Source organism: Silvimonas amylolytica (assembly GCF_014645555.1).
GTDB classification, from domain to species: Bacteria; Pseudomonadota; Gammaproteobacteria; order Burkholderiales; family Chitinibacteraceae; genus Silvimonas; species Silvimonas amylolytica.
In genome coordinates this window covers 229,178-285,127 of the sequence record NZ_BMLY01000005.1, presented here as the reverse complement: position 1 = coordinate 285,127, position 55,950 = coordinate 229,178, and the positions used below count along the sequence as shown (strand labels likewise).

Below are 55,950 nucleotides of genomic sequence, written 5' to 3'. Positions count from 1 at the left end.
CCGGTAGCGCCATACAGGCACGTGTTACCCACGATCACGGCTTCATCGGCGCGGAATTCGCTGTCTTTGGGCGGGTAGATCACCACACGGCCACCGGCCATGCCCTTGCCGACGTAATCGTTGGCATCACCTTCCAGTTCCAGCGTCAGGCCCGGTGCGTTCCACACCCCAAAAGACTGGCCGGCCGAACCGGTCAGTTTCACGTGCAGGCAATCTTTCGGCAGACCTTGCGCACCATGCGCCATGGCGATTTCGCCAGACAAACGCGCACCGATGGAACGGTTCACGTTGCGTACCTTGTATTCATGGCGCTGAGGCGTTTTGGCCTTGATGCCGGCCAGCGCGTCTTTCACCATCTGTTCAGCCAGTTCACCCTTGTCAAAAGACGGGTTGCTGTCTTCAACGCAGAAACGCGGCTCGCTATCCGGAATCTGGCCCTGGCTCAGCAGCACATCCAGGCGCAACTGCTTCTGGCGCGCCGTCGCACCTTCAGATAGCCCAAGCAGTTCAGTCTGGCCAATCAGTTCAGCCATGCTGCGCACGCCCAGCTTCGCCATCCATTCACGCGTTTCTTTGGCGATGAAGGTGAAGTAATTGACCACCATCTCTGGCAGGCCGGTGAAGTACTTGCTGCGCAGTTTGATCTCTTGCGTCGCCACGCCGGTCGCGCAGTTGTTCAGATGGCAAATCCGCAGGTATTTGCAACCCAGTGCCACCATCGGGCCGGTGCCAAAACCGAAGCTTTCAGCGCCCATGATGGCTGCTTTGACCACATCCAGACCGGTCTTGAGGCCACCATCAGTCTGCACGCGTACGCGACCGCGCAGGCCGTTGGCGCGCAGCACTTGTTGCGCCTCGGTCAGGCCCAGTTCAAACGGCGTGCCGGCGTATTTCACGCTGGTCAGCGGCGATGCACCGGTGCCGCCGTCGTAACCAGAGATCGTGATCAGATCGGCATAGGCCTTGGCCACACCGGCGGCAATCGTGCCCACGCCAGGTTCAGCCACCAGTTTCACCGACACCAGCGCCTTGGGGTTGACCTGCTTCAAGTCGAAAATCAGCTGCGCCAGATCTTCAATCGAGTAAATATCATGGTGCGGCGGCGGGCTGATCAGGCTGATGCCCGGTTTGGAACAACGCAACCGCGCGATCAGCGGGCTGACTTTGTCGCCCGGCAACTGGCCGCCTTCACCTGGCTTGGCGCCTTGGGCCACCTTGATCTGCAGCACTTCGGCGTTCACCAGGTAATGCGGCGTCACGCCAAAGCGGCCAGAGGCCACCTGCTTGATCTTGGACATCTTCATGGTGCCGTAGCGCGCCGGGTCTTCGCCGCCTTCGCCGGAGTTAGACCGCCCACCGAGGCGGTTCATGCCCTCGGCCAGCGCTTCATGCGCTTCCGGGCTCAGCGCACCGAGTGACATCCCGGCCGAGTCAAAGCGCGCCAGAATGGCTTCCACCGATTCCACTTCATCCAGCGGCACCGGTGTGCGCCCTTCCAGTTGCAGCGTCATCAGGTCGCGCAGCATGGCCACCGGGCGGGTATTCACCAGCTCGGCGTACTTGAGGTACTCCTTGTACTCGCCACCCTGCACTGCCTTTTGCAGTTGCATGACCACGTCCGGGTTGTAGGCGTGGTATTCCTCGCCAAACACGTACTTCAACAGGCCGCCTTGCTGGATGGGGCGCATGCTGTTGAAGGCCAGTTTGTTCAGGCGTTGCATGTCGGCATCAAAGTCAGCAAAGCTGGCACCGCCAATGCGCGATACCGTGCCTTCCATGGCCAGTTGGATCACTTCCTCGCCCACGCCCACGGCTTCAAACAATTGCGAGCCACGGTAAGACGCCACCGTCGAGATACCCATCTTGGACATGATCTTCAGCAAGCCCTTGTTGATGGCCTTGCGGAAGTTATTGGCGGCTTTTTCCAGCGGCAGGCTGATCTGGCCGTTGTCGACCAACTCCTTGATGGTCTGGTAGGCCAGATACGGGAACACCGCCGTCGCGCCATAACCAATCAGGCAGGCAAAGTGATGCGGGTCGCGCGCGGTGGCAGTTTCGACCACCAGGTTGATACGACAACGCAGCCCGGCATCAACCAGTGCATGGTGCACCGCGCCGGTAGCAAACAAGGCGTGAATCGGCAGACGACCCTGAGCGATTTTTTTGTCCGACAGCACAATGATCACGGACTTGTCATTGCGCACACTGGTCAGCACTGACTGTTGCAGTTGTTCCAGTGCTTGTTTGAGCGTGGCTTTGGCCGGCTCGTAGGTGATGTCAAAAGTGGCCGATTTGTAATCCGCACCCGGCAACGAGATCAGCGCGTCAAACTTGTCGCTGGACAGCACTGGCGAGCGCACTTCCAGGCGGCGGGCGTTGTCTTCAGTCACCGAGAACACATTGCGTTCCGGCCCAAAACACGTGTTCAGCGACATCACGATCGCTTCACGGATCGGGTCGATCGGCGGGTTGGTCACCTGGGCAAATTGCTGGCGCAGGTAATCAAACGGCGAGCGTACCTTCTCAGACAACACCGCCATCGGCGTGTCATCCCCCATCGAGCCCACAGCTTCCTGACCATCGCTGGCCAGCACGCGCAGGATCTGGTCGCGCTCTTCAAAGGTCAGCTGGAACTGTTTCTGGAAGATCAGCAGCTCGGTGCGGGACATTTCCGGCAGCGGGCTGTTGTCTTCTGAGATTTCCATCTGGATCGCGTTGCTCTTGATCCACTTGCGGTACGGATGCGTGGATTTGAGGCGGTTGTCGATGGTTTCGGTATCCAGAAACTCACCGGTCTCCAGGTCGACGGCCACAATCTGGCCCGGTTTGACGCGGCCTTTCTTCACCACGTCTTCGGGCTTGTAGTTCCACACGCCGATTTCGGATGCAATGGTCAGATGGCGGTCTTTGGTCACCACATAACGCGCGGGGCGCAGGCCATTGCGGTCCAGTGCGCAACCGGCGTAGCGACCATCAGTCCAGACAATCCCGGCCGGGCCATCCCACGCTTCCATATGCATGGAGTTGTATTCATAGAACGCACGCAGATCGCGGTCGTTGTTGTCCACGTTTTGCCAGGCCGGCGGCACCAGCATGCGAAAAGCACGGAACACGTCCATGCCGCCCAGCATCAGGCCTTCGAGCATGTTATCCAGGCTCATCGAATCCGAACCATCGGTCTGTACGATGGGGCGAACCGCGTCCATGTCCAGGAATTCGGAATCCATGATCGCTTCGCGCGCCTTGGCCCACAAACGGTTGCCGGACAGCGTGTTGATTTCGCCGTTATGCGCCAGATAACGGAACGGTTGCGCCAGCTTCCATTGCGGCCAGGTATTGGTGCTGAAACGCTGGTGATACACCGCCAGGGACGATGCAAAACGCTCGTCTTTCAAGTCAAGGTAGAACACCGGCAAGTTAGCCGGCGTCACGAGGCCTTTGTAGGCCAGCGTCTGGGAATTGAGCGTGGGGATATAGAACGAGGCATCCGTTGCCTTGTTGGCTTTTTCAGCCTGGCGACGTGCCTGATAGAGCTTGCGCTCGAACACGAGGCGTTCCATGCCAGCCGGGGCATTCACGAACACCTGCTTGATGACCGGCAGCGTGCGCATGGCGTATTCGCCGCAGGCATCCGTGTTCACCGGCACGGTGCGGAAACCGGCCAGGGTCAGGCCTTCAGCCTCAACCGCCTGTTGCAGGTTGTCGCGCGAGGTTTTGCCATGGCCATCATCGGTCGAATGAAACACCAGACCGGCAGCGTACAACTCGGCTAGCGTAAAGCCTTCTTCAGCAGCCACCGCGCGCAAGAATGCATCCGGTTTGCGGAACAACAGGCCACAGCCATCTCCCGATTTGCCATCGGCGGCCACCGCGCCACGGTGGGTCAGACAGGCCAGCGACGAAATCGCCGTGCTCACCAGCCAGTGACTGGGTTTGTCGTCCATCTGGGCGATCAGACCAAAACCACAACTGTCCTGCTCAAACTGAGGATGGTAGAGGGTGTTCCCCAACCAGCTTTGTCTATCCATGGCACGTCCCTTGAAAGGCAACCGGCACAGCCCTGCCGGCCGCGTGGTGCTCACTCGTCCCAAGCCTTGTGGGCCGGGTTTCGTCAGCAGCGCAAATACGTTGGCAATCGAAAGCGAAAAGGCGTTAATTTTACCAATGCATCAGGGTTTTCCACAATGCTGTTCCCCCTCAGTGTAGGCAATGCATCTGCTGCGTTGCCATGCCAGCTTTACAAGGTCTTCATTACCTGCAAAAAAGCCGGCCAAAACACGCTACAACCAGTTCAGATTTGCCCGCCACCCGGCTAGAATTGCGGCTTTTGGGGAGCCGCCATGTCACAACCGCAAGCATCCTGCCCGATCGGGGTTTTTGACTCCGGCGTGGGCGGTCTGACCGTCGTACGCGCGCTGATGGACCGGCTGCCGTTTGAGAACATTGTTTACTTTGGTGATACCGCCCGCGTGCCCTACGGCGTGAAGTCAGTGTCCACCATCGAACACTTCACCCTTCAGATTGTGGATTTCCTGCAAAAGCAGCAGGTGAAGATGTTGATCATTGCCTGCAATACCATGGCGGCAGTAGCGGCAGAAAAGGTGCGGGAAATCTCGCCGTTGCCCGTTCTGGATGTCATCGAAGCCGGCGCTCGCTGCGCCGTGCAAACCACCCAGAGCGGCGGCATTGGTGTGATCGGCACGCCGACCACGATCAACTCCAACGCTTACGCTCGCGCCATTCACACGATTGGCCAGCAATACCGCGTTTACTCACAAGCCTGCCCGTTGTTTGTGCCGCTGGTCGAAGAAGGCTGGCTGGAACATCCGGTCACCCGCATGACCGCAGAGGAATACCTCAAGCCCGTGTTTGTGGAACAGATCGACACGCTGGTGCTGGGCTGTACACACTATCCGTTGCTGAAACCACTTTTGTCCGATGTGGCCGGTCCGCGCCTGAAACTGGTCGATTCAGCCATCGCCATTGCTGATGAAACCGCCGAACTGTTGCAGCAACAAGGCCTTGCCAACACCCAGCGCACCATGCCGGACTACCGTTATTTCGTCACCGACGTGCCGCTGAAGTTCCGCAGCGTGGGTGAGCGCTTCCTGGGCCGCAATCTGGGGGCGATTGAACAAGTGAGTATTGACCGGTTGTAATGCGTACATGAAACCGTGGGGAGGGTTCGCGCAGCAATCCACCTTCGCCATGATGGATTGTCACTGTGTTCCAAATCCACCCTACTCTCTCGGCTATCACCACCCATGAACAAAGAAAAACGCCACCAGTTCTACCAGCGCCTGCAAGAACTCGATCCGCATCCCACCACCGAACTGGAATACACCACGCCGTTTGAGTTGCTCACGGCGGTGCTGTTATCGGCGCAGGCGACAGACGTGGGCGTGAACAAGGCCACGCGCAAACTTTTCCCCGTTGCCAATACCCCGGCGACGATTCTGGCGCTGGGACAGGACACGCTGGAAAGCTACATTGCCACCATCGGCTTGTATCGCAGCAAGGCCAAACACCTGCTGGAAACCTGTCGTATCTTGCTCGAGCAACACAATGGTGAAGTCCCGCAAGACAGAGAAGCGCTGGAAGCTCTGCCAGGTGTGGGCCGCAAGACCGCCAACGTGGTCATGAACACCGCATTTGGTCACGCCACCATCGCGGTAGATACACATATCTTTCGCGTCGCCAACCGCACCGGCCTGGCACCGGGTAAAGATGTGCGCGTGGTCGAAGACAAACTGATGAAGGTGACACCGCTGGCGTTCCAGCAAGATGCGCATCACTGGCTGATCCTGCATGGCCGATATGTCTGCAAGGCGCGCCGGCCGGAATGCTGGCGGTGCGTCGTCAACGATCTGTGTGACTTCAAACCCAAAGAACTGACGCCACCCAAAGGCCGTTAAATCACGTCCCACACTGAAAAAAGCCGCGAATCATCGCGGCTTTTTTTGTTGCTGCCAATCAAGCCTTATGACTTGAAACTACCATCATTGAATGACTGGCTACCGGAGGTGCATGTGGTCACTTCACGGTTGCCACTGCTGGTGGATTGATTGCTTTCCCATGCCGCCGTGGCGCCATTCCATTTCACATACTTGTACTGGATCGCCGTACCTGCTGGCAGCGATACGGTGCCGGTCCAAGGCACATTGGCACCACTGCCCTGGATGGTCAGCGCAAAGCCGCTGGCCGGAGTCCAGTTACCCAACGCTGTCTGGTTACCAACGACGTACAGATTCTGGCCAAAGACCGTGTTGGCATTGGCAATGGTGAACGTCACCGCGCAAGTACCCGAACCCGAACCACCGCCAGACGAACCGCCGCTGCCCGATTTCTGGCCGGTGTAGATCGCTACCGCAGGCACGGTGGAACCGCCGTTTGCTGGCAGAGTGATCGTGGCATAGCCGTTGCCATCAACAGTCACACTATCGCTGGCGCAACCGGTACTGGTGGCCAGACCGTGCACGACGTTGCAGTAAGTCCCCGCTGGCAAGCCTGTCTGGAAACTCTGCGTCCAGGCGTTGGTGTCGTTGTTCAGTGCGACGAAACCCACAGCACCGCGGCTGAAGGCAATCTGGTTGCCGTTACCGGTCGTCCAGTTGCTGACGCCCTGACCATTGGTCGCCGTACGAAACTTCACCATGTTGGCAATATCGCCCCAACGGTGGACGAAGTCCCAGTTCACATTGATCTGGGCGTTGCCGCTGCTGTCATACGGGCTAGCGGTCGGCGCATCCTGGTCGGTGGTGGTGAAGCGATAGCCCGACATCACCTGCACCTGGCTGGCGTACGGCCAGGCCAGCATAAAGATATTGGCCAGATCAAAGCGCTTGGTGCCAGAGGCATCGTTGGTGGCGCCGGTGTAATTGCTCGCGTTGAGCGAATCCGTACCGCTGCGTTCGGTATCCCAGTTATCCACAAACACCACGGCATTGGCCGGCTGTACAAAGCCCCACGTACCGCCCCAGTTGCCCGGCGAGCCCATGACGGTCGGGAGCGAAGCCAGGTTCAGGCCATTGTTGTTGCGGAATGTGTCGCGAATGGCATAGGTGAACTGGAATTCGTTGAGCGTGCCGTTCTGGAAGTAATCCGATCGCACCACATTGCCATCCGGAATCACCTCTTGCGTCACCCAGAGGCTTTCGCCGGCCAGCGTGGTTGGATAACTGGATTTCACAGTGTTCAGGATGGTGTTGAGTGCATCCGGTTGCTGGTGCTTGGCGGCATCGATGCGAAACCCATCCACACCCAGCGACAGCAGTTTTTTCATGTACGTGGCAATCACGCCTTGCACATAGGTGCTTTCGGTCGCCAGGTCTGGCAGGTTATTCAGGCGACAGAACATCACGTTGTTGCGATTGCCAGGCGTGCCGTAATCGCTGGACTGGATCTGGCACAGGCTGTGGAAATCATTGGTGGAGAACTGCGGATAAGTCAGCGTACTGGCATTCCAGCTTGAACCATCCGTCGCGCTGTAGGCGCTGCTGGAGTCTTGCGAGAGCTGGTTAACCACGATGTCCGCATACACGCGCACGCCAGCGGCGTGGCAGGTACTGACCATCGTTTGCAGATCGCTCTCGTTACCCATGCGGCTGGTCAGCGAACCGTAGTTCACCGGCTGGAACATGTCCCACCATGCACCGGCAATCTTGGATGCCTGCGGCGGTGAAATCTGCACCGCGCCATAGCCGTTGGGGCCCAGGAAGTCCGTACATTCCTTGGCGATGTCAGTCCATTTCCAGTGGAACATCTGCACCGACGTATACGCCGGATTGAAACTGCTTGATGTCGTGGTGGTCGTGGCTGCAACGGCGTCGTTACTGCCGCCGCATGCGGCCAGAACCGCGCACAACAGACTGCTTGTGACTGTGAATGCAACTTTCATTTTTGCTCGGCCTTTTTAGTGTGTATGACCTCGACGTTGTGGCAAACGCTCCTCCATCTGCCGCCTGAAACCCGACCAATCAAACCGGTTTGGATTTCGCAAATCAGCCTAAACAGCCCATTTTCTGTACTCAACTACCAATCTTTTATGAAACCCGCTACAAGCTGATCGCCTACGAAAGGGTCGACCGAGCATCTATGCCGTCTGCATGACGAATGTATCAGTCAAAAGGCATTTTTTCCGCACTGCATCAATACCTTACCCTTCCGACAAGCGGTGTCTAAATGGGTGCGAAGTGCTGCCATTCACACGTTAAAACCGGTGTGAATCAGCGAAAAAAGACATGTAAACACGCCCTGTGTTGTCAGAGTGTGACTACATCTCGCCGGGATGCCTGCCTCATGACAAACATCTCAATGGCTGACGGACAGGGCTGGTCATTACGCGCATACTCAGCCCATCAGTGCCCTTCGGGCTTGAGCCAGCACGCCCATACAACCGCAGATCATGATGTGCCCGGTTTGCACCCTCACGGGAGAACTCCATGGAAAATCTGGTCATCAAGGCTGCACTGGTCCTGTTGCTGGCAACGGCCATCTTGCGTGTGCATTTGCGTGGCAGGGTGCGACACTCATTGCGCCATCAGGTGTTTGATCACTCCTCGGTCGCGGCACCGCTTAATGTGCTGATGTATGCGTTCTCCAGCGTGCCGGAGACCCCGTTTCTGCCGGTCAGCGCCTTCCCTGACCTCAAATATTTGCAAAGTCACTGGCAGGAAATCCGCGACGAAGGCGCTCGCTTGCTGCAAGCACAGGAAATCCGCGCCGCGCAACATAACGACGACGCGGGGTTCAACTCGTTTTTCAAGTACGGCTGGAAACGGTTTTATCTGAAGTGGTACGGCGAAAGTCACCCGTCTGCCGAAACCCTCTGCCCGCGCACCACCGCGCTGTTGCGCAACCTGCCAAGCGTCAAGGCCGCCATGTTTGCCTGGCTGCCCGATGGCGGCAAACTCAACCCGCACCGCGATCCCTATGCCGGTTCCCTGCGTTATCACCTTGGATTGATTACGCCCAACGATGACCGCTGCTATATCGAGGTCGATGGTGTGCGTTACAGCTGGCGTGACGGTGAAGGCGTGGTCTTTGATGAGACTTATATTCACCGCGCGGAAAACCACAGCGGCAAAGGCCGGTTGATCCTGTTCTGCGATATTGAGCGCCCCATGCGTTACCGCTGGGCCAGTGCGGTGAATCGGTGGGTTGGGCTACATATCGTGGCCGCCGCGTCGTCACCCAATCACGATGGTGACCATCTAGGCCTGATCAGCCGGTTGTTCCGTTATGCGGACTGGGTGGGAGAACAACGCAAGCGCTTCAAACGCTGGAACCCGCGCATCTACCGCGCTACCCGCGTGGCGCTGATTCTGACGGTGGCAGGTTTGTTCTTTCTGATCTGATCTGATCTGATCCGGGCCGGAACACCTTTGCCACAGTCAAACCGGCTGTGAGGCGTACCACCTGGCCGTGTAGCAATGGCAAGGGGTGCTCGACAGCGAGCGGTACTGTTTGTAGTCTGGCGTCCGTTTGCCCGTCCAGATAAAAACACCCATGCTTCGTTCGACTATCGCGGCCGTCTTGCTGGCCGCAACCACACTGGCCCATGCTGCTGCCAGCCAGTGCCCTGCCCGTTTTTTCAATGGCGATGCGCCCGACCTTTACAACGCGCGGCTGGAACACAACACCAAAGCCCTCTGTTTTGATGCTTTTGCCGTGTTGTATTCGGGCGTCTCGCTCACGCCGTTGTGGTCCGCAGAACACATCACCCGTCAAAGCGTGCAATCGGCGCGTGAACTGGTGCGTACCGATACCTTCCATGAAGAACCCGCACTCGCCAGGATGCCACACCCCACGCTGGAAGATTACGTCCACAGCGGTTTTGATCGTGGCCATATGAGCCCCAACGGGGACATGCCGGACAAAACGGCGCAAGGGCAAAGCTTCAGTCTGGCCAACATGATTCCCCAATCGCCCGAAAACAACCGGGGTTTGTGGGCAGGGATTGAATCATCGGTGCGAGACATGGCGGTGCGCGACGGCGAGGTCTACGTGGTCACCGGCCCGATGTTTGAAGGCAGCAGCATCAAGCGCCTGAACGGCCGGGTACTGGTGCCCACGCATCTGTACAAAGCGGTATACAACCCCCGCAAGCAGCAAGCCGCTGCCTATATCACCCCGAATGGGCCGGGTGAGGACTATGAAGTCGTCTCCATTGCCCAGTTACAACAACGCACCGGCATCAACCCGTTTCCGGCACTGCCGGAAGCAGCACGTAACCGGGCAATGGTGCTGCCACCGCCACAATCGGCCAGCAGCAACAGCCATGGCACACCCCGTGGCAATCGTGGCAGCGGGCTGGAAAACGAACTGATACGCTGGATGGAACGTGAACTGATGCATTTGCTGCATCAACTCATCCGCGCCCTTTAACCCGTACACGCTCCGTAGAGGTTTGCATGGCCACGTTTACCCCATACGCCAATGAAGCTGACGTACTGGAAGTTGCCGGTCTGACGCTGGAAAACAGGCTCGATCGCGTCAGCGTCTACGGCAATCTGGACTTGACCCGGGATGAGCACGGTCTGGCCGCAGCACTGGCCCTGCGAGAAGCGCTCAACGAGATCGTGACCGCCTTGCAGGCACAAACGCTGCCAGCACACATCACGGCCGCCAGAATCAGCGAAACGGACAACCCGTTTTAGCGCGCCTCTGACAGCATGGTCTGACAGCGGGACCTAGCATGAAACATTGCAACCACCCGCCATCACACCATGAAGAAACTCCCCAGACCCGACGAACGCCGCCCGGTTTTGCTGGCCCGGCGCAACCTGAAAATGGCACGTTCGCCGCATGCCTACGTGCGTGGCAATACCGTTCAGTTTTACGAGTGGCTGCACAGCCAGCGCGGCCACGCCTTGCCTCACGGCCCCGCAGTGTGGATTTGTGGTGACTGCCACGTAGGCAATCTGGGGCCGCTGGCATACGCCGACGGCGATGTTGAAATCCAGATTCGCGATCTGGACCAGACCGTCATTGGCAACCCGGCTCATGATCTGGTGCGGCTGGGTTTATCGTTGGCCACTGCAGGCCGGGGTAGCCGGCTGCCTGGCATGGTCATTGCCCGCATGCTTGAAGAAATGGTGCGCGGCTACGAGCAATCGTTCAGCGGCAAACTACATCACCCAAAGCACAAACCTGAAGCAGTCAAACTGGTGATGCGTGAAGCCACCACCCGAACCTGGAAGCAACTGGCCAAAGAGCGCATCAACGACACCGACCCCGTGATCCCGCGAAGCGGGCATTTCTGGCCCCTCTCGCGCGAAGAACGTGCGGCCCTGCGCACGTTGTTTGCCCAGCCAGAACTCAAACAATTGGCCACAAAGCTGAAATCTCGCGAGGACGACGCCCCGGTCACACTCCTGGATGCCGCTTATTGGGTGAAAGGGTGCAGTTCACTTGGCCTCTTGCGCTATGCCGTCTTGCTGGGTGTGGGCAACGGCAAAGACCGGGATTATTGCCTGATGGATATCAAACAAGCCGTGCAGGCCGCCGCCCCGCGCCATGCCCACGCGCACATGCCACGAGACAACAGCCAGCGCGTACAGCAAGGGGCACAGCATTTATCGCCCGCACTGGGTGACCGGTTGGTGGCGGCACGTTTTATGGACCAGGGCGTGTTCATCCGCGAACTACTACCCCAGGATCTGAAACTGGATATCGATATCATGGAAACCGGCGAAGCCATGCGCGTAGCGCATTATCTGGCCCGTATCGTCGGCAATGCGCATGCCCGGCAAATGGATGAAGACGACCGCAAAGCCTGGCTGGGCGAACTGCGTCAGCGGCGTGGCAAGAATCTGGAAGCCCCCTCCTGGCTGTGGCAAAGCGTGGTGGAACTGGTAGGCAGCCATGAACAAGGATATCTGGAACATTGCCGCCGTTATGCGCTGTCGACGCATCCAGTCGGGCATTCTGGATAATCACTGATTGGTGAAACGGCAGACCAATTGGCCATAAGCTTGCAATCAACGCTTCAAAGCCCCACCCAATAAAAAGACCGCCAATCATGGCGGTCTTTTTGTTTTATTCCGGTCAATGCCCCAAACCAGCAATCAAGATGCCGCGGTCAATTCAAATCCCGGGTTATCCGTATCGTTGGTTTTTACAACCAGGACTTTCACTGCATTGGGTGTCACTGCGGCAATACCCTGTTGCGGCACCACGGTGATTAACCAATCGGCATTGTCATCCAGTGAAGTCTGGGTTGAGGTAAAGATCGGGGTCTTGGAACCCGTGTTGGTCACCACCACCGTCACGGCGCCGCCGTCCAGATCGATCGAATCATTACCCGAGGCCGGATAAGCAGTCTTGAAGCCAACATTGCCCGCCACAGGCGTGGCCGAAGCCAGAGAGTCTGTCGATTTGAGGATATAAACATCCACCGCACCCGCATTAAAGGCGGCATTCAATACGCGGACGCGCGCCTGATTGGACAACAGTCCTTTTTCATACGGATCATCAATCAGCACAGAATCATTGGCCGCGCTGGTGCCCGCTACAAAGGCGAACGTGTATTTGTGGCCGGTGGCGGCATTGAAGGTCGCGCTTGAGACTGGTGTGGTCGTTCCCGCCAGCATGGCCGTTAATGTCGTAGAGGTGTCATCCACATCGTAGTAAGCCTTCACGCCCAGATAGGCGAGGCCAGAAGCGGAATTGGTACCGTTGGTTGCAACATCGATCGTCGGGCCATCGGGGAAGGCGTTGATGAGACGCACGGCCGGTTTGCTCAAACCCAGTCGGTCATCCGGGCCATCATCGCCGCCGCAAGCGGTCAACAGCAAGAGTGAGCCCAGGCCGGCAATCAGTGCAACGGCCTTGAACCAGCCGGACAACGTACGCTTTTTGTAACTCTCATTGGCACCCGACATGTTGTTTCTCCTTCGATCAATTGGACTGATCTGCAATTGCAAATCAAGCGGTTGTGATGCGAAAGATAAGTCGCCAATTCAAACCGTCATACCGGCATGTATCCTTGTTTAAACCAGGAATAAACTGACAAGTTCTGACAAATTGTGTTTTAAACGCAATGAACCGGATACTGGATATGTGAGATAACGCTGACCCGGTTATTTTCGTCGAGCCCTGTTAAATCAACGATGCCGGCCTTGATATGGGCGGCATCAGGCAATCATCGCTGTCGGCCCCAACCGGACAACATCTGTCGCCCTGATACCAAAATGCGGCTGGACATGGATGTCAGACTGTCGGTGGCCGCCTCGTTGCTGCGGCGCGGTATAATCACGTCCTTCGTGCTGTGACCCGAACGTGCCGCCAGGCCGCGCCCGCTGTGCTTCATGCCAATCTGAAATATTCATAGGTTTACAAAGATTTTGCAGACATAAGCCGACGCATTAACATGGCGGCCAGGCTCAACACGCCCGATAATTTCCATAATTTCCGTAACCCACAAGGTTGCTACGTGATTGAATTCATTGATGTCCACAAATCATTTGATGTGGATGGCCGGGCCGTTCCGGCGCTCAACGGCATTGATCTGAAGATTGAAGCCGGTGAAATTTTTGGCATCATCGGCCACTCCGGCGCGGGTAAGTCCACGCTGGTACGACTGATCAACTTGCTGGAAAAACCCACTTCGGGCCGCGTGCTGGTCGATGGCCAGGAAATCAGTGCCAGTAACACCGATCAACTGCGTGAACAGCGCCGCGGTATCGGCATGATTTTCCAGCACTTCAATTTGCTTTCCAGCAAAACCGTCGCCGACAACGTGGCGTTTCCACTGCGTCTGGCCGGTACGTATTCCGCCACGCAAATCAAAGAACGCGTGGCGCAATTGCTGGCGCGCGTGGGTTTATCTGATCATGCCGGCAAATACCCGGCGCAGTTGTCGGGCGGCCAGAAGCAACGCGTGGGCATTGCCCGCGCGCTGGCGACCAACCCCAAGGTGCTGCTGTGTGATGAAGCCACCAGCGCGCTGGACCCGCAAACCACCCAGTCGGTGCTGCAACTGCTGGCCGAGATCAACCGCGAGTTCAATCTGACCATTGTGGTGATCACGCACGAGATGGATGTGATCCGTCGTATTGGTGATCGGGTCGCGGTGCTGGATGCCGGCAAGGTTGTAGAAGTCGGCAATGTGGCGGATGTCTTCCTGCATCCGCAGCACATCACCACCCAGCGGTTTGTGCAAGAAGCCGAAAACGTCGATGAAGCGGAAGAACACGATGCTTTTGCGCACGTGCCCGGCCGCATCGTGCGCCTGACGTTCCAGGGCGAGCAGACTTATGAACCGGTCCTGGGCCGCGTCGCGCGCGAAAGTGGCATCGACTTCTCTATCTTGTCTGGCCGCATTGACCGCATCAAAGACACACCCTACGGCCAGTTGATCCTCTCGATTACCGGCGGCAATCCGGATACCGCCCTGCAATCCTTTGCCGATGCCGGCCTGACCGTGGAGGTACTGCGCGGATGAACGAACTCTTTACCAATGTGGACTGGTCAGACATCTGGCAGGCCACGCAAGACACGCTGCTGATGCTGGGCGGCTCGCTCTTTTTTACGCTGGTGCTGGGCTTGCCGCTGGGCGTGTTGCTGTTCCTGACCGGCCGCAAACAACTGCTGGACCAACCGGCGGTCTACGGCATTCTGTCTTTTGTAGTGAACGTGCTGCGATCCGTGCCATTTGTGATTCTGCTGATCGTCATGATCCCGTTCACCGTCTTCTTGACCGGTACCTCGCTGGGCGTGGCAGGTGCGATCCCACCGCTGGTGATCGGTGCAACGCCCTTCTTTGCCCGGCTGGTAGAGACCGCCCTGCGCGAGGTTGATCGCGGCATCATCGAAGCCACGCAGGCCATGGGCGCGACGACACGCCAGATCATTACCGGTGCACTGCTGCCTGAAGCCCGCCCGGGCATTCTGGCTGGCGCCACTGTCACTGCCATTACGTTGGTGAGCTATACCGCGATGGCCGGCGTGGTCGGCGGTGGCGGTCTGGGTGATCTGGCTATCCGCTATGGCTATCAGCGCTTTCAGACGGACGTGATGGTGGTCACCGTGATCATCCTCATCGTGCTGGTGCAGATTCTGCAAATGATCGGCGACAAACTGGTCGTGCATTTCTCCCGCAAATAAACAGGGCACCGTCATGCTCTTGCTTTACGGCTGTTGACCCAGTCCTGCCCAAAACTCTGAAAAACCCGACCGCTGCCTGTTACAGGGCGGCGGGACAACACTGCGAAAGGAAACCGCAATAATGAAAAAACTGCTGACTCTGCTGGCCGCTGCGCTGGCTTTCAATGCACACGCAGCCGAAAAGCTGACTGTCGCTGCCACGGCCGTGCCACATGCTGAAATCCTGGAATTCGTGAAGCCGATCCTGGCCAAAGAAGGCGTGGATCTGGATGTCAAAGTCTTTACCGACTACGTTCAACCGAACATCCAGGTTTCCGAGAAGCGTCTGGACGCCAACTTCTTCCAGCACAAGCCGTACCTGACCGAGTTCAACAAAGGCAAAGGTACCAATCTGGTCACTGTGGTTGGCGTGCATGTTGAGCCCTTTGGCGCGTATTCCAGCAAGGTGAAGAAGCTGGGTGATCTGGCTGACGGCGCAACCGTCGCCATCCCGAACGATGCGACCAACGGCGGCCGTGCCCTGCTGCTGCTGGACAAGGAAGGCGTGATCAAACTGAAGGACAGCAACAACATTCTGTCCACCACCAAAGACGTCGCCCAGAACCCCAAGCATCTGAAGTTCCGTGAACTGGAAGCCGCCACCCTGCCGCGCGTGCTCAACCAGGTTGATCTGGCACTGATCAACACCAATTACGCCCTGCAAGCCAAGCTGAACCCGACTCGCGACGCATTGGCGATCGAAGGTGCCCAGTCGCCGTACGTGAACTATCTGGTTGCCCGTCCGGACAACAAAGATAGCGATGCGATGAAGAAACTGGCCGCGGCCCTGACCAGCCCGGAAACGAAGAAGTTCATCCTGGACAAGTACAAAGGCGCGGTCGTTCCTGCATTCTGATCAGCAGCCTGCAAAGTGCTGGTAGCTAAAAAACCCGGCTTTACGCTGGGTTTTTCCATATCTGGTCCGGCCTTTGTGTGAGCAGGTTCACTCATCGGCCACCGCCTGGCTATTCTACCTTGCACGCTCTTGCTGCATCGCAAAAAGAAAGCTATACAAGTAATCAGCGAAAGCCATTAGCGTTTAAAACAAAATATAAAGTCAGTCACGAGAAAGTTATTTAAGTGCCGTAGCGGGGGTATTTCCGACCACTTCAGGAGAAGAGCATGAAAATGCGAACCTGGTGCGGCGGGCTACTCGCCTTGCTGCTTAGTACCATGGCCCACGCCACGCTGTTTGACGTGAGCTATTCAGCAACCCGGGGTGATCAGACCCTGCTGACGTTCTCTGGTTATCTGACCGGCGAACTCACCGGCAATCTGGTGACCAATATCAGCGACGTTCACCTGACCAGTTCAATCTGGCCAGAACTGGACACTTTCAGTGCCTTTGGTTGCTGCTCTCTCAAAAAACCAGCGGTGTTTTCGCTGGATGGCAGCCAGAACAGTTTTGTACTGGAGAGCACCTCCGGACATTCCGATCTTGTCTGGTGGCCGCAAACTTTGCTGTCAGGCCAATCTGCAGCCCTGGTATTCGGCTTCAACATGCTGACTAACCGGGTTGTCAGCGGCGGTTTCTTTCCGTCTGGCAATAGCAACATCAATACGGTCTGGAGCATGGCGGCGGTTTCTGCTGTGCCCGAACCGGAAAGCTGGCTGTTGCTGGCGGGCGGTCTGGGCGTCATCGCCCTGGTGGCCAGAAGACGGACACGCTCAAACCCGATCGAGCTCGTCTCAGCCTGACCAGATCATTCAACGAGGTAACGCAAAAAGGAGCAGATTCAAACCTGCTCCTTTTTATTTGGCTGCCGTCTGGCAGCCCATTAACCCGCGACTGATCGATGGCAGGTTTTTGCATTGCAGCAAGCACCGCGCGTGGCTATAGACACCGTTGACAAGACCATTCCATACCCGCTCACAACCCGTTGGCGCTAATCGCCCTACAGGCGGCGCCGCCAACACTCTGTGTGGAGAGCGAGATGAGAATGAACCTTTGGACGTTGGGACTGGCCGCATTACTGGCTGCCGGGACCAGTGCGGCCCAGCAATTTGACTTCAGCTTTGAGATCAATCAGACCGGCTTGCCCAATGATGGCGTGCTGTTTCAGGGCCACGCCGACGGCGATCTGTCCGGCAATCTGATTAGCAATCTATCCAATATCTGGATCACAGTGACGGGCGAGCTCAATGGCTCGCCGCTCACCAATGCACCGGGCAGTGATTTCGCCGATTACACCTGTTGTGATGCCACGCAAGCGGGGGCTGGCCTTGGCACGCTTTCGGTAGATGGCTCACAAAACAACTTCCTGTTTGTCAGCAACTGGATGGGGCAGCCCTTATCCATCCTTTGGGATCCACAATCAAGCAGCGATCCGCAGTACGCCAGTTTCACCGCATACGTCTCTGGTTATTACGGCACGCCTTCCAACGCAACCCAATGGATGGGCGGTTTGTTCCCGGGCTGGAACAAATTTGACTACAGCGCCTGGACCCTGACCGCCGTACCCAGCGTACCGGAACCGGAAACCTGGTCCCTGCTGTTCGCCGGGCTGATTCTTCCTGCTGCAGCGCGCTGGCGCAAACGGCAACGCGCTTTGCCGGCCTAGTCCGGGGTCGAAAACAAAAAGGGCAGGATCAACCTGCCCTTTTGTCACCTGATGCCTGCGTTTATTGCGTCGGCATCTCACCAAAGCGGTAGATATCCATGCCCAGCGCACCTTCGGTAATGGCGGTGTATTCTCGTACCGCGACTTCTTCATGCGCCGCGCCCATGGCCACAAACAACGGCAAGATATGGTCCTGCGAGGGGTGGGCCCGCACCCCGCCAGGCGCCTGGGTCCGGTAGTTCAACAACCCTTCCACATCACGCGCGGTGACGTGTTCGTGCATCCAGTCCATGAACTGCGGCACGTAAGCCGGCACCTCCGGGCCACTGGATACGCCAGGCACGATATCGCGCAGGTTATGGGTGATGCTGCCCGAGCCGATGATCAAGACACCTTCATCACGCAACTTGTTCAGTGCGCGACCTACGGCGTAATGCCAGTCCGTATCCCGACGTAGATCCAGTGCGAGCTGGATCACCGGGACATCACCCTCCGGGTACATCGATTTGAGCGGTACCCATGCACCGTGGTCCAGCCCCCGTTCAGGGTCCATGATCACGGTCAGGCCGAGTTCACCAAACTCATCGGCGATTTCCCGCGCCAGTGCCGGATCACCCTCCGCCGGGTAGCTCTGTTCATACAGTGGCGCAGGAAAACCATAAAAGTCGTGGATGGTGTCCAGATCATCGCCCGCGGTTACACCACTGTTTTCGTGATGCCAGTGGGCGGACACCATGAGTACCGCACGCGGCCGCGGCAAGCTGGCGGCCACGCGTGCCCACGCCTCACCCGTCGCGCCAGCACCCAGCGCAAGCATGGGTGAGCCATGAGACACAAACAGCGTCGGTAAGCGGGACATGATGGTTTTCCTTCGGTATGCATTGGATTGACGTGAGTTTGCACCCGCCATCGCAATGCATAAACATGGGCAGACTCAATGATTTATTGCAAATAGTGGGACAATGCCGGTTCGTCCTGCGTTTTCTGTGGTCTCAAATATCCCCACGCTAGTCTGCTACTTAACGGATTGGGCCAATTTCTTGTAATGTGTGCAGAAATTGATACTGCAAGCGATACCCATGCCGGACCAATCTGTACCCAGCCCCAATTTTTTCAGTGCTGGTTTCGGGGATATCCCCGTTCAGGACATGCGCAAGGAAAGCCGTTATCTGGTGAACTGGCGCGTGGCTATTGTTTATTCCGAGACCGAAGAGCGGCTGTCTTTCCGCGGCCGCGCGTTTGATATTTCCGCCAGCGGGCTGAGCCTGCACTCGGACTTCAGTCTGCCGGTGTCTGACCGCGTCACGGTACTGATCAGCATTCCGCCCTCCTCCGCGGGCCAGCGCCCCAAAATCCTGGAAGTCAAAAGCAGAGTGGTCTACACCGTGCTTTCCAGCGAGTTCAACACCTTTCGCACCGGCATCCAGTTTGTCGACTTCAAGAACGAAGGCAAGACTCAGCTCAAGCAGATTCTCGCGGGTCGCGTACCTGCACCTGTCGCCGTGAAGCCGGAGTAAGCCGCGCAGCAATGAAAGCTCGGGGGGCCAAGCGTTGTGCCGGAGGCGCTCACCCTGCGGATAGACTCCCGCCTCACAGGCTTGCAGGCCGCCCCACCAGCCAGTGTTCTGTGCGACAATCAACTGCATATTTTCCGGCACATTCCACCATGCATAACCAGCTTGTCCCCCGTGGCCGCTTCATCTCAGTCGAAGGTGTCGATGGCGCGGGCAAAAGCACTCAGCTTTCCTGGATTGACCGCTGGCTGACCAGCGAAAAAATCGCCCACATTGTGACCCGTGAACCCGGTGGCACGCCGCTGGGCGAGAAACTGCGTGCACTGCTGCTCAATGAACCGATGCATCTGGAAACCGAGGCGCTTTTGATGTTTGCCTCACGCCGCGAACACCTTGCAGGGATCATTGAGCCAGCGCTGGCGCGTGGCGAGTGGGTGCTGTGCGATCGTTTCAGTGACGCAACCTACGCCTATCAAGGCGGTGGCCGTGGGCTGCCCAAGGAAAAGTTCGAGGCCCTGGAACGCTGGGTTCAGGATCGCGGTGGTGAAATGATCCAGCCAGATCTCACTTTGTTATTTGATGTCCCGCCCGAAGTCAGCCAGGCCCGCATTGCCAAAAGCCGCGAGCTAGACCGCTTCGAGCGCGAAGCAGCCAGCTTTCATGAGCGCGTCCGCAACGCCTACCTTGAACGGGCTCGTGCGGCGCCACACCGCTTTCGCATCGTTAACGCGGCCCGCCCGATTGAGGTCATCCAGCAAGAATTGCACGTACTGCTCAGCGGCTGGGCGCACGAGACGCTGGCATGACGCAGTACACGCTCTACCCCTGGCAAGAGGCTGAATGGCGTCAGCTCATGCATGACCCCGCGCGGCTACCGCATGCACTTCTGCTGACAGGTGAACCAGGCATTGGCAAACGTCGTTTTGCCGAGCGTCTGGCCGCCTGGTATCTGTGCGAGCATCCAGACAAATCCATCGCGCCTTGTGGCGAATGCGAAGGTTGTCGCTGGCAGGCTGCGGGCAATCATCCCGATTTTCGTATTCTGGCGCCGAGCGATCCGGTAGAAGAAGACGCCGAAGAGACCAAAACCAAACGCAAACAGCCGATCATTGGCGTGGAAGATATCCGTGATCTGACGGATTTCGTGAACCTGTCCGCCCACCGCCAGGGGGCCCGGGTCACGCTGGTCTATCCCGCTGAAGCGATGAACACGGCCGCGGCCAACGCTTTTCTGAAAACACTTGAAGAGCCTCCAACCGGCGCGCAGTTCATTCTGGTAACCCACCAGGCACGCCGCTTGTTGCCCACCATCCGTAGTCGCTGCCGCGTACTGGCCTTATCCACGCCAGACACCGCCAGTGCCACCACCTGGCTGGAGCAACAAGGCGTGAACGATGCCGCGTTGCACCTGGCGCATGCCGGGGGATCGCCGCTGGCGGCACAGGAAGACGCCGAAGCGGAATGGTTGCCGTTACGCAACAGCGTGCTCGATCAAATTGGCGCGCCGCAAACCCTCAATGTATTGAGCCTTGCGGCCGAAATAGAAAAAGCGAAGGTCGACCCGGCCAAAGTGATCGAATGGCTGCAAAAATGGACCCATGATCTGATTACTTTGGGCATGTCCGGGCGGATTCGCTATTATCCAGATCGGACGACCGCGCTGAATAAACTTGCGCCAAGAGCAAGCCGGATGCTGACTTATGTCGATCGCTTGCAGCAGGCACAACGCCTTGCGCACCATCCGCTCAATGCGCGGCTGGTTTTTGAATCGTTGCTGTTCGACTACCTGGCCGCACTGCGCGGCAAGCTGACAGGATAAAACACATGAACGAACCCGTACGCACCGGGACTACCCGCCCTGGCGTGCTATCGCTGAACATCAAGGAAAAAGCGGCGCTGTATGCGTCGTATATGCCTTTTGTGAAAGGCGGCGGTATTTTCATCCCGACCAACAAGCCCTACCGGCTGGGTGACGAGGTGTTCATGCTGCTGTCTTTGCTGGACGATCCGGCCAAGATTGCGGTGTCAGGTCATGTGATCTGGCTGACGCCGCAAGGCGCGCACAACAATCACCAGCAAGGTATTGGTGTGCGGTTTTCCGGTAACGAAGCCGGCGCACAAGCGCGCAAGAAAATTGAGGCATTGCTGGGCGGCTACCTGCAATCTGCGCGGACTACGCACACCATGTAGGACGCCTACCCGTTCCAGGGTAGCAACTCATTGATTTACAATAAACAGGCCGCAACTTTTGCGGCCTGTTTGCTTCTGACTGCCAATCGCCTCGCACGTACTGGACTCCCATGTTTGTCGACTCACACTGCCATCTGAACTTCCCTGACCTCGTCACCCATCTGGATGACCATCTGGCCGCCATGGTCGACAACAAGGTCAGCCATGCCCTGGTGGTCGCGGTGAATCTGCCTGATTTGCCGGGCGTATTGGCGTTGGCCCAGTCTCAGCCCAACCTGTTTGCGTCAGTCGGCGTGCACCCGGATTACGAAGACACCGAAGAGCCGACTGTTGAAGGTTTGCTGGCACTGGCAAAACAGCCGAAGGTAATCGCCATTGGTGAAACCGGTCTGGACTATTACCGGCTGGAGGGAGACCTGGAATGGCAGCGTGAGCGTTTCCGCACCCACATCCGTGCAGCGAAAAAAGCGGGGCTGCCCTTGATCATCCACACCCGTTCGGCGTCTGCAGACACGATCCGCATCATGAAAGAAGAAGGTGCGGACGAGTTTGGCGGCGTAATGCATTGTTTCACCGAAAGCTGGGAAGTCGCCCAGGCGGCCATTGATCTCAATTTCTATATCTCTTTTTCTGGCATCGTTACCTTCAAGAAGGCCGAAGAGCTCAAAGAGGTGGCCAAGCGTGTGCCGCTGGAACGTATGCTGATTGAAACCGATTCGCCCTATCTGGCGCCGGTACCCTTTCGCGGCAAGATGAACCAGCCAGCGTGGGTGCGTCATGTGGCCGAGCATATTGCGGAACTACGCGGGGAACCGTTGAACCGTATTGCTGAAGTCACCACAGAAAACTTTTTCCGGTTGTTTGCCAAAGCACGGAGCATGCAATGAGTGCGCCTGCGCAAGTGACCTTGCTGGGCGTGGGTTCTTCGGGGGGATCGCCCGCACTGGGCTGCAAATGCGCTACCTGCACGTCCACAGACCCGAAAAACCGCCGCACCCGTGCCAGCGCCGTCATCAAGGCCAATGGTCTGACGTTGTTGATCGATACCGGCCCGGATCTTCGCCAGCAAGTACTGCGTGAAGGGCTGCTGCATATCGATGCTGTGCTGTACACCCATCCCCACGCCGACCATCTGCACGGCATTGATGATCTGCGCGCTTTTTGCTGGCTTAATCGCGCGGCCATTCCTGTGTTTGGCAATACCTTGATGGCCGAGCACATCAAAAGCCGCTTTAGCTACACACTGCTGGCCCCCGGCGAGTACTGGGACAAGCCGGTGCTCACGCTTCATGAAATCGACGACAAAGCATTTGATTTCAAGGGCACAACCATCACGCCGATTCCGCTTATGCACGGCAAATGGCCCATTCTGGGTTATCGGGTTGGCAATGTGGCCTATCTGACTGATGTCTCACACATCCCCGAAGAGAGCTTTGCGCTGCTGGAAAATCTGGACGTGTTGTTTCTCGATTGCCTGCGTCCGATTCCGCATCCCACGCATTTTGGGGTCGACCAGGCACTGGAAGCGGCGCAGCGGATCAAGGCACGTCGGACCGTGCTGATCCACATGACGCATGAACTGGAATTCCACGCCCTGTCGGCCCGACTGCCTGATGGCATTGAGGTGGGCTACGATGGGCTGCAAGTCACCGCGGAGCGCTAAACCATGGCCCAGACCCCGGATCTGAACGTACTTGGTATGCCACTGGTGGCATGCAGCATGGACCCGCTGACCGGGTTCATGCGTGATGGCTGTTGTCGTGATCACCCACTCGACCACGGCAAACACACGGTCTGTGTCGAGGTCACGGCGGAGTTCCTGGCGTACTCCAGATCACGCGGTAATGATCTTTCTACGCCCCGTCCGGAATGGGGCTTTGATGGCCTCAAACCGGGTGACCGCTGGTGCCTGTGTGCCTCACGCTGGATTGAAGCGTTAACGGCTGGCACTGCCCCCAAGGTGGTCATGGCGGCAACGCATGAATCCATTCTGGAACATGTATCACTAGAAACCCTGGTGAGTTTCTCGCTCGACTACTCCAAACACTGATCCGCGGTCAGCGGCCCCTCACGCAAGACAACGCCAGCCAATCTGCCCTGCTCACGTGCGCCATGCTGCCCGCATAATAGAACGCACATATCCATAAACAGACAGGGGATGTTCATGCTTCACGGCAATATCCTGACCCTGGCAGGTTGGCGTCACGGCACCCTCCATGCCCGTGGCGGCCGCGTTAGCCAGATCGATGCCCGACCAGCCTCACCCGACGATAACGACGACCTCTACATCTTGCCCGGCTTTGTTGATCTGCATGTGCATGGTGGTGACGGCGCCAATATCATGAACGGGGCCAGCGATGCGGTCACCATCTCACGCATGCACGCGCGCTACGGGACAACCTCACTGCTGGCAACCACCGTTAACGCCCCGCATGAACGCCTGTATGCCCTGTTGCAAGAACTGGCCGAACCCATCGCCCACCGCCCGCAGCACGGCACGCGCTTTCTGGGCGTGCATCTGGAAGGCCCGTATGTGAATCCCGGCCGCCTGGGCGGTTTACCCAATCATGCGCGGCCTGCTGTGATTGCCGAACTGGAACAATATATGGCGACGGTGCCGGTGCGCATTGTCACGCTGTCGCCAGAAATCGCCGGGCACCATGACATCATCGAATGGCTGGCTGCACGCGGCGTGCGTGCACAAATCGGGCATTCTCTGGGGACATACGAAGAAGGCGTCGCTGCCCTGGCGCGCGGTGCGGCTGGCTTTACTCACTTGTACAACGCCATGTCACCGCTGGGCCATCGCGCGCCTGGCATGGTCGGGGCCGCGCTGGCGCATGCCGAATACAGCGAGTTGATTCCTGATTTGATCCACGTCCACCCTGGCGCCATGAAGGTGGCTTTGCGGGCGATTCCCAAGCTCTATTGCGTGACGGACGCCTCACTTGCCACCGGCTTGCCTGATGGTGAATACGACAAGGATGAAGGTCGTGTTATCACCAAATGCATGGGTGGCGTGCGGCTGCCAGATGGAACACTGGCCGGTAGCGCGCTGACCATGGATCAGGCCCTGCGTAACCTTGTGAGTATCGGCCTGACGCTGGAAGACGCTTCACATCGCCTGTCGCGCAACCCGGCAGACTATCTGGGCGTCGCAGATCGCGGCCGGATTGGCACTGGCGCGTGGGCGGACTGGGTGGTGCTGGATCGGCAGCTTAATGTGCAACAGGTGTTTGTAGAGGGTGAACAGGTTTACGCTGCGTGACCTGTGCACGTTCCAGTCGAAAAGAAAAAAGCCCGCACATTGCGGGCTTTTTTCATCCACCACAGGCGGCTTAGTTGAAGTGGTAACCGTAACGAACCAGCAAGAAATCCACGCCGGGGTTTGGTCTGTCCAGGCCGGCGTTAGAGAAGTGGTGGAAGTTAATGCCCAGCTCCTGCTTGCCTGCATCAAAGCCACAACCCGCGCCGATGCGGTCGCTGAATTGCGGATGAGACGTCAGATCGTGATCATCCGCAATCTTGTGCTCGGTCAGATAGGCGACGCCCACACCCGCCTCAACAAACGGGGTACACCAGCCGCTACTCTTGAACTGGTAACGGAACATCGGAACGATATCCACATCGTAAGCGGTCGTGTCCTGAACACGCCACGCACCACCGGCAAATTCCCAGTAGCCGGTCAGATAACCTACGCTGGTTTCCCACCAGCGCACGCCCCAATCCCAGCCCACAGAAAGGCGCAAGGTGTTCGGCGTGTTCTCGCCATGTGGGCGGGTGGTTTCGCCAATGGCGGCGTTAAAGGTATCAAAAGGTGCGGCATTAGCCAGCGTGGCGGCGGTCAGCAGCAGGGTAAACAGTGTCTTTTTCATGGCGCAGGTATATTACTCGTTAATGGAATTGTTCAAGCGCAAAAACAGCATTCGGCAAGCTGGACAATAAAACCGGGCCACATTAGCACCAGGCCAGCCTGACCGCCTTCAGGTCAACTACTGATATGACAATTGCAGGTGCATCTTGTGGCAATTCTGCACTTTTAAAGATGCATCGTCATGATGAGATCATGACCCGCCATTTGCCTTACAATTGCACAGAGTCGGCCACGCGCCGACGCCAACTCGTCGCGCCCGCAGCGCGGCCCCTTTGGAGCGTGTATGCAGTCCAGTGATTTGGTGCAGTGGTTTCGTCAGGCCGCCCCGTATATCCACGCCTTTCGCGGGCGTACTTTTGTGATTGCGCTAGGTGGTGAAGTAGTCCGTGACGGCCGCTTTTTTACGCTTACCCATGACATCAATCTGCTGACGAGCCTGGGCGTGCGTCTGGTGGTGGTCCATGGTGCGCGTCCCCAGATCGAAACCCGCATGGCTGAGCGCGGGCTGGATATGCATTACCACAAAGGTGTCCGGGTGACGGATGCAGAGACCCTGGAATGCGTGATTCAGGCCGTCGGCCAGGTTCGCGTGGATATCGAGTCCCTGTTGTCGATGGGTCTGGCCAACTCGCCCATGGCCAATGCGCACATCCGCGTCTCTGCCGGCAACTTCGTCACCGCGCAACCCATGGGCGTACGTGACGGACTGGATCTGATGTACACCGGTGAAGTACGCAAGGTAGATACAACGGCCGTGAATTACCGGCTGGAAGATGGCGAGATCGTGCTCTTGTCGACGCTGGGTTACTCACCCACGGGTGAAGTGTTCAACCTGACACTGGAAGACGTTGCCACCAGCGCCGCGATTGCCCTGCGTGCACACAAACTGCTGTTCCTGTTTGGTCATGAAGGCGTTGTGGATGCCACTGGCGAGTTGCAGACCGAGATGACTGCGCTGGAAGCCGAGCAATTTCTGGCGGCCAACCCCAACGTTAACGAAGACGTACGCCTGTACCTGCCTTGCGCCATCAAAGCCGTGCGGCGTGGCGTGGCGCGGGCCCACCTTGTCAGCCACAACGAAGATGGTGCCATGTTGATGGAGCTCTTCAGCCACGAAGGCGTGGGCACCATGATCTCTCGCGAGACACTGGAAACCCTGCGCCAGGCCGTGATTGATGACGTTGGTGGCATGTTGCAGTTGATTGAACCGCTGGAAGAACAAGGCGTTCTGGTCAAGCGTGGCCGTGAGTTGCTGGAGCGTGAAATCAACCGCTATTCCGTGCTGGAGCACGACGGCAAGATCATCGGTTGTGTGGCGGTTCACCCGTTCCCGGATAGCCAGATGGCTGAGATGGCCTGCCTGGTCGTCCACCCGGATTATCGCGACGAAGATCGTGGCGCTGTGCTATTGCGCCACGTCGAACAACAAGCGCGCAGCCAGGGTTTGCGCTCGTTGTTTGCACTGACCACGCGAACCTCGCACTGGTTTGTCGAGCGCGGTTTTACCCACGGCACCGTTGACGAATTGCCGATGGAAAAAAAGAGCCTCTACAACTATCAGCGCCGCTCCAAGGTCTTTATCAAGTCGCTGCTCTGAGCCTTGCTCACCGGGCTGTACTGGTCGCGCGCGGCCGGCGTTGTATCTCGTCGGTAGAGGCATGACGGCGGTATAGTCGGACGGTCGTCTTTGCCGTACTCCAAGGAAATACCATGCGTTTCGATCTCTGGCTGGCGTTTGTGCTGACCACCTTGCTGATCTCTGCCACGCCGGGCCCCAACATGTTGCTGATGCTCTCCCACGGGACGCGCTATGGCTGGAAAGCCACAACAGCAACCATGGCAGGTGCGTGTACCGGTCTGGCCCTGTTGTTCACTGCATCGGCATTTGGTCTGGCTGCCATTCTGGCCGCCTCGGCCACTTTGTTTCTGTTGCTCAAGCTGGTTGGTGCAGCCTACCTGGTGTATCTGGGTATTCAATGCTGGCGAGCCGGGGAAACACTGGCGCTACCAAAAGCCAACAGCAATAGCACGGCCAGCCGCTTCAGGCTGGGCCTGACGGTGGCGTTGTCTAACCCCAAAGCCATTCTGTTTGCGGGTGCGTTCCTGCCGCAATTCATTGATCCGCATCTGCCCCAGCAGCAGCAATGGTGCGTCCTGCTGGTCTCCTTTTTCATCATTGAGTCGAGTTGGCAGATTGCCTACGCCGCAGGCGGCGCGCGTCTGGCCGCGTGGTTGCAGCAACCCAAGCGGGTACGCTGGTTCAACCGCGGTTGCGGTGGTGCATTTTTCGCCGTGGGCGGTTTGCTGGCGCTGGCACGCAAGTAAGTTCGCAGACACGCCCAAACAAAAACCCCGCGATGCGGGGTTTCTGTTTGCCTTAAACCGGGCCCGTTACAGGTCGATTTCCAGATTATCGATCAACCGTGTCTTGCCCAGACGGGCCGCAATCAGCCATACGATGTGGTGGTCGGTATGCGTGGCCGGCTTGAGCGTATGTGCGTTGCGGGCTTCTACGTAGTCAATCTGGGCCCACCCGCGAGCGGTCAGATCGGCCATGGTTTCGTTGGCGAGTTTCTCGTAATCACGCTCACCGCCCAGGATGGCATCCCGCATGCGGGTCAAATGGAAATAGATCCGTGCGGCTTCGGTGCGCTCTTCCGGGCTCAGGTACCCATTGCGGGACGACAGTGCCAAACCCGTTTCGGCACGGCCGGTATCCACCGGGATGATCTGCAGCGGCATGTTCAGTTCTTCCACCATGCTCTGGATCACGAAGAGTTGCTGGTAGTCCTTTTTGCCAAAACAAGCCACGGTCGGCTGAACAATGTTGAAGAGCTTGGTCACTACCGTGGCCACACCCTGGAAATGCCCCGGGCGGAACGCGCCACAGAGTTCGTCCTGAATGGCCGGCGGGTCTACCTTGTAGTGCTGCACGACATGCGGGTACAGCTCTTTTTCGTCCGGTGCAAACACCACCGCATGGGGTGCGACTTCTTCAATCAGCGCAGCATCTGACGCGAGCGTGCGCGGATAACGGTCAAAGTCTTCGCCCTGACCAAACTGCAAACGGTTCACAAAGATGCTGACGACGACATGGTCGGTCTCTTCAAGCGCGGCACGGATCAACGCCATATGACCCTGATGCAGATTACCCATGGTAGGCACAAAGGCCACTTTGCCCACGGTGGCGCGCCAGGCGCGCAGTTCAGCGATGGTATGGATGATTTTCATGGCAAACCTGAAACGATCTGGAACTGTAAATAAGGTTAACGGGCGCGATCTCAGTCGGCACTGGCCGGGCCAAGATCGCCACGCGCTACCGCGTCTTGCAGTTGCTGTTCAATCAGCGGCCACAAGGTCGGGAACATGCCCGATATTTTGGGGTGGTTCATCCGCGTGACCTGGTCGATACGAATACCGTTCTCGCGCCAGCTTTGACCTGCACTGTTGAGGTTCTGCAGCACTGGCATCATGCGGTCGATCGCGCGGGCGTAGCGGGCCTCGGCACAGGTACCTGTGGTGAACTCACGCCACAGGGCATACATCTGGGCGCCGGTCTCTGCGGGCAAGAGGCCGAATATCCGCGCGGCACCCGCGTCTTCCTTTGCTTCTGCGGCAGCGCGCCCGGCAGCGTCATAGACATTCACGTCGCCGGCATCAATCTCGGGGATGTCGTGCACCAGCAAAAGCTGGATAACGCGCCCCATATCAACGGGCTCTGCGGCATGCGGCAAGACGGACATGGCCAGCAGACAAATCTGCCAGCTATGTTCAGCCGTATTCTCAAAGCGGGTCTGACCCAAAGGCCGGTTCTTGCGCAACACGCCCTTGAGCTTTTCCAGTTCGAGCACAAAAGACGTGATTGCGGCGAAATCCGCGGCGGCATTCATCAGAACGAGTGCTCTTCAGCCGGGAAGGTGCTGCCCTTGACGGCTTTGACATAGCTCTCGACCGCACCCTGAATGCTGCTGGCACCGGTCATGAAATTCTTCACGAAGCGGGCTTTCTTGCCCGGATAAATGCCCAGCATGTCGTGCAACACCAGAACCTGGCCGTCACAGTCCACCCCCGCGCCAATGCCGATGGTTGGAATCGTCAGCAATCGGGTGACCTCTGTGGCGACGGCGGCCGGCACCATCTCCATCAGCACGAGGCTCGCTCCCGCAGCTTGCAGCGCCAGCGCGTCACGCTTGAGGGTTTCGGCTTCGGTTTCGGTCTTGCCTTGTACCTTGTAACCGCCGTAGATATTGACGGATTGCGGCTGCAGGCCAATGTGCATACAGACGGGAATGCCGCGATTCACAAGGAAATCCACCGTCTCTACCATGACCATGCCGCCTTCCAGCTTCACCATTTCGGCACCGGCCTGCATCAGCCGCACTGCGCTATCAAACGCTTGCTGCGGGCTGGCTTGATACGCACCAAACGGCAGATCAGCCAGTACCATGGCATCTTTGGTGCCTTTAGCCACACATGCCGTGTGGTAAATCATATGGTCCAGTGTCACCGGAAGCGTCGAAGTCTGACCCTGAACCGTGTTGCCAAGCGAATCCCCAATCAGCAGGACATCAACACCAGCTTCATCAAGGAGCGTGGCAAAGCTGGCTTCGTAGCAGGTCAGCATGGCGATCTTCTGGCCATCCTGCTTCATTTTGTTCAGGGTATTGACGGTGACTTTCATGATGTTTACTTCCTGTCGAAAACGGCTGTAGCGGGTTGCAACCGGTGCAGAAAACGGCTGCGCTGCGCCGGATTGGTGCAGCGCGCAAATCGCAGTTTAGCCCAATGGATGCAGGGACTGGCTCGCGACTTTCCCCAGGAAGGTCGTTGCAGGTCCTAAACCCGGGATCACAACATCTGGCGCGATTTCGGCAAGCGGCACCAACACAAAGGCGCGCTCGTGCATGCGGGGGTGTGGAATGATCAGATGCGCGTCATGCCGGGTGATGCTGTCATACAACAGTACATCCAGATCCAGCGTGCGCGGGGCGTTGCGGAAGGTGCGCTCGCGGCCTTGTGCGGACTCGATCTGCAGCAAGCCCTGCAACAGTTCGTCTGGCGTCAGCGCGGTGCTGATTTCTGCCACGGCGTTCACAAAATCCGGTTGGTCCGCGTATCCAACTGGCGCAGAAGCGTAAAAGCGCGAACACTTCACCAACGTGGTGGCCGGTAGCTGACCCAAAGCCGCCACGGCGGCAGACAGTTGTGCTGCCGGGTCATCCAGATTGGCGCCCAATGCGACAAAGGCACGGTGAAGCGTATTCATCACGTCTTACTCGTTGCCACCACTGCTCTCGGCGCCACCCTTGGCGGCCCCACCGGCCTTACCCGTCGGACGACGGCGGCGACGTTTGCGATCCGGGCCTTTTTGCGGGCCGGTCACGCGGGCAATCATGGCTGAGCGGGTATCGTCATCGCAGTACTGGAACTGCGTCCACCATTCAACCAGTTCTTTATCAACAAGGCCGCACTCGCCACGCAGCGCAAGGAAGTCATAGGCCGCGCGGAAACGCTGCTGTTCAAACAAGCGGAAAGGCCGACTGCCGACGCGTTGTTCAAAACGCGGTTGCAGCAACCAGATTTCCTTCATGGCAGCCCCATAACGATTGGGGATCGCCAGACGTTTTTCGACAGTGGTTTCCACTTCGTTCATGGCGGCCATCAACGCTGGCACCGGGTACTCACCCGCGGCCTGTTTCTTTTGCCAGGCAGCCTCAACTTCATGCCAGAGCAAGGCTGCGAACAGAAAACCGGCCGAAACAGGCTTGTCTTCCGCCAGGCGTTTGTCGGTATTGGCCAGCGCCTTTTGCAAGAAAGCCGTGGTCTGCGGGGACTTGAGCAACTGATCCAGCACCGGGAACAAATACTTGTGCAGGCCATCGGCCTTGAGCGCCATCAAACAGTCCCACGCCCGGCCAGACAGCAACAGCTTCATCATCTCGTCAAACAGGCGTGCAGACGGGATATTCTGCAGCAGACCGGCGCACTCGCTGATCGGTTTGCGCGTCGGTGGGGCAATGTCCAGCCCCAGCTTGGCGGAGAGGCGAATGGCGCGCAGCATGCGCACCGGATCTTCACGGTAACGGATGCCCGGATCACCAATCATCACCAGACGGCGCGCTTCCAGATCATCCACCCCGTGATGGAAATCCAGGATTTCTTCGCGTGAGGGGTCGTAATACAGCGCGTTGACCGTGAAGTCGCGGCGCAGCGCATCGTCTTCCAGCGAGCCATAGACATTGTCACGCAGGATTCGGCCCGACTCATCAGTCGGCGCTTCGCCGGCGCCACGGAACGTCGTGACTTCGATGATTTCTTCACCGCCACGATCGTAAAACGGCACGTGCACAATGCGAAACCGCCGGCCAATAATGCGCGAGCGGTTAAACACGTGCCGAACCTGTTCGGGCGTGGCGCTGGTGGCAACGTCAAAGTCTTTGGGAGACTTGCCCAACATCAGGTCGCGCACTGCGCCCCCGACGACATAGGCCTCATAACCTGCTTCTTGCAGGCGATCACACACTTTGAGCGCGCCGGAGTGAATATCCTCGCGGCGTACACCGTAGTGTTTAGCATGCAAAACCCGTTTGCCCGGGCGGCGCAACACCTTGCCGATCAATTTGCGAATCATCGTTTGACCAAAGAAAACCGGCAGACAGGGGTCAGTTCTTGGCTAACGCCAGTCTTGCCGCAAGCGGCCCGTTTCGGGCCAGTCAAGCCGCTAACCAAACCACCCGGGCGAACACGGCACGCTCACGTGGCCAGGGCAGTTTCGTTAGCGGCCCTGAAAACAAAGGCGCTTATTATACAGTCAGCATGGTGCAACTGCGGCAATCGTCATGCACAAAAAAGCATGGCGCATAGAAGCGGTCAATTCAACTGTCATCCAGCGAAGATTGCCACACTGCCGCTGCCGGAATGTACAACCAGCAGGGCATAGTAAAGCCAGTTCCATCCAATACGGAGATTTCGCATGGCCAGCTACCATTACCGCATCGTCAACGTCTTTGCCGAAACCGCCTGGGCGGGCAACCCGCTCGCCGTGTTTGAAGATGCGCGCGGGCTGGATGACACCGCCATGCAAACGCTGGCACAGCAACTCAATCTCTCTGAAACCACGTTTGTGTTCCCGTCAGACAAAGCCGATGCGCAAGTTCGTATCTTTACGCCGACCTATGAGTTGCCCTTTGCGGGTCATCCGACGCTGGGTACAGCCTGGGTGTTGGCACAGACGCTGGGCAAGCAGCAGCTGGCGCTGGCGTTCAAAGCGGGCGTAATCCCGGTGGAAGCCCATGAGCACAATCGCATGATGTTAAGCGCCAATGCGCCCACCTACCGTTTTGCACCGGCAGCAGACATCATGGCGCAAGCATTGGGCATTGCACCGGATCAGGTCGCAGGGACACCGCGTTTTGTAAACACGGGCACCGAACAATTGATTGTGCCGCTAGCCAGCGTGGCTGCTGTTCAGGCCTGCGCGCCGGATCTGGCGTTGATGAACCAGCATGCGAAGAACGAGCGCGGCATCACCCAGACATTGGTTTGGGCCTGGGGCGATGATGAAATCGTGGCGCGCTTTTTCTGGGTACAGAACGGACAACTGGCCGAGGATCATGGTACCGGTTCGGCTTGCGCCAATCTGGGCGGCTGGTTACTGGCTGAACAGACCACTACCCTGCCGCTCAAGGCCAGCATGGTGCAGGGGCACGGCGTCAACCGGCTGGCGCATCTGACGTTGCAGATCGATGCCGACAAACAAATTCGCGTCGGCGGCCGCGTGACTGAAGTGGGGCGGGGTGAGTTTGACTGGCCAGATAACACGGGCAGTGCGCTCGCCTGACTAATGTCATCGACATAAAACCGGCGCCTCGCTGACGGGGCGCTTTTTCTTTTTGTCGGACAAGCGAACCAGTTTGCACCCCAAGCGGTCGAAACGCGGACATAATACCGGGCCGGCCACCAAGTGCCGGTGCTACCCTTCGCCACCCGTTAGTCTCAGTTACCCGAATTGCCCGCCATGATCTCCAGAAACCTGACCCGTACGCTGATTGCTTGTTCCCTCCTGTTCGCCGCCTCGGCTCAGGCTTTTACACCTCCCGTTCCCGAGATCAATGCCAAAGCGTATTACCTGACGGACTTCCAGAGCGGCAGCGAGTTGGCCTCCCGCGATGCCAATATGCGCGTGGAGCCCGCCAGTCTGACCAAACTGATGACCGCCTATGTGGTGTTCAAGTCGGTCAAGGAAGGCCGTATCCGCCTGGACCAGCAACTGACGGTCTCCACCAAAGGCTGGAAAACCGAAGGTTCACGCATGTTCCTGGACCCGAAAACCCCGGCCAGCGTCGATGACCTGATCAAGGGCATGATCGTGCAGTCTGGCAACGATGCCTGCGTCACGCTGGCTGAAGCCATTGCCGGCAGCGAAGAAGTGTTTGCCCAGATGATGAACCAGCAGGCACAGCGCCTGGGCATGACGGGCTCGCACTTCATGAACTCCACCGGTTTGCCAGACCCGAATCACTATATGACGGTGGCTGACCTTGGAAAAATCGCCGCGGCCATCATCCGTGACTACCCGGAGTTCTACCCGATCTACTCCATGAAGGAGTTCTCGTATAACAAGATCCGCCAGCCGAACCGCAACCTCTTGTTGTACCGCGATCCTAATGTGGACGGCATGAAAACCGGCCACACCAACTCCGCCGGTTTTAATCTGGTCGCCAGCACGCATAAGGATGGCCGCCGGTTGATCTCCGTGGTGGTCGGCACGACAGGTGACGAAATCCGTGCCAATGAATCGGCCAAACTGCTGAACTGGGGGACGCAATTCTTTGATACGCCCAAGGTGTTCGCCGCCAAACAGGTATTGGCGACCCAGAAGGTCTACAAGGGTGCTGAAGACAGCGTGAAAGTCGGCTTCGCCAATGACCAGTTCGTCACTGTCCCCAAAGGCGATGGCAACAAGCTGACCACACAAGTGAAGCTGGATGAACCGCTGATTGCACCGATCAAGGCCGGCCAGAAACTGGGTACGATTGATGTACTCGATCAAGGCAAAGTCATCGGTCAGTACCCGGCACAAGCGCTGGAAAACGTAGATGAAGCCGGCTTCTTTGGTCGCCTGATCGACAGTATCAAACTGATGTTCCACAAGTGGTTTGGCGGCAAATAAACGCCTGAATCACACCCAGGCCCAGCCATGCCCGCACGGTTATCCGTTGCGGGCATTGTTTTTGGGGTAGAACAGCGAGTGATCCGATGATCATCTGAAAAGGGAAGAGTGATGCCTGTGCCGCCCGGAATCGCCATCGCCATGCTTGAACATACGCGCCCGACCGTCGCGGCGCAGATTGCATTCGTGATGCAGTGTGCGGCGCCAGAAGCGCCCTGGTTGCCAGAGGCCGCCGCTGTGACCGTAGACCCGGCACGTTATCTGGGCGCAATGCGGGGCGATGAAATAGCAGGCGTGGTGGCGTTGTCGGCCCTGCAAGGTGGCATGCAGTTGGTGTCATCGCTCGCGGTCATCCCGAAGGCGCAGCGGCAAGGCATAGGCCTGGCATTGCTTGAAGTCGCTCTGCAACTGGCCGCTGGCCAAACCGTACTACTCGTGGCGCAAGCCCTCAATACGCGAGCGCTTGCCCTCTATCAACAAGCCGGGTTTGTCGAACAGGGCCGTTTTACGGATGAAACCCGCAGCGAAGAAATGATCCGGCTGTGGCGACCTGCGCCGGATCAATCGATCTGACGGATTGCCGGCATCGTCCAGATCAACAGCAGCATGGCCGCGCTCATGGTCAGGCAGAACACCGGCATGATCACACCAATCCCGATGTGCAAAGACAGCAAGCCCGTGACCATGGCGTAACTCAGTGGCGACAGCCCCATCGAGGCCATGGTGTTCAGGCTCATGACGCGGCCAATCTTGCTGCGATCGGCATACTGTTGAATCAACGACATCATTGGCACGTTGTTGCTGACCACGCCCAGGCCCGTGAAGAACTGCACGCCGACCGCCAGCCACAGCCACGATACATGCGACAAACTGCCCAGCAGCACCCCTTCAGCCACGATCACCAGCGCAATCATCAGTAATCGTTTTTTGCGCGGCGGGAAAATCGTCAACAGGAAGCCGCCAGTGACCATGCCCGCAGCAAAGGCACTTTGCAGATAAGACAACACCGCCGCATTGCCGTGCAGGTTATCTGCCGCCACAATCGGCACACCCAGGGCCAGCGGTCCCATAAACAAAAGGTTGGCGATGGCGTAAATGATCATGAGCGATCGCAGCACCGGCGATGACAGCGCGTACTGCACGCCTTCTTTGAGTTCTGCGAGCACGTGCTTGCGCGCGGCATGCCAATCCATTGCGGGTTCTTTGACCTGGGCCACGCAGAATGTGCCCGCTGCCAGCATGACGGCCGTAAAGACGAAGACCCACTCGTAGCTCAGCAAAGCCAGCAACGCACCGCCCAGCACAGGCCCAAAAACAAGGCCGATCTGGTTGGTGGTCAGCATGATTGAATTGGCACGGGGCAGATCAAGGTCCGGGACTACGCTTGGCAGCAGTGCATCGCGGGCAGGCCAGAAGAATGCATCCAGTGCGCCATACAGAAACGCAAACCCGGTCAGGGTGACGATATTGAGCGCATCAAAATACAAAAGCCCGACGAGCGCCAGCATCAGGAACACCCGCGTGGTCAGCGAAAAACGAATGATGCGTGTGCGCTTCATCCGGTCCGCCAGTACCCCGCCAAACGCCATCAGCACGATCCGTGGCACAGAGCCCGCAATCATCACAAAGCCCAACTGCTCTTTGACGCCCAGGGTTTTGACCACGTACCAGGTTTCAGACAGCGTAGCGACGGCCAAGGCCAGGTTGCCAAAAATGCTGGACAACCAAAGCAGTAAAAAATTGCGATTGCGAAAGAGCGACGAGACCTGGGTCATTAGGGCGATAAAACGATGTGTTAGACTGCGAGACGATGCAAACAAGCGGCTTAAGGACAGGAAACCCGCCGCATGATCCGCCCGTGAAACAGGTTGCCGGGCGGGCGCACAAGAAATGCATTATGCAAAAACCTGATTCTACCCAGGCGTTGTAGTTCGCCGCCGTGCCTCGGCAAGCCGGGCAAAGCCGGGTTTTTACAAATTATCCAATTTGAACCAACAACCTGAACCATCAAGGAACTGCATCATGGCGTACCGCAAAATGACCGAGCTGGACTTGTCCGGCAAGAAAGTGCTGATCCGTGCTGACCTTAACGTGCCCGTGAAAGATGGCGTCATCGGTGATGACACGCGTATCCGCGCATCGCTGCCCACCGTTGAAGCCGCCCTTAAAGCTGGCGCCGGCGTGATCGTGATGAGCCACCTTGGCCGCCCCACCGAAGGCGAGATCAAGCCTGAAGACAGCCTGGCCGGCGTTGCCGCGCGCATGGGCGAGTTGCTGGGCCGCAAGATCGATGTGCTGGACAACTGGGAAGGCTATCAGGTCAAGCCGGGCGACGTCGTATTGCTGCAGAACGTACGTTGCAATGTGGGCGAGAAAAAGAACAGCGATGAACTGGGCAAGAAGTACGCCGCCCTGTGTGATGTGTTCGTGAACGATGCATTTGGTACCGCGCACCGCGCCGAAGCCTCGACCCACGCTGTGGCCAAATTTGCCCCGACTGCTTGCGCCGGTATTTTGATGGCGGGTGAACTGGACGCACTGGGCAAAGCACTGGCCCACCCTGCCCGCCCGCTGGTCGCCATTGTGGCCGGCTCCAAGGTTTCGACCAAGCTGACCATTCTTGAATCGCTGGCCGACAAAGTGGATCAACTGGTCGTTGGTGGCGGTATCGCCAATACCTTCTTGCTGGCCGAAGGCAAACAAGTTGGTAAATCGCTGGCCGAGGCAGACCTGGTTGGCAATGCCAAATCTGTGATCAGCAAGCTGCGCGCGCGCGGTGGCGATGTGCCGCTGCCGACTGACGTGGTCATTGGCAAGAAATTTGATGCCAACGAACCCGCAGTGGTCAAGCCGCTGGCTGCTGTTGAAGCTGACGACATGATTTTTGATATTGGCCCGGATTCGGCCAAGGCACTGGCAGCCGTACTCAAGAACGCCGGCACCATTGTCTGGAACGGCCCGGTTGGCGTGTTTGAGTTCGACCAGTTTGGCAACGGCACCAAAGTCATCGCCGAAGCCATTGCAGAATCGAGCGCCTTCTCGATCGCGGGCGGTGGCGACACGCTGGCTGCTGTCGCCAAATATGGCATCACCGACAAAGTGAGCTATATCTCCACCGGCGGCGGCGCCTTCCTGGAGTTCCTGGAAGGCAAGGTACTGCCTGCCGTGGAAATTCTGGAAACCCGTTACAACGGTTGATTTCAAAGGCCCGGACCAGATACAAAAGTCCGGGCTAGCGTCATCACGGGGTAACAAAAAGCCGGGCCGACGCCCGGCTTTTGTCATTTCATCACCCTTACAAGGCATTCTGGCGCTATAAAGAAATGTCGCCAGCATCGGGCGACCTCTTCTTTATGTCATGGAGCGTCTCAATGCAGTTTGTCCGTGTTCTTGCTTGCGCCATGGTCTGCGTCGGAGCTATTTCCGCCTGGGCAGCCGACAGTGCCAAACCACTGAACCTGACCTTGCCCCAATCCGTGATCGGTTCTGCGCCTGCTGCCACTGCAGCGTCTGGTCCGAACAGCGCGCGCTGCAACGATTTACGCGCCCAGCGGGACAAGCTGCAAAAAGAGCCGATTGACCGCAGTACCGGGACGATCAGCAGTGCCCGCAAGAGCCAGATCAAGAGCCTGAATGCCGAGCTACAAAAATCTGGCTGCTACGGCACCAAGGGCGCGCAGCAATAATCAGCTCAAGCAAGCAAAACAAGCAGCGGCCAGTGCCGCTGCCATTGTTTGTGCGCCACGCGCTGGCGAAATACCGACTCATCTGCAAACGCCGGGTTGCGACGCAATCGCAGGCCAAACAAGTCCTCCAGCCCCAGCGGCGCCACAATCCGGACTTCCCCGGCATCATCTTGCCAGACGCCAACAGCGGTGGCCGTTTCGGGCCAACTGGCCAAGCCCTGCTGCAGGGAGTGCACCGCGCTTAATCCATTGAAATGATGGCTCCAGGCCTGGTTGACCACGTCCCAGCGCACCTGGGGCATGGCCGCAGCAAGGGCGTTATGCACCGCTCGCGCATGGTCTGGCGCCATCGACGCGTCGAAATAACACACATCCACATCACTTGCTGGCAACAAGCTGGTCTGCCCATGCAGGCGTTGCCAGACCCGGTTACGGACTGCGCCCGCTGCGATGCACCAGTCGTTCAGGCCAAGATTGCGTACGCAAGCCAGCAGTGCCAGCAACTCTGCATCTGCATGCACCATACCGCGCAAACGCGCTTCCAGGCTTTCATTGGGTTGTTTCAGGCTGACCATTGGTTTCAGGGCTTTCCCGAATGGCGAATGTCCCGATTGGGCATGCCGCGTTTGAGGGTCTAGATTGTGATGCAACGCACCAAAAAACGGATGGAGAACCGCTATGCCGCTCGTATCGCTTCGCACAGTGCTGGACCACGCCGCAGAACATCAGTATGGCGTACCCGCATTTAACGTAAATAATCTGGAGCAGATCCACGCCATTTTGCAGGCCGCAGACGCCACGCAAAGCCCGGTCATTCTGCAGGCCAGTTCCGGTGCCCGCAAATACGCCGGTGAGATGTTCGTCAAACATCTGATCGAAGCCGCCGTGGCCAGTTACCCCAAGTTACCCGTGGTCATGCATCAAGATCACGGCACCAGCCTTGCCGTATGCATGAGCGCAGTCAATCTGGGGTTCTCCAGTGTGATGATGGATGGCTCGCTCAAAGAAGATGGCAAGACGCCCGCCGACTACCATTACAACGTAACGGTCACGCGTGAAGTGGTACAACTGGCGCACCAGAAAGGCGTCTCGGTCGAGGGCGAACTGGGTTGCCTGGGTAGCCTGGAAACCGGCATGGGCGAAGAAGAGGATGGTGTGGGTGCCAACCGCAAGCTTTCTCACGATGAGATGCTGACCGATCCGGAACAAGCCCGTCAGTTCGTCGAAGCAACCGGCGTCGACGCACTGGCCATTGCCATTGGCACCAGCCATGGCGCGTACAAGTTCACTCGCCCGCCGACAGGCGAAGTCCTCGCGATTGAGCGCATCAAAGCCATACACGAAGCAATCCCGCATACGCACCTGGTGATGCACGGTTCATCCAGTGTGCCCCAGGAATTGCTATCTGAAGTGCGGGAGTTTGGTGGCGACATCAAGCCGACCTGGGGCGTGCCCGTCGCGGAGATCCAGCGTGCGATCAAATACGGCGTACGCAAGATCAATATCGATACCGATCTGCGCCTCGCAATGACTGGCGCGATCCGCAAGCATTTGATGACCAACCCGGCAGATTTTGATCCGCGCGCTTATCTCAAACCAGCGATCGCTGCGATGCGGGCAGTTTGCGAAGCACGCTATCAGGAGTTCGGCGCGGCCGGCATGGCTGCCCGGTTTCGCTAACTCTCGCGGCCCATGCAATAAGCAGTGTTCAGTGTCCCATGCAACGATTAAGCCCGCCTGCCGGTGGGCTCTTTTTTGGGGCACCCGATCTGCGTGACGTGGATCAGGCCTGAACCAGCACATGGCTGCGCATGCTGGCCAGCAGTGGTGTATCCAGCCGTACCACCCCCGCTTCACCCTCACCCAGACGCAAACCGCCGCTACTGACCTCCCCACGCAAGACCTTGACCGTGGCCTCTTGCTGATCACAAAACGCAGCTGTACTCGCTGGCGTCCAGGCTCCCGCGGTTTCCAGATAAGCATCCAGCAGGGTCGGTACCTGTGCTGCACTGAGCTTGCGCGCCCGCCAACCAGGGCCAATGTCTACAGGGATTTCGCACTTGCAGCGTTGCGCTTGCGGTGCGGCATCTGGCGCAAAACGGATCAATGCATGCTGCGCCAGGCCAGACTCACTGGCCAGGTACACCAGGGCGCCAGGTTGTACGGGGGCGACCAGGAACTCGCCGGGTTGCAAACGGACTTCCCCGCCCGCCAGGCCACGCAAGCTCAGCATGGTCGTCGCGTTTTCAAACACGTAGACCAGCAGTGTGCGCATGGCTGCAGGCACGGTCACGCTGGCGGGCACGTGCTCGCGCAGATAGACATTCGAACCAGTGCAGGATGGGGTTTTCATTGGATGCTCCAGAAATAAAAACGCCTGGCACGGGCCAGGCGTCCTGCATAACCACCAGACAGATCAGGCGGTCAGTGCAGCGATTTCCTTTTCCGCATTGGCAAAGGCCTCAGCCTTCTTCGCGTCGCCTTGCGACACACCCTCGGCACGCACAAAGCGCACGTCGGTGATACCAACAAAGCCAAACACCGTACGCAGATACGCTTCCTGGTGATCCAGTGCACGCAACGCTTCGTTGCTGGAATACACACCACCACGCGAAGAAGCCACGACGACGGTCTTGCCCGTTGCCAGGCCAACCGGGCCATTTTCAGTATATTTGAAAGTACGGCCAGCAACGGCGATACGGTCGATCCAGGACTTCAACTGGCTCGGGATGGAGAAGTTGTACATCGGGGCGCCCACCACGATCACATCTGCCGCCAGGAACTGGCTCAACAGCGCTTCACCGTAAGCAGCTTCACGCTTTTGCACTTCGGTGTGCGAGTCGGCCGGCACAAAACGGTGGCCCAGGGCTTCACCAGACAGATGGCTCGGCTCGGACACAGCCAGATCCAGATATTCAACCTGGGCAGTCGGGTTAGCGGCCTGGTAGGCCTTGGTGATATTGGCGGTCAGCTTGCGCGACACAGAGTTGTCACCCAGAACGCTCGAATCGATATGCAGCAGTTTCATGTTTGTATCTCCTGTTGATCTGTAGATTGCCGGTGGACCCGGCTGGCCTTGCAACATGGGTGCTACTCTACCGATGAGCCGGATAGGTGATAAGTCTGCAAAAATGCGATAGATTGTCCTGAAAATGGAACAATGAGAACGAGTCTGATGCCATGCACGATCTGAATGACATGTATTTCTTTGCCGAGGTCGTCGAGGCGGGTGGGTTCTCCAGCGCCAGTCGGGTGCTGGGCATCCCGAAGTCTCGCCTCTCACGCCGGGTGGCTGAACTGGAAACACGGCTGGGTGTACGGCTCTTGCAGCGAACCACGCGCAAGCTGGCACTGACCGAAGTAGGTGAACTCTACTACCGCCATTGCCTGGCCATCCGCGATGAAGCCAGAGCCGCCAGCGAAGCGGTTGAACACGTGCAATCCACCCCGCGCGGGACGATCCGCGTCAGTTGTCCGGTGACGCTGGCACAAACTGTCGTAGGCAAGATCATTCCGTTTTTCATGCAGCAACATCCACAGGTGAAGATCAACATGATCGTCACCAATCGCCCCATTGATCTGCTGGAAGAAGGCATTGATGTCGCATTACGCGTGCGCCCTACCCTGCAAGACTCAGCATCATTGGTGGTCAAACAGCTGGGGATTGCCCATTCAGTGCTGGTCGCCAGCCCGGCACAACTGACCCGGCAGGGCGAACCAACACACCCTGATGAGCTGGGCTGGCTCGATACGCTGGCCATGACGGCAGTCGATGGTCGCGCCAGTTGGTCGCTGGTGGGACCACATGGCGAGGAACGCGTCGTCCCGCACTATCCGCGCTACGTGGCAGACGACATGCCAACACTGATGTTTGCGGCCGAAGCGGGTATTGGCGCGGTGATCCTGCCGGAGTATCTGGTCCGAGAGGAGCTGGCTAGCGGCAGGCTGGTGCAGGTTTTGCCAGACTGGCGCTCAGCGCTGGGCTACGCACACGCCGTATTTCCGTCTCGCCGCGGGCTGGTACCGGCCGTGCGCCATTTCCTGGATTTTCTGGGGGAATCACTACTGACGCCGCAATGCACTGAACAGCTGGCGGGGGCGATTGTGCCGGGGGCCGCACCGGCAGCCCCGGCCATCCTCAAGCACGATTGAGGGCGTGACTGCCTTATTTGTCGAAAGCACGCGGCTGCAACTTACCCAGCCACTTCAAGGCCAGTTGCCGCTGAACCCCTGAGCCGGAATACAGCATTTCTTCCAGCGCGCGCAAAGCCTCGCCTTCCTGACCGTGCTCCAGCATGAATGCAATCTTCTGCATATGCGGATCATCCGTGCGGAATTCTGATGGCGCCGGCTGGGGCGCGGCGGACGCTGCTGGCGCCGATGCCTCGACGACCTCTACAGGTGCTGGCACGGGTGCGGAAGGCCGCAAGACCGGGGCCTCCAGCGGTGGCAATGCATCCAGGTCAAACTCAAGTTCGTTGCCGAAAAGCGCATCGTGTGGCACTTCGCTTTCTGCGTGTGCTGGCAACGGTTCCGGCAGGCGGGTATCAAAAGGCACATGCCCCGCCAGCGCGTTACGCGGCAGCGCTTCATGCTCTTCAGACAAGGTCCATTCCGAGTCCGTCGGCTCCAGCCCGGCTTGTTCACGCATCAATGAAGCAAACTCGGCATCGCCCTGGGCGGACGGGGTAGCCAGATGTTCATCGGGCAACGTCCCGCCAATACTGTGTTTAAGCGCAGATTCTTTGCGGTAATCCGGCAGGCTCGCCGCCTCTTCTTCACTGAGCTGATAAAGCGGATTCTCAGGATCAACATCCGCCCCCATCACTTGCACCTGGCGCCATAGCGATTCATCAGTGAATTGCTCATGGAACTGCATGGCGCAGGTCAGGAAATCGGCCTTCATGTGATGCTGGCTATAAATGGACAATAACTTGAGCCACAACGCTGCCAGGGCCGGATGCTGTTCAATCTCCTGCGTCAGCAGGTTGATGGCCTGTTGCAACAAGCCGTGATCCAGCAACAACTGGGCCTCTTCAGAAACATTGCCCGGCTGCACCACGTCCATGGTGGAGTTCTGCCACTCATTGGCGATCTGGTTGATGTTGGTCGCCAACTCACGCGATGGTTCTGGTCGCACTACGGGTACAGGCGCAGCACTGCCACGCGCGGCCACACCAGCAGTCGGCGAGGTATCGCTGTGCTCATCTGCCTCGAATCCATCGGCAAACTGCAGTGCGTAGTCTTCTTCCGCAGCTTGTGCCGCACGCTGACGCACTTTCCAGCGCCAATACGACCAGATCAGCGCCAGCGCAACAACCAGCACAATCAACGGGAACAGGAGCCAATCCAGAATGCTGCCACTCTTTTCAGGCTCTGGCGGTGCGACAGCATGGACCGGTGCATGCGGATGGACCGCCGTTGCCGGCACTGCCGGTGCGGTATTCGTCGAGGTAACAGCCGTCGCCGGGGCAGCACCTGGCGTGGCCAGTTGCTGCTGGGCCTGCAACTTCAGTTGCGCCAGTTCTTGCTGCAACTGCGCGATCTGGGTTTTGAGTAGCGCCAATTGTTGATCTTCGCTGGCGGCCTGATTGGCGATCGCAGCGACAGCGGGCGCAGACGCCGTTGAAGGAGACGGGGTTTCTGGCGGAGAGTCATCCAGCCGCAGCACAGAACGGCCTTCGTTCGGCGCAGCTTTGCGGGTGGTTTTGGGCGGACGGGGCGGTGCGGCTTCGCCAGCCGGCGCAGCCATGGTCACTTTGGGCGGCAGTGTCAGTTGGGTATCGACCGGCAACGGCACCCGATAACCCTGCGGCAGATCCGGATTTTGCGCGTACAGATCTGCGATGAACTGTTTGCGGCTTGCGTCACTGCGCGGGTAATAACTGCTGGCGATCGTATCCACGTTATCGCCGGCCCGGACAGTCCATGTGCTCCCCAGTGCAGGCAACTTGCGTTTGCCGGAACGCGTGGTATTGCCAGGCAGTGCATTTGCAGCGGTTGCCGAGGGCAGATCCGGGCTGGCGACCGCGCCACGGTAATCACGCGGATCAAGCAGTAGCGTGTAGTCGCGCTGGAAATCCCGCGTATCGTCATTGCTGCACTTTACTTGCAGCGGCAACCGGACAACGGGTTCTGTAACAGGGTCTGTCGTGCGCAAATGCAAACGACCGGCGCCACCGCCCTGCGGCTCCCACGTCATTTGCACACCACGCAAGACAACACCTTCTTCGTCCTGCTGGGGCGTACCGACTTTGAAGCAACTGCTGGTCAGTTCTTCACTGGTCGCCGTGTTGACCTGAATGACCGCGTCCAGCCGTTCGCCCAAGGCAGAACGCACCTGGATAGGCCCCAACGCGGCAGAGAACGCGGGCGCTGCGCTGAAGGTCATCCCCACAGCAAGCAGCGAAAGAAGATGCAAAGAGTGAGCTGGGCGTTTCTTCATCCGTAGATCAGCGGTCGATTTCAGTCAACAAGTGGCATATGTTATACGATATCCAGGTGATCGATTCCGGAAAGCACATCTTTATGTTTGGCTTCTGCGCCCTGCAACTTGATATGCAACCGCAAATCGTTCACTGAATCGGCATTACGCAGCGCGTCTTCATAGCTGATCAGACCCGCTTCATACAAATCAAACAAAGACTGGTCAAAAGTCTGCATACCCAATTCACGCGACTTTTTCATGATTTCTTTGATCTCGTGGACTTCGCCCTTGAAAATCAGTTCCGAAATCAGCGGTGAATTAAGCATAACCTCAACTGCCGCAACCCGACCCTGGCCCGAGCGATGCGGAACAAGCCGTTGTGAAACAAAGGCTTTCAGGTTCAAAGACAAATCCATCAGCAATTGCGAGCGGCGTTCTTCCGGGAAGAAGTTGATAATCCGGTCCAGCGCCTGATTCGATGAGTTGGCGTGCAGTGTTGCCATGCAAAGGTGGCCGGTTTCGGCAAAGGCAATGGCGTAATCCATGGTATCGCGATCGCGGATCTCACCAATCAGGATGACGTCTGGCGCCTGACGCAGCGTATTTTTCAGCGCAGCCCCCCAGGAGTCCGTATCCACGCCGACTTCACGCTGGGTCACGATGCTGTTTCTGTGCTCGTGCACGTACTCAATCGGGTCCTCGATCGTAATGATGTGGTCGTACGCCTTTTCATTGCGCTCGCCAATCATGGCCGCCAGCGAGGTCGATTTACCTGAACCCGTACCGCCTACAAAAATCACCAGCCCACGTTTGGTCATTGCAATATCGTGCAATACCGGCGGCAAGCCCAGATCTTCCAGTTTCGGGATTTGCGAATTGATGGTCCGCAATACCATCCCGACGCGACCTTGCTGCATGAATGCATTGACACGATATCGGCCCAGGGTACCCGGGCTGATCGCAAAATTACATTCACGTGTGGCTTCAAATTCTTCAGCCTGACGATCATTCATGATCGCGCGGGCCAGTTCTTTGGTGTGTTGCGAAGTCAGTGCCTGGGCCGATACCGGCGTCACCCGTCCATCCACCTTCATTGCGGGCGGAAAATCTGCGGTAATAAACAAGTCCGATGCCCCTTTGGCGCGCATATGGCGCAAAAGGTCTTGCATAAACTTGGCTGCCTGTTCTTTTTCCATGATTCCTGAATTCTTTCAATGGTCGGATGAAACTGCGTAGCGTAGCTGGCAACGCTGGCTCCATCCTTCAATCAAATATCTATAGCCTGATTATTGAATAGCTGCCCGCAACGGGGTTTCGCCATGACTATTTGCTATTCAGGCCGCCTTAACGAGCGATACTGACAATCTTGCCAGGCCCAGCCTGGCAACGCGATGCGGATTAACCCTTGAAGTTATCCGGAATCGCTGCCTTGCCACGGGCTTCGGCTACCGAAACGATATTGCGCTGAACCAGGTTTTGCAGGTTCTGGTCCAGGGTCTGCATGCCGAATTGCGAACCCGTCTGGATGGACGAGTACATCTGCGCCACCTTGTTTTCACGGATCAAGTTACGAATCGCCGGGATGCCGATCATGATTTCATGCGCGGCCACACGGCCTGCGCCGTCCTTGGTCTTGAGCAGGGTTTGCGAGATCACCGCACGCAGCGATTCAGACAACATGGCACGGACCATTTCCTTTTCTGCGGCCGGGAACACGTCGACCACCCGGTCAATCGTTTTGGCTGCAGAACTGGTGTGCAAGGTACCAAACACCAAGTGACCGGTTTCAGCCGCGGTCAGTGCCAGACGAATTGTTTCAAGGTCACGCAATTCACCCACCAGCACCACATCCGGATCTTCCCGCAGGGCCGAACGCAGGGCGTTGGAAAACGACAATGTATGCGGGCCGACTTCCCGCTGGTTGATCAGGCACTTTTTGGAGGAGTGCACAAATTCGATCGGGTCTTCCACTGTCAGGATGTGGCCGTACTCGTTTTCGTTGATGTAGTTCACCATCGCCGCCAGCGTGGTCGACTTGCCCGAACCGGTCGGACCAGTCACCAGTACCAGACCACGCGGGTTCTCCGCAATTTCACGGAACACGCGCGGCGCATTCAGTTCTTCCAGGGTCAGCACTTTAGACGGAATGGTCCGGAATACCGCACCCGCGCCGCGGTTCTGCACAAAGGCGTTGACCCGGAAACGCGCCAGGTTGGGGATTTCAAACGAGAAGTCGCACTCGAGGGTATCTTCGTACACCTTGCGCTGCCCGTCATTCATGATGTCATACACCATGTCGTGCACGTCTTTGTGTTCAAGCGGCGGCAGGTTGATACGGCGCACATCGCCGTGCACCCGGATCATGGGCGGCAGGCCGCTGGAGAGGTGCAAGTCGGACGCCTTGTTTTTGACGGCAAACGCGAGCAGTTCAGAGATTTCCATGAGGGCGCAAGACTCCGGTGGTTTCCCCCGCGGGCCTGACGCACCACGAGCGGAACATGACAAGGGCAAATGACAGCAGTATGCATGACAACTATTGCATATCGCGGTCGATTCTAACTGCGGTGAAATAGGACGTAACCAGCGCGCGCCAGCGACGTATCCAAAAGACAACTATCTACTTGCACTCTCTGACAGTTCATAGTGTTGTCCGACAAGGCGTGAAGGTGCGCTTACAAACGGAAAAAGTGCCAGGCGCCTTGTTCCGACTTGCGGTCCACAAGACCGGACAGCCGCCGTGTTGCAGTCAGCCAATACCCTTGGCGCATCCTGCCAGCATTCGGCATATCGAGAAGGACTTACCATTGTGAACGATCTGATTTCGGGTTTACTGGATGTGGTCATCGCCATTGCCGGGTTTCTGGGGCTGCACTCCTGGGAACAAGGCCAGATGTTGACCGCTGCGGCGATTGCCATCGGTTTTTGTCTGTTGGTGGTTGCCGCTGTAGCGCGGTCTGACCGCGAGGAAGAACTGGCTCTCATTCCCGTTCGTCCCCGCCCGGATAACGGTTTGCGCCAGTCTACCCGTCGCAAATGAATTTATAATGCGCAACGGGCAGCACTGTTGCGGCCCACGTAAAGCGGCCCGACGCCGCTATTACGCCATGGCTTTTTCAGTGCGAGCCCATGACCGATCACGCCCCTCAGGCCCTCGCGGCCATCCACCAGCGTATTGATGCTGCCGCCCGGCAATGCGGGCGCACGCCAGGCAGCGTGATGCTGCTTGCAGTCAGCAAAACGTTTCCAGCCGAAGATATCCGTTTGTTTCATGCTGCGGGACAACGCGCTTTCGGTGAAAACTATGTCCAGGAATTTACCGGCAAGGTCGACCAACTGGCAGACCTTGCCGATCTTGAATGGCATTTCATCGGCCCCTTGCAACGTAACAAGACCCGCGTTGTGGCCGAACGAGCGCATTGGGTCCATGCCATCGACCGTTTGTTGATTGCAGAAAGGCTCTCGCAGCAACGATCGAACGAAATGCCGGCACTCAATGTCTGTATCCAGATCAACGTTTCCGGCGAAGAGAGCAAGTCGGGTGTCACCGCAGCCCAGGCGCCAGCGCTGGCGCACGCAGTGGCTGCGTTGCCGGGCATTCAATTGCGCGGATTGATGTGCATTCCAGAGCCGACGCAGGACGCCGCTGAACTGGGCCGGCAATTTAGTCAGATGCAAGACTTGCTGGCCACGCTGAACACTCAGGGTCTGGCATTGGACACCCTCTCCATGGGCATGTCCGCCGATCTTGAACAAGCCGTGGCGCACGGTGCCACGCTGGTACGGATTGGAACTGCATTATTTGGCGCCCGCCCGGCCAAAACCACGGCATAATCGCTTGCGACTGCGTGGCCGGCAGGCAACAAAACCGGTAGCGACGAACATCAGATAAATACAGTCAACGGGACATCCAGACACATGAAGATTACCTTTATCGGCGGCGGCAACATGGCAGGCGCCATGATTGGCGGCCTGATCAGCCAGGGTTTTTCCGCTAGCGACCTTTATGTGGTCGAGCCAGATGAAAGCCGCCGCGCCCAGTTGAGCCGCGAATACGGCCTCACCAGCGGCGCGCCAGATGGCGCCCTGCCAGCCAGCGATGTGGTGATCTTTGCGGTCAAGCCGCAACAATTGCGCCAGGTGGCACAAGCCCTTGCACCGCAGTTGAACGGCGCGCTGGCCTTGTCCATTGCCGCTGGTGTACGCGTGGAGACCCTGTCGCGCTGGCTGGGTGGTTATGGTCGCGTTGTCCGGGTGATGCCCAATACCCCGGCGCTGGTGCAAGCCGGCATTTCAGGTGTGTATGCGGCGCAAGGTGTGTCGGCCGAAGACCGGGCGGCCGTCGATCGCATCCTGGCGTCCATCGGCAAGGTGGTCTGGCTAAAAGAAGAAAGCGAGATGGACGGCATTACCGCCATTTCTGGCAGCGGCCCGGCTTACGTGTTCTATTTTATCGAGTCTTTGCAGGCCGCCGCACGCGCGCAAGGGTTCGCGCCGGACATCGCCCGTGAACTGGCTTATGAAACCGTTGCGGGTGCCATGAAACTGGCAGCACAAAGCGACGACGATGCCGCCACATTGCGCATCAAGGTGACGTCGAAGGGCGGTACGACCGAACGCGCCATCAACGCCATGGACAACAGCCAGGTCCGCGCCACCATCATTGCCGCAACCCAGGCCGCCGCCGCCCGCTCTCGTGAGTTGGGTGATGAGCTGGGCCGGGACACTGAAGTCTGAACGGAGGCGAGGACATGTTTGCGAACGCGCTCGACTTCCTCATCCGCAATATCGCCGAGTTCTTCATTCTGGTGCTGCTAACCCGCTTTTACCTGCAGGCCAGCCGTGTCTCGTTCAAGCATCCGGTCGGCCAGTTTGTGCTGGCCCTGACCAACTGGATTGTGCTGCCGGTGCGTCGCGTGGTGCCGCCGGTACGCAATCTGGACACGGCCAGCCTGTTGCTGGCGTGGGCTTGCGCGTTTTTGATGCACCTGATTTTACTGGCTATCACGCCGTGGCCATTTATTTTCGGGTCACCACTCTCCATCATCGCGCTCATGCTGGCCGCCGTACTAGAGCTCTTCAAGATGTCGCTGTACCTCTTGTTTGCGGCCACCATCGGCCAGGCGTTGATGTCCTGGATTTCGCCCTATAACCCGATGATGCCCGTGCTGGAAGGCATCACCGGCCCCTTCCTGCGGCCTTTGCGCCGCATGATCCCCACAGTGGGAGGGATCGATATCACCCCATGGATACTCATCCTGATCATCCAGTTGTTGCTGAGCGTGGTGGTGGCGTCGCTGGAACCGTATATCCTGCAAAACGTGCGTATCGCAACCTGACCGGGCTGACCGGGACATGAAAAAAGGCCGCGCATTGCGGCCTTTTTTCATGTCCTCCAGGAGGCCTGGACGGTTCGGTTACTGGTGATCAATCCGGCGGTTGGGGTCCGGGCGCGGGTCAATACGGCGAAAATCGCCTTCGATCACCCCGTCGTCAACCGGGCCGGTACCCAACGGCGTTTTATTGCCCCAGGGGAGCAACATGATCAGAGCGACGACATCGCCGATCAACCCTGGTAGCACCAGCAAAACAGCAGAAATATAATATCGGGCCACCCAGAACAGTGACGCAGTGGTCACCCGTCCCTGGCGAACGTCGTTGAACAAAGACATGGCCACCGCCAGTTTGTGATGGCGCAGCATCAAACCGCCCACGATGGCGGCGATCAACAACCAGGCAATGAGCAAGCCAGCGCCAAACGCTTTGGCAAACATGATCATTGCAATGATTTCGAGCACTGGCCAGGCCAGTGCCGCGAGCAGGATAAAAGGCATTGGTTAATCCGGAAACAAACCGTTATGAGAATGAAGCGGTGGTCGTGCTGTGCAACTGCCCGGACGCGGCTGTCGCAATGACTTTGGCGCACGGGTTGATTGAGGCACGACTGGCAGCATGTGTGAACCTGTTGCCGCAAATCCAGTCAGTCTACCGCTGGAAAGGAAGAATCGAAACAGCGGCAGAAGTTCCGCTTTTGATAAAAACAACCGGCGAACGTTATACGGCCTTGCAAGCCTGGCTTGCAGAACACCATCCGTACGACGTGCCCGAGATCATCGCCTTGCCGGCGCAATCCGTTTTCCAGCCCTATCTGGACTGGCTGGTTAGCGAAACTCTGGAGAAGTAACGTGCGGCACCTGTTTGCCCGATCTTTCATGACAGCCTGCGTGGCCCTGTGGTGTCTTGTTACGGCACAAAGCGCACTGGCGGTCGATGAAAAAGACCTGTTGCCCCCCAACGAAGCCTTCAAGGCTTCCGTCGAAACTGTGGATGCCAGTACGCTCAACGTCCACTTCACCATCGCCCCGGGCTATCACCTGTACAAGGATCGCATCAGCTTCGCCGCGCAGCCTGCACAGCCAATCAGCCCGACATTGCCCAAAGGCGATGTGGTCAACGACCCCAATTTTGGCAAGGTCGAGATCTACCCGCGTAGTGTGGATGTGCGCTTGACCAGCAGCCAACCCTGGCCGCAAACACCGCATCTGACTGTCCGCATGCAAGGCTGCGCCGATGCAGGCGTCTGCTACCCGCCGCAAACAGTGCAACTGACGCCCCCCGCAGATAACGCCTCTCACGCTGACAAGCCGGGCCAGGACGGTGTGAAGCAACTGTTTGGTGCCGCGCCGGCTAACACATCGCTGACCAACAACGATGTGGGTAGTGATGGAGGAACCAGCGGTTTTTTTCGCAGTAGCCTGGCCGCCACGGTCGGGCTGTTTTTCCTGGCTGGCGTCGGCCTTTCGCTGACTGCCTGTATGTACCCGTTATTGCCGATCGTGTCCGGCATTGTCATTGGCCAGAACAAGAGCCGCTGGCAGGCGTTCGGGCTGACGTTTGTTTACGTCCAGGGCATTGCCTTCACGTATACGATTGTCGGCATTGCAGCGGCCAGTACGGGCACCTTGCTCACCGTGCAACTGCAATCGTCGCTCACCGTCATCATCATCACCCTGTTTTTTGTGGCGATGGCGGCATCCATGTTTGGTCTGTTTGAACTGCAAATGCCAGGTGGCTTTCAGAGCCGCGTGAATGATCTGGCCAACCGTTTGCCAGGCGGCAAGCTGGCGCCGGTTTTCATCATGGGCATCCTGTCTGCCTTGTTGGTCGGCGCCTGCATGGCTCCCCCGCTGTTTGGCGCACTGGCCTATATGGCCAAAACAGGCGATCTTGCACTGGGGGGTGGCGCGCTCTATGCCTTGGGCCTCGGTACTGGCGTACCGCTTTTGTTGATTGGGGCGTTTGGAGCAACGGTGCTGCCACGTTTGTCTGGCAAGGCCATGACCAACGTCAAGCGGGTATTCGGCGTGATTTTGCTCGGCACGGCAGTGTGGGTTAGCCACCCGTTGTGGTACAAACCGGCGACGGCGGGTTTTCAGAAAGTAACCACCAATGCTGAGCTTGACGCCGCCGTGGCTGCAGCGCATGGCAAACCCGTCCTGCTGGATTTCTATGCCGACTGGTGTGTGTCATGCCTGGAATTCAATCGCAACGTTTTGCCTGATCCAGCGGTCAAAGCGCAACTGGCCAACTATGTCTTGCTGCAAGCAGATGTCACCCGCAATACGCCGGATGATGCAGCGCTGCTCAAACGTTTTGGTCTGTATGGCCCGCCCGCCATGCTGTTCTACAACCGCGATGGCCAAATGCAAAAACGGCGCGTGGTGGGTGATCCCTCCGCCGCAGAGTTTGCTGGCATCCTGCAACAACTTGTTCAAGGGAACACCCTGCAATGATCCGAACTGGCCGTCTCCTGCGCCACGCTGTGCTGGCGTTAACCGTCCTCGCGGGCAGTCAGCTGGCCATGGCTGACTCCCCACTGGATACCGCGCTCAAAGATCTGCAAGGCAAGCCACAAAAGCTTTCGCAGTACAGTGGCAAGCAGCCATTGGTGATCAATTTCTGGGCCTCCTGGTGCGGCCCGTGCCGCCAGGAAACGCCAGACCTGGTGAAACTGCAGCAAACCTATAACGGCAAGGTCCAATTTATTGGCGTGGCTATTGATGAACCTGGCCCCGTGGCGCAGTTCACCAAACAGTACAAGGTGACCTACCCCATTTTGCTGGGGAGCGGTGATGCGCTGGAACTCATGACCAGGCTGGGCAACAACGCGGGTGCGTTGCCCTTTACGGTGGTGATCGACACAAAAGGCAACATCACCACCAAAGATCTGGGCGAGGTCAAACCTGCCGAAATGAAAAAAACACTAGATGGGCTTCTGGGCAAAAAGAACTGACTGCACAGTCACCCAATAAAAAACGGCCGGGAGTACGCATAACGCGCTCCCGGCCGTTTTTCGGGGGTCTCAGATTCAGCCAGAGAACCCGCAGAATACATCGCGCAACATGGCAATCACTTCCAGCGTGCGGATATCACCCACACGGTAATACACGCGATTGGCATCCTTGCGGGTACGCAGCACACCTTTCTCACGCATCAGCGCCAGATGCTGGGAAATATTCGACTGGGTCGTCCCGACCTGATCCACAATTTCCTGAACGCTGACTTCGCCGTCACCAAGAACACACAGAATCTTCAGGCGCAACGGATGCGACATCGCCTTCATGGCGCGCGATGCCTGATCAATATGCTCGTCCGTCATCAGGTAATTAGCTTTATCCATCGTCCTCGATTCTTCTGGCAGCACCGCCACCGGTGTAAATGTTGTCAATTCAAGCCTGTCTGGCCTTGTACCGGCCCGCATTAGCTCATCCTGCCAATGGTGTCAGGATAGATTATCTAACCACCTTTGGAACCCTACCGCAACGCTCATTGCGCGCGCCAGTTATTTGCGCCGGATTTATTCGCGCCGGGGTCAGGCAAATAGCGGGATAAACGCATCTGGATACAATACTGGCTGGTTTTGCCGGTGGCGGCAAATAAGGTAAGCAGGTTAATTGCGGCTCGTCTGCCCCTGCACTAACATCATCATTTCAATATCCGTGCAGCCTGTCAGACAAACCACTACGCAATAATACGTACCCTTGCCGGCAAGAAGTGCATATCCAGCCAGCAGCCAGCGTGATACCTTTGCTCTGGCTCACCCAACGTGCAATGCCAACCTGCCCTTATACCGCCCATAACACTGAAACTGAATCCGACTCGTGCCGAGCCGTAGCCTGATTATCGCCACGTTGCTTTTCTCTGCTGTAGCCACCCTGGCTACGGCTGCGCCTGTTGCGCCCGTCAGCAATGCAGACAAAAAAGAAAAGCAGGATGAACTGAAGGATTTGCGTGGCCAGATTGACCAGCTGAAAAAAGATCTGGTCAATAACGAATCCCATCGCAAAGACGCAGCCGACGCATTGCAGCAATCAGAAAAAGCCATTTCCGATGCCAACCGGGTGCTCAATGATTTATCGAGCCAGCGCGCATTGACGACGGCCCAACTGGCCCGACTGGAAGTGGATATCGCCCGCACCCGCAGCAATATCCGCGATAGCCAGAAGCGATTGGCCGATCTTTTGAACAGCCGTTACCGCACCCGACAACTGGAAGCGTGGCGACTGGTACTGAATGAACAAGACCCTAACCAGACCAGCCGCGAACTGACCTGGTATCGTTATCTGACCGCGGCACAACAGCAACTGGCCCAGCAATTGCAGCAGCAACTGGACCAGCTCAACGATGTATCTGATCGCATCCGCGAGAAAAACGACGAATTGCAGGAACTTGCACGGCAGAAAGCCGCCCAAAAAGCGCAGTTGGTGACTGATCAGCAAGAGAAGCAGGACGTGCTCAATACGCTGTCGCAGCAGATCAGTACCCAGCGCAACCAGATTGGCAAATTGCAGGCAGATGAAAAACGCATCACGTCACTGATTGCGCGGCTGGATGCCATCATCAAGCAACAGGAAATCAAGCGTGCCCGGGAGGAAGCGGCCCGCAAGAAAGCGGAGGCCCAGCGCCTGGCGCGTGAGGAGGCAGCCCGCAAGAAGGCCCTCGCCAGCAACAAAAACAAGAATGCCGCCCAACAACAGGCCGGCAACAACGTCAACCCTGATTCAACTGCAACCGCACAGACAAACCCGACGCCGGTACCCGATACCGCACCGGCGCAGGACAAAGTGACACGCCAGAACACTGAGGAACCGGACGCCAGTCAGTCCGGGCAACAGTTTGCTGCGCTCAAAGGGCGCATGCGACTGCCACTCAAGGGTGAGGTGATTGGCAAGTTCGGTGCGCAGCGTGCCGAAGGCGCTACCTGGAAGGGCGTGTTCATTCGTGCCGCAAGCGGTTTGCCGGTCAAAGCAGTCGCCACCGGGCGCATTGTCTTTGCCGACTGGCTGCGTGGCTTTGGCAATCTGATGATTATTGACCACGGTGGCGGTTACATGAGCCTTTACGCTGCCAACGAAAGTCTTTTGAAGAAAGTAGGCGATACGGTCCAGGCTGGCGATACCATCGCCACCAGTGGCAACAGCGGTGGCATGGGGGATTCGGGCGTATACTTTGAAATCCGCCAGCACGGTAAACCGCTGGATCCGCTTTCCTGGGCCGGATAGCAACCAGAAGCTTGTGCACAGGTTTCTGGATAGAACGTTAAACACGACACAAACACCCGTTTTTTGGAGCTATTGAATGCCCAGCCTGAAGAAACCGGCACATAAGCCGGCCAGCAAAATGCAGAAAATTGCACTCGTTCTTGTTGGCGCGGGCCTTGGTGTCGCGCTGAGCCTTTCGTTTAACGCGGTGGCTGACAAGGAAGCCAGCACTAACCCGTTACCGGTTGACGAACTGCGCGCGTTTTCCACTGTGTTTGGCCTGATCAAACAAAGCTATGTTGAGCCCGTCAGCGACAAAAAGCTGATCGACAACGCCATCAAGGGCATGGTCTCCGGGCTTGATCCGCACTCCGACTATCTGGATGCCGACGCGTTCAAAGACCTGCAAGTCAGCACGCAGGGTGAGTTTGGCGGTCTGGGCCTGGAAGTCAACATGGAAGACGGTCTGGTACGCGTGGTTTCCCCGATTGAAGACACCCCCGCATTCAAAGCCGGCGTGAAGCCGGGTGATTACATCGTGAAGATCGACGACACCCAGGTGCAGGGCATGTCGCTGAATGACGCTGTATCCAAAATGCGCGGCAAAGCCGGCACCAACGTGACGCTGACTGTTCTGCGCAAGGGCGAATCCAAGCCCATGGTGCTGCAGCTCAAGCGCGCGATCATCAAGGTGCAAAGCGTCAAGTCGCAACTGGCTGAACCGGGTTACGGTTATATCCGTATCACCCAGTTCCAGGAGCGTACGACCGAGAACCTCGCAACCGCCCTGTCCGATCTGTACAAGCAGAACAAGGGGCCGCTCAAGGGTCTGGTGCTGGAT

Annotated in this window: 56 protein-coding genes (2 of these 56 only partly in view); 37 read left to right on the top strand and 19 right to left on the bottom strand. The window is 57.9% G+C overall.

From position 1 onward, the window contains the following. Positions 1-4,028, bottom strand: the 5' portion of a protein-coding gene (gltB, locus tag IEX44_RS15640) for a glutamate synthase large subunit (RefSeq protein ID WP_188695948.1). 424 nt of this gene lie to the left of the window's left edge; only the first 4,028 of its 4,452 coding nucleotides appear in the window; the start codon lies at positions 4,026-4,028; its stop codon lies off the left edge, out of view. A 312-nt stretch (positions 4,029-4,340) separates the two neighbouring features. Between gltB and murI the strand changes: the two genes are divergently transcribed. Both murI and nth read left to right on the top strand, forming a co-directional pair. After that, entirely contained in the window at positions 4,341-5,159 is an 819-nt protein-coding gene (murI, locus tag IEX44_RS15635; protein ID WP_188695945.1) for a glutamate racemase, read from the top strand. 105 nt (positions 5,160-5,264) lie between these two features. Then, the gene (gene nth, locus IEX44_RS15630; RefSeq protein ID WP_188695941.1) at positions 5,265-5,915 is read left to right on the top strand and encodes an endonuclease III; all 651 of its coding nucleotides are present in this window, start codon (positions 5,265-5,267) and stop codon (positions 5,913-5,915) included. Between the two features lie 65 nt (positions 5,916-5,980). Here the strand turns inward: nth and IEX44_RS15625 are convergent, their stop codons facing one another. After that, on the bottom strand, positions 5,981-7,897 hold the full coding sequence (locus IEX44_RS15625) for a carbohydrate-binding module family 20 domain-containing protein (RefSeq protein ID WP_188695938.1): 1,917 nt from the start codon (positions 7,895-7,897) through the stop codon (positions 5,981-5,983). 544 nt (positions 7,898-8,441) lie between these two features. Between IEX44_RS15625 and IEX44_RS15620 the strand changes: the two genes are divergently transcribed. The 4 genes from IEX44_RS15620 to IEX44_RS15605 all read left to right on the top strand — a co-directional run bounded on the left by IEX44_RS15620 (position 8,442) and on the right by IEX44_RS15605 (position 11,936). Beyond that, positions 8,442-9,356 (top strand): aspartyl/asparaginyl beta-hydroxylase domain-containing protein, encoded by a 915-nt coding sequence (locus IEX44_RS15620; RefSeq protein ID WP_188695934.1) that lies wholly within the window; start codon positions 8,442-8,444, stop codon positions 9,354-9,356. A 151-nt stretch (positions 9,357-9,507) separates the two neighbouring features. Then, the gene (locus tag IEX44_RS15615) at positions 9,508-10,386 is read left to right on the top strand and encodes a DNA/RNA non-specific endonuclease (protein WP_188695931.1); all 879 of its coding nucleotides are present in this window, start codon (positions 9,508-9,510) and stop codon (positions 10,384-10,386) included. A 26-nt stretch (positions 10,387-10,412) separates the two neighbouring features. Beyond that, positions 10,413-10,658: a hypothetical protein gene (locus tag IEX44_RS15610; protein WP_188695928.1), complete on the top strand. Its 246-nt coding sequence runs from the start codon at positions 10,413-10,415 to the stop codon at positions 10,656-10,658. Between the two features lie 69 nt (positions 10,659-10,727). Continuing rightward, positions 10,728-11,936: a DUF2252 family protein gene (locus IEX44_RS15605; protein ID WP_188695925.1), complete on the top strand. Its 1,209-nt coding sequence runs from the start codon at positions 10,728-10,730 to the stop codon at positions 11,934-11,936. Positions 11,937-12,068: 132 nt separating this feature from the next. Here the strand turns inward: IEX44_RS15605 and IEX44_RS15600 are convergent, their stop codons facing one another. Beyond that, positions 12,069-12,884: a DUF4397 domain-containing protein gene (locus IEX44_RS15600; protein WP_188695920.1), complete on the bottom strand. Its 816-nt coding sequence runs from the start codon at positions 12,882-12,884 to the stop codon at positions 12,069-12,071. A gap of 488 nt (positions 12,885-13,372) precedes the next feature. On the opposite strand from IEX44_RS15600, the gene IEX44_RS15595 reads away from it, so the two are divergent. From IEX44_RS15595 to IEX44_RS15575, 5 genes are all read left to right on the top strand, one after another. Then, a complete protein-coding gene (locus IEX44_RS15595; RefSeq protein WP_229679214.1) occupies positions 13,373-14,446 on the top strand; it encodes a methionine ABC transporter ATP-binding protein in 1,074 nt (357 codons plus the stop codon). After that, positions 14,443-15,108, top strand: a complete 666-nt coding sequence (locus tag IEX44_RS15590; RefSeq protein WP_188695918.1) for a methionine ABC transporter permease — start codon at positions 14,443-14,445, stop codon at positions 15,106-15,108. The genes IEX44_RS15595 and IEX44_RS15590 overlap by 4 nt, the downstream gene beginning before the upstream one ends. 121 nt (positions 15,109-15,229) lie before the next feature. Beyond that, complete coding sequence (locus IEX44_RS15585) at positions 15,230-16,003, top strand: MetQ/NlpA family ABC transporter substrate-binding protein (RefSeq protein ID WP_188695915.1); 774 nt, start codon at positions 15,230-15,232, stop codon at positions 16,001-16,003. A gap of 266 nt (positions 16,004-16,269) precedes the next feature. Then, positions 16,270-16,845 carry a PEP-CTERM sorting domain-containing protein gene (locus IEX44_RS15580; protein ID WP_188695912.1) on the top strand — a complete coding sequence of 192 codons (576 nt, stop codon included), beginning with the start codon at positions 16,270-16,272 and terminating at the stop codon, positions 16,843-16,845. 236 nt (positions 16,846-17,081) lie between these two features. Further along, complete coding sequence (locus tag IEX44_RS15575) at positions 17,082-17,708, top strand: PEP-CTERM sorting domain-containing protein (RefSeq protein WP_188695909.1); 627 nt, start codon at positions 17,082-17,084, stop codon at positions 17,706-17,708. Positions 17,709-17,769: 61 nt separating this feature from the next. Here IEX44_RS15575 and IEX44_RS15570 read toward each other — a convergent pair whose 3' ends face one another. Then, entirely contained in the window at positions 17,770-18,567 is a 798-nt protein-coding gene (locus IEX44_RS15570; RefSeq protein WP_188695906.1) for a DODA-type extradiol aromatic ring-opening family dioxygenase, read from the bottom strand. Between the two features lie 220 nt (positions 18,568-18,787). Here IEX44_RS15570 and IEX44_RS15565 point away from each other — a divergent pair, with 220 nt between their 5' ends. The 8 genes from IEX44_RS15565 (at position 18,788) to nagA (ending at position 24,680) form a co-directional block, all read left to right on the top strand. Continuing rightward, positions 18,788-19,225 carry a PilZ domain-containing protein gene (locus tag IEX44_RS15565; protein ID WP_188695904.1) on the top strand — a complete coding sequence of 146 codons (438 nt, stop codon included), beginning with the start codon at positions 18,788-18,790 and terminating at the stop codon, positions 19,223-19,225. Positions 19,226-19,374: 149 nt separating this feature from the next. Next, entirely contained in the window at positions 19,375-20,028 is a 654-nt protein-coding gene (gene tmk / locus IEX44_RS15560) for a dTMP kinase (protein WP_188695901.1), read from the top strand. Continuing rightward, positions 20,025-21,041 (top strand): DNA polymerase III subunit delta', encoded by a 1,017-nt coding sequence (gene holB / locus IEX44_RS15555; RefSeq protein WP_188695898.1) that lies wholly within the window; start codon positions 20,025-20,027, stop codon positions 21,039-21,041. Before tmk ends, holB begins: the two co-directional genes overlap by 4 nt. A 5-nt stretch (positions 21,042-21,046) precedes the next feature. After that, the gene (locus IEX44_RS15550) at positions 21,047-21,412 is read left to right on the top strand and encodes a PilZ domain-containing protein (RefSeq protein WP_188695895.1); all 366 of its coding nucleotides are present in this window, start codon (positions 21,047-21,049) and stop codon (positions 21,410-21,412) included. Between the two features lie 110 nt (positions 21,413-21,522). Next, complete coding sequence (locus IEX44_RS15545; RefSeq protein WP_188695892.1) at positions 21,523-22,299, top strand: TatD family hydrolase; 777 nt, start codon at positions 21,523-21,525, stop codon at positions 22,297-22,299. Beyond that, a complete protein-coding gene (locus IEX44_RS15540) occupies positions 22,296-23,075 on the top strand; it encodes an MBL fold metallo-hydrolase (protein WP_188695890.1) in 780 nt (259 codons plus the stop codon). The genes IEX44_RS15545 and IEX44_RS15540 overlap by 4 nt, the downstream gene beginning before the upstream one ends. A gap of 3 nt (positions 23,076-23,078) precedes the next feature. Continuing rightward, positions 23,079-23,462, top strand: a complete 384-nt coding sequence (locus IEX44_RS15535; protein WP_188695887.1) for a DUF2237 family protein — start codon at positions 23,079-23,081, stop codon at positions 23,460-23,462. 114 nt (positions 23,463-23,576) lie between these two features. Next, positions 23,577-24,680, top strand: coding sequence for an N-acetylglucosamine-6-phosphate deacetylase (gene nagA / locus IEX44_RS15530; protein ID WP_188695884.1), 1,104 nt, complete (start codon positions 23,577-23,579; stop codon positions 24,678-24,680). Between the two features lie 70 nt (positions 24,681-24,750). On the opposite strand, the gene IEX44_RS15525 is transcribed toward nagA, so the two are convergent. Further along, the gene (locus IEX44_RS15525) at positions 24,751-25,287 is read right to left on the bottom strand and encodes an acyloxyacyl hydrolase (RefSeq protein WP_188695882.1); all 537 of its coding nucleotides are present in this window, start codon (positions 25,285-25,287) and stop codon (positions 24,751-24,753) included. Between the two features lie 282 nt (positions 25,288-25,569). Here IEX44_RS15525 and argA point away from each other — a divergent pair, with 282 nt between their 5' ends. Continuing rightward, positions 25,570-26,883, top strand: a complete 1,314-nt coding sequence (gene argA, locus IEX44_RS15520; RefSeq protein ID WP_188695877.1) for an amino-acid N-acetyltransferase — start codon at positions 25,570-25,572, stop codon at positions 26,881-26,883. Between the two features lie 113 nt (positions 26,884-26,996). Continuing rightward, positions 26,997-27,611: a LysE family translocator gene (locus IEX44_RS15515; protein WP_188695873.1), complete on the top strand. Its 615-nt coding sequence runs from the start codon at positions 26,997-26,999 to the stop codon at positions 27,609-27,611. A 66-nt stretch (positions 27,612-27,677) separates the two neighbouring features. Here IEX44_RS15515 and panC read toward each other — a convergent pair whose 3' ends face one another. The 5 genes from panC to pcnB all read right to left on the bottom strand — a co-directional run bounded on the left by panC (position 27,678) and on the right by pcnB (position 31,917). Continuing rightward, positions 27,678-28,517: a pantoate--beta-alanine ligase gene (gene panC, locus IEX44_RS15510; protein ID WP_188695869.1), complete on the bottom strand. Its 840-nt coding sequence runs from the start codon at positions 28,515-28,517 to the stop codon at positions 27,678-27,680. Positions 28,518-28,567: 50 nt separating this feature from the next. Beyond that, complete coding sequence (locus tag IEX44_RS15505; RefSeq protein ID WP_188695866.1) at positions 28,568-29,176, bottom strand: HD domain-containing protein; 609 nt, start codon at positions 29,174-29,176, stop codon at positions 28,568-28,570. Beyond that, positions 29,176-29,967, bottom strand: a complete 792-nt coding sequence (panB, locus tag IEX44_RS15500; RefSeq protein ID WP_188695863.1) for a 3-methyl-2-oxobutanoate hydroxymethyltransferase — start codon at positions 29,965-29,967, stop codon at positions 29,176-29,178. Before panB ends, IEX44_RS15505 begins: the two co-directional genes overlap by 1 nt. Positions 29,968-30,063: 96 nt before the next feature. Then, positions 30,064-30,552, bottom strand: coding sequence for a 2-amino-4-hydroxy-6-hydroxymethyldihydropteridine diphosphokinase (folK, locus tag IEX44_RS15495; protein ID WP_188695860.1), 489 nt, complete (start codon positions 30,550-30,552; stop codon positions 30,064-30,066). Between the two features lie 6 nt (positions 30,553-30,558). Next, positions 30,559-31,917: a polynucleotide adenylyltransferase PcnB gene (gene pcnB, locus IEX44_RS15490; protein ID WP_188695856.1), complete on the bottom strand. Its 1,359-nt coding sequence runs from the start codon at positions 31,915-31,917 to the stop codon at positions 30,559-30,561. Positions 31,918-32,259: 342 nt separating this feature from the next. Here pcnB and IEX44_RS15485 point away from each other — a divergent pair, with 342 nt between their 5' ends. The 3 genes from IEX44_RS15485 (at position 32,260) to IEX44_RS15475 (ending at position 35,031) form a co-directional block, all read left to right on the top strand. After that, positions 32,260-33,126: a PhzF family phenazine biosynthesis protein gene (locus IEX44_RS15485; protein WP_188695853.1), complete on the top strand. Its 867-nt coding sequence runs from the start codon at positions 32,260-32,262 to the stop codon at positions 33,124-33,126. 177 nt (positions 33,127-33,303) lie between these two features. Beyond that, complete coding sequence (locus IEX44_RS15480; protein ID WP_188695850.1) at positions 33,304-34,458, top strand: D-alanyl-D-alanine carboxypeptidase family protein; 1,155 nt, start codon at positions 33,304-33,306, stop codon at positions 34,456-34,458. 111 nt (positions 34,459-34,569) lie between these two features. Further along, complete coding sequence (locus IEX44_RS15475) at positions 34,570-35,031, top strand: GNAT family N-acetyltransferase (protein WP_229679212.1); 462 nt, start codon at positions 34,570-34,572, stop codon at positions 35,029-35,031. Here IEX44_RS15475 and IEX44_RS15470 read toward each other — a convergent pair. Beyond that, the gene (locus IEX44_RS15470; RefSeq protein ID WP_188695843.1) at positions 35,019-36,233 is read right to left on the bottom strand and encodes an MFS transporter; all 1,215 of its coding nucleotides are present in this window, start codon (positions 36,231-36,233) and stop codon (positions 35,019-35,021) included. The two genes, IEX44_RS15475 and IEX44_RS15470, sit on opposite strands and share 13 nt — an antisense overlap. A 247-nt stretch (positions 36,234-36,480) precedes the next feature. On the opposite strand from IEX44_RS15470, the gene IEX44_RS15465 reads away from it, so the two are divergent. After that, a complete protein-coding gene (locus IEX44_RS15465) occupies positions 36,481-37,656 on the top strand; it encodes a phosphoglycerate kinase (RefSeq protein WP_188695841.1) in 1,176 nt (391 codons plus the stop codon). Positions 37,657-37,829: 173 nt separating this feature from the next. Beyond that, positions 37,830-38,144, top strand: a complete 315-nt coding sequence (locus tag IEX44_RS15460) for a hypothetical protein (protein ID WP_188695837.1) — start codon at positions 37,830-37,832, stop codon at positions 38,142-38,144. A 5-nt stretch (positions 38,145-38,149) separates the two neighbouring features. Here IEX44_RS15460 and IEX44_RS15455 read toward each other — a convergent pair whose 3' ends face one another. Continuing rightward, entirely contained in the window at positions 38,150-38,719 is a 570-nt protein-coding gene (locus IEX44_RS15455) for a nucleotidyltransferase family protein (RefSeq protein ID WP_188695833.1), read from the bottom strand. 103 nt (positions 38,720-38,822) lie between these two features. Here IEX44_RS15455 and fba point away from each other — a divergent pair, with 103 nt between their 5' ends. After that, positions 38,823-39,824: a class II fructose-bisphosphate aldolase gene (fba, locus tag IEX44_RS15450; RefSeq protein ID WP_188695830.1), complete on the top strand. Its 1,002-nt coding sequence runs from the start codon at positions 38,823-38,825 to the stop codon at positions 39,822-39,824. Between the two features lie 103 nt (positions 39,825-39,927). On the opposite strand, the gene IEX44_RS15445 is transcribed toward fba, so the two are convergent. Beyond that, positions 39,928-40,497: a hypothetical protein gene (locus IEX44_RS15445; protein WP_188695828.1), complete on the bottom strand. Its 570-nt coding sequence runs from the start codon at positions 40,495-40,497 to the stop codon at positions 39,928-39,930. A gap of 63 nt (positions 40,498-40,560) precedes the next feature. Beyond that, complete coding sequence (locus IEX44_RS15440) at positions 40,561-41,172, bottom strand: FMN-dependent NADH-azoreductase (protein WP_188695824.1); 612 nt, start codon at positions 41,170-41,172, stop codon at positions 40,561-40,563. 152 nt (positions 41,173-41,324) lie between these two features. On the opposite strand from IEX44_RS15440, the gene IEX44_RS15435 reads away from it, so the two are divergent. Further along, on the top strand, positions 41,325-42,296 hold the full coding sequence (locus IEX44_RS15435; protein ID WP_188695820.1) for a LysR family transcriptional regulator: 972 nt from the start codon (positions 41,325-41,327) through the stop codon (positions 42,294-42,296). Positions 42,297-42,309: 13 nt separating this feature from the next. Here the strand turns inward: IEX44_RS15435 and IEX44_RS15430 are convergent, their stop codons facing one another. The 3 genes from IEX44_RS15430 to IEX44_RS15420 form a co-directional block, all read right to left on the bottom strand. Then, positions 42,310-44,589 carry a type IV pilus assembly protein FimV gene (locus IEX44_RS15430; RefSeq protein WP_188695816.1) on the bottom strand — a complete coding sequence of 760 codons (2,280 nt, stop codon included), beginning with the start codon at positions 44,587-44,589 and terminating at the stop codon, positions 42,310-42,312. Between the two features lie 41 nt (positions 44,590-44,630). Beyond that, a complete protein-coding gene (locus tag IEX44_RS15425; RefSeq protein WP_188695814.1) occupies positions 44,631-45,767 on the bottom strand; it encodes a PilT/PilU family type 4a pilus ATPase in 1,137 nt (378 codons plus the stop codon). A gap of 202 nt (positions 45,768-45,969) precedes the next feature. Further along, the gene (locus IEX44_RS15420; RefSeq protein WP_188695811.1) at positions 45,970-47,013 is read right to left on the bottom strand and encodes a type IV pilus twitching motility protein PilT; all 1,044 of its coding nucleotides are present in this window, start codon (positions 47,011-47,013) and stop codon (positions 45,970-45,972) included. Positions 47,014-47,377: 364 nt separating this feature from the next. Between IEX44_RS15420 and IEX44_RS15415 the strand changes: the two genes are divergently transcribed. The 4 genes from IEX44_RS15415 (at position 47,378) to IEX44_RS15400 (ending at position 49,907) form a co-directional block, all read left to right on the top strand. After that, entirely contained in the window at positions 47,378-47,608 is a 231-nt protein-coding gene (locus IEX44_RS15415) for a hypothetical protein (protein WP_188695808.1), read from the top strand. A gap of 89 nt (positions 47,609-47,697) precedes the next feature. Then, positions 47,698-48,402: a YggS family pyridoxal phosphate-dependent enzyme gene (locus IEX44_RS15410; protein WP_188695805.1), complete on the top strand. Its 705-nt coding sequence runs from the start codon at positions 47,698-47,700 to the stop codon at positions 48,400-48,402. A gap of 84 nt (positions 48,403-48,486) precedes the next feature. Continuing rightward, entirely contained in the window at positions 48,487-49,305 is an 819-nt protein-coding gene (gene proC, locus IEX44_RS15405) for a pyrroline-5-carboxylate reductase (protein ID WP_188695802.1), read from the top strand. A gap of 14 nt (positions 49,306-49,319) precedes the next feature. Beyond that, the gene (locus IEX44_RS15400; protein WP_188695799.1) at positions 49,320-49,907 is read left to right on the top strand and encodes a YggT family protein; all 588 of its coding nucleotides are present in this window, start codon (positions 49,320-49,322) and stop codon (positions 49,905-49,907) included. Between the two features lie 78 nt (positions 49,908-49,985). Here the strand turns inward: IEX44_RS15400 and IEX44_RS15395 are convergent, their stop codons facing one another. Beyond that, entirely contained in the window at positions 49,986-50,402 is a 417-nt protein-coding gene (locus IEX44_RS15395) for an FxsA family protein (protein ID WP_188695797.1), read from the bottom strand. A 38-nt stretch (positions 50,403-50,440) separates the two neighbouring features. Between IEX44_RS15395 and cutA the strand changes: the two genes are divergently transcribed. Genes cutA through IEX44_RS15380 form a run of 3 tightly spaced genes read left to right on the top strand, consistent with a single transcriptional unit; the run spans position 50,441 to position 52,861 of the window. After that, the gene (gene cutA / locus IEX44_RS15390) at positions 50,441-50,752 is read left to right on the top strand and encodes a divalent-cation tolerance protein CutA (protein WP_268238910.1); all 312 of its coding nucleotides are present in this window, start codon (positions 50,441-50,443) and stop codon (positions 50,750-50,752) included. A 1-nt stretch (position 50,753) separates the two neighbouring features. Then, positions 50,754-52,361 carry a protein-disulfide reductase DsbD gene (gene dsbD, locus IEX44_RS15385; RefSeq protein WP_188695794.1) on the top strand — a complete coding sequence of 536 codons (1,608 nt, stop codon included), beginning with the start codon at positions 50,754-50,756 and terminating at the stop codon, positions 52,359-52,361. Next, complete coding sequence (locus IEX44_RS15380; protein WP_188695791.1) at positions 52,358-52,861, top strand: TlpA family protein disulfide reductase; 504 nt, start codon at positions 52,358-52,360, stop codon at positions 52,859-52,861. The genes dsbD and IEX44_RS15380 overlap by 4 nt, the downstream gene beginning before the upstream one ends. 75 nt (positions 52,862-52,936) lie before the next feature. On the opposite strand, the gene IEX44_RS15375 is transcribed toward IEX44_RS15380, so the two are convergent. Beyond that, entirely contained in the window at positions 52,937-53,248 is a 312-nt protein-coding gene (locus tag IEX44_RS15375; protein WP_188695788.1) for an ArsR/SmtB family transcription factor, read from the bottom strand. A gap of 481 nt (positions 53,249-53,729) precedes the next feature. On the opposite strand from IEX44_RS15375, the gene IEX44_RS15370 reads away from it, so the two are divergent. Both IEX44_RS15370 and IEX44_RS15365 read left to right on the top strand, forming a co-directional pair. Beyond that, entirely contained in the window at positions 53,730-55,130 is a 1,401-nt protein-coding gene (locus IEX44_RS15370; RefSeq protein ID WP_188695785.1) for a murein hydrolase activator EnvC family protein, read from the top strand. Between the two features lie 76 nt (positions 55,131-55,206). Further along, positions 55,207-55,950: the beginning of a S41 family peptidase gene (locus tag IEX44_RS15365; protein ID WP_229679210.1), read on the top strand. It continues 780 nt past the right edge of the window; the window shows 744 of its 1,524 coding nt (coding positions 1-744); the start codon lies at positions 55,207-55,209; its stop codon lies off the right edge, out of view.

What these genes read in the sequence shown, in the direction of transcription:
- murI (WP_188695945.1), top strand. Translation starts at nt 4,341, where the DNA reads ATGTCACAACCGCAAGCATCCTGCCCGATCGGGGTTTTTGACTCCGGC.
- nth (WP_188695941.1), top strand. Translation starts at nt 5,265, where the DNA reads ATGAACAAAGAAAAACGCCACCAGTTCTACCAGCGCCTGCAAGAACTC.
- IEX44_RS15625 (WP_188695938.1), bottom strand. Translation starts at nt 7,897, where the DNA reads ATGAAAGTTGCATTCACAGTCACAAGCAGTCTGTTGTGCGCGGTTCTG.
- IEX44_RS15620 (WP_188695934.1), top strand. Translation starts at nt 8,442, where the DNA reads ATGGAAAATCTGGTCATCAAGGCTGCACTGGTCCTGTTGCTGGCAACG.
- IEX44_RS15615 (WP_188695931.1), top strand. Translation starts at nt 9,508, where the DNA reads ATGCTTCGTTCGACTATCGCGGCCGTCTTGCTGGCCGCAACCACACTG.
- IEX44_RS15610 (WP_188695928.1), top strand. Translation starts at nt 10,413, where the DNA reads ATGGCCACGTTTACCCCATACGCCAATGAAGCTGACGTACTGGAAGTT.
- IEX44_RS15605 (WP_188695925.1), top strand. Translation starts at nt 10,728, where the DNA reads ATGAAGAAACTCCCCAGACCCGACGAACGCCGCCCGGTTTTGCTGGCC.
- IEX44_RS15600 (WP_188695920.1), bottom strand. Translation starts at nt 12,884, where the DNA reads ATGTCGGGTGCCAATGAGAGTTACAAAAAGCGTACGTTGTCCGGCTGG.
- IEX44_RS15595 (WP_229679214.1), top strand. Translation starts at nt 13,373, where the DNA reads ATGGCGGCCAGGCTCAACACGCCCGATAATTTCCATAATTTCCGTAAC.
- IEX44_RS15590 (WP_188695918.1), top strand. Translation starts at nt 14,443, where the DNA reads ATGAACGAACTCTTTACCAATGTGGACTGGTCAGACATCTGGCAGGCC.
- IEX44_RS15585 (WP_188695915.1), top strand. Translation starts at nt 15,230, where the DNA reads ATGAAAAAACTGCTGACTCTGCTGGCCGCTGCGCTGGCTTTCAATGCA.
- IEX44_RS15580 (WP_188695912.1), top strand. Translation starts at nt 16,270, where the DNA reads ATGAAAATGCGAACCTGGTGCGGCGGGCTACTCGCCTTGCTGCTTAGT.
- IEX44_RS15575 (WP_188695909.1), top strand. Translation starts at nt 17,082, where the DNA reads ATGAGAATGAACCTTTGGACGTTGGGACTGGCCGCATTACTGGCTGCC.
- IEX44_RS15570 (WP_188695906.1), bottom strand. Translation starts at nt 18,567, where the DNA reads ATGTCCCGCTTACCGACGCTGTTTGTGTCTCATGGCTCACCCATGCTT.
- IEX44_RS15565 (WP_188695904.1), top strand. Translation starts at nt 18,788, where the DNA reads ATGCCGGACCAATCTGTACCCAGCCCCAATTTTTTCAGTGCTGGTTTC.
- tmk (WP_188695901.1), top strand. Translation starts at nt 19,375, where the DNA reads ATGCATAACCAGCTTGTCCCCCGTGGCCGCTTCATCTCAGTCGAAGGT.
- holB (WP_188695898.1), top strand. Translation starts at nt 20,025, where the DNA reads ATGACGCAGTACACGCTCTACCCCTGGCAAGAGGCTGAATGGCGTCAG.
- IEX44_RS15550 (WP_188695895.1), top strand. Translation starts at nt 21,047, where the DNA reads ATGAACGAACCCGTACGCACCGGGACTACCCGCCCTGGCGTGCTATCG.
- IEX44_RS15545 (WP_188695892.1), top strand. Translation starts at nt 21,523, where the DNA reads ATGTTTGTCGACTCACACTGCCATCTGAACTTCCCTGACCTCGTCACC.
- IEX44_RS15540 (WP_188695890.1), top strand. Translation starts at nt 22,296, where the DNA reads ATGAGTGCGCCTGCGCAAGTGACCTTGCTGGGCGTGGGTTCTTCGGGG.
- IEX44_RS15535 (WP_188695887.1), top strand. Translation starts at nt 23,079, where the DNA reads ATGGCCCAGACCCCGGATCTGAACGTACTTGGTATGCCACTGGTGGCA.
- nagA (WP_188695884.1), top strand. Translation starts at nt 23,577, where the DNA reads ATGCTTCACGGCAATATCCTGACCCTGGCAGGTTGGCGTCACGGCACC.
- IEX44_RS15525 (WP_188695882.1), bottom strand. Translation starts at nt 25,287, where the DNA reads ATGAAAAAGACACTGTTTACCCTGCTGCTGACCGCCGCCACGCTGGCT.
- argA (WP_188695877.1), top strand. Translation starts at nt 25,570, where the DNA reads ATGCAGTCCAGTGATTTGGTGCAGTGGTTTCGTCAGGCCGCCCCGTAT.
- IEX44_RS15515 (WP_188695873.1), top strand. Translation starts at nt 26,997, where the DNA reads ATGCGTTTCGATCTCTGGCTGGCGTTTGTGCTGACCACCTTGCTGATC.
- panC (WP_188695869.1), bottom strand. Translation starts at nt 28,517, where the DNA reads ATGAAAATCATCCATACCATCGCTGAACTGCGCGCCTGGCGCGCCACC.
- IEX44_RS15505 (WP_188695866.1), bottom strand. Translation starts at nt 29,176, where the DNA reads ATGAATGCCGCCGCGGATTTCGCCGCAATCACGTCTTTTGTGCTCGAA.
- panB (WP_188695863.1), bottom strand. Translation starts at nt 29,967, where the DNA reads ATGAAAGTCACCGTCAATACCCTGAACAAAATGAAGCAGGATGGCCAG.
- folK (WP_188695860.1), bottom strand. Translation starts at nt 30,552, where the DNA reads ATGAATACGCTTCACCGTGCCTTTGTCGCATTGGGCGCCAATCTGGAT.
- pcnB (WP_188695856.1), bottom strand. Translation starts at nt 31,917, where the DNA reads ATGATTCGCAAATTGATCGGCAAGGTGTTGCGCCGCCCGGGCAAACGG.
- IEX44_RS15485 (WP_188695853.1), top strand. Translation starts at nt 32,260, where the DNA reads ATGGCCAGCTACCATTACCGCATCGTCAACGTCTTTGCCGAAACCGCC.
- IEX44_RS15480 (WP_188695850.1), top strand. Translation starts at nt 33,304, where the DNA reads ATGATCTCCAGAAACCTGACCCGTACGCTGATTGCTTGTTCCCTCCTG.
- IEX44_RS15475 (WP_229679212.1), top strand. Translation starts at nt 34,570, where the DNA reads ATGCCTGTGCCGCCCGGAATCGCCATCGCCATGCTTGAACATACGCGC.
- IEX44_RS15470 (WP_188695843.1), bottom strand. Translation starts at nt 36,233, where the DNA reads ATGACCCAGGTCTCGTCGCTCTTTCGCAATCGCAATTTTTTACTGCTT.
- IEX44_RS15465 (WP_188695841.1), top strand. Translation starts at nt 36,481, where the DNA reads ATGGCGTACCGCAAAATGACCGAGCTGGACTTGTCCGGCAAGAAAGTG.
- IEX44_RS15460 (WP_188695837.1), top strand. Translation starts at nt 37,830, where the DNA reads ATGCAGTTTGTCCGTGTTCTTGCTTGCGCCATGGTCTGCGTCGGAGCT.
- IEX44_RS15455 (WP_188695833.1), bottom strand. Translation starts at nt 38,719, where the DNA reads ATGGTCAGCCTGAAACAACCCAATGAAAGCCTGGAAGCGCGTTTGCGC.
- fba (WP_188695830.1), top strand. Translation starts at nt 38,823, where the DNA reads ATGCCGCTCGTATCGCTTCGCACAGTGCTGGACCACGCCGCAGAACAT.
- IEX44_RS15445 (WP_188695828.1), bottom strand. Translation starts at nt 40,497, where the DNA reads ATGAAAACCCCATCCTGCACTGGTTCGAATGTCTATCTGCGCGAGCAC.
- IEX44_RS15440 (WP_188695824.1), bottom strand. Translation starts at nt 41,172, where the DNA reads ATGAAACTGCTGCATATCGATTCGAGCGTTCTGGGTGACAACTCTGTG.
- IEX44_RS15435 (WP_188695820.1), top strand. Translation starts at nt 41,325, where the DNA reads ATGCACGATCTGAATGACATGTATTTCTTTGCCGAGGTCGTCGAGGCG.
- IEX44_RS15430 (WP_188695816.1), bottom strand. Translation starts at nt 44,589, where the DNA reads ATGAAGAAACGCCCAGCTCACTCTTTGCATCTTCTTTCGCTGCTTGCT.
- IEX44_RS15425 (WP_188695814.1), bottom strand. Translation starts at nt 45,767, where the DNA reads ATGGAAAAAGAACAGGCAGCCAAGTTTATGCAAGACCTTTTGCGCCAT.
- IEX44_RS15420 (WP_188695811.1), bottom strand. Translation starts at nt 47,013, where the DNA reads ATGGAAATCTCTGAACTGCTCGCGTTTGCCGTCAAAAACAAGGCGTCC.
- IEX44_RS15410 (WP_188695805.1), top strand. Translation starts at nt 47,698, where the DNA reads ATGACCGATCACGCCCCTCAGGCCCTCGCGGCCATCCACCAGCGTATT.
- proC (WP_188695802.1), top strand. Translation starts at nt 48,487, where the DNA reads ATGAAGATTACCTTTATCGGCGGCGGCAACATGGCAGGCGCCATGATT.
- IEX44_RS15400 (WP_188695799.1), top strand. Translation starts at nt 49,320, where the DNA reads ATGTTTGCGAACGCGCTCGACTTCCTCATCCGCAATATCGCCGAGTTC.
- IEX44_RS15395 (WP_188695797.1), bottom strand. Translation starts at nt 50,402, where the DNA reads ATGCCTTTTATCCTGCTCGCGGCACTGGCCTGGCCAGTGCTCGAAATC.
- IEX44_RS15380 (WP_188695791.1), top strand. Translation starts at nt 52,358, where the DNA reads ATGATCCGAACTGGCCGTCTCCTGCGCCACGCTGTGCTGGCGTTAACC.
- IEX44_RS15375 (WP_188695788.1), bottom strand. Translation starts at nt 53,248, where the DNA reads ATGGATAAAGCTAATTACCTGATGACGGACGAGCATATTGATCAGGCA.